Below are 57,671 nucleotides of genomic sequence, written 5' to 3'. Positions count from 1 at the left end.
CGCCCCAAAGTGCTGTTACTGGATGAACCGCTGGGGGCGCTGGACCTCAAGCTGCGCGAACAGATGCAGTCCGAGCTGAAACGTCTGCAACGCCAGTTAGGCATCACCTTTGTGTTCGTCACCCACGACCAGACCGAAGCGCTGTCGATGTCCGACCGTGTCGCCGTGTTCAATCAGGGCCGCATCGAACAACTGGACACGCCACAAAATCTGTATAACCGCCCGGCCACTGAGTTCGTCGCCAGCTTTGTTGGCTCCGCCAATGTGGTGCGCGGTGAGTTGGCGCAGCAGCTGGCAGCAGTGGATGCCTTTACGGTACGGCCAGAATTTGTATCCCTGAACGACTCTACCAATACCGTCAGCCTCGACGGCACAGTGACGGACATCCAGTATCAGGGTGCCAACACCCGTATTGAAGTGGAAGTCGGTCCCGGCATCATCATCGCCGCTCTGCAGCCCAATGTGCTTCACGCGCTTGCTTCCGGCTCTGCGTTCAACTCTGCTCCTGACGACAGTACCGAACAGGCGTTACCTGTAATCGGTTCAGCAGTGCGTATTGGTTGGCAGCCAGAAGCCATGGTGGCGCTGCAAACGGCTGCGGTATCCCCAACCAACACAGAAATAACGACCGAGTCGGCAGGAGCCTGAAATGAGCAGTGTCATGTCGATCCACCCGTCCGGTCCCGCAGCCGTATCAGAGCCACCACGTAACCTTCTGCAACGGTTCAGCGACCGGCTGTACCTGCAACCCCGGCTGTTATTGCTGTTGCTGCTGACGCCGCCATTGCTGTGGTTTGGTTCTGTGTACATTGCCTCTCTGCTGGCGCTGCTGTGGCAAGGCCTGTACACCTTTGATGACTTCACCATGCTGGTCAGCGATACCCTGACCCTCAGCAATTACGTGCAACTGTTTGACGCCGCCAATTTCGACATCATTGTGCGCACCCTGCTGATGGCGCTGAGTGTGTCGGTGTTCAGTGCCCTGATTGCCTTTCCGGTGGCCTATTACATGGCCCGCTACGCCAGTGGCAAAACCAAGGCGTTTTTCTATCTGGCAGTGATGCTGCCGATGTGGACCAGCTACATCGTCAAGGCCTATGCCTGGACCCTGTTACTGGCGCAGGAAGGCGTGACCCACTGGTTTATCGAACTGTTACATCTGACGCCCGTGCTGAACTGGCTGCTGAGTTTGCCGGGCATTGGCGGCAACACCTTGTCGACCTCGAATCTGGGCCGCTTTCTGGTGTTCACCTATATCTGGCTGCCGTTCATGATTCTGCCGATTCAGGCCTCGCTGGAGCGCCTGCCACCGTCGCTGTTGCAAGCCTCCTCCGACCTCGGCGCGACACCCGCGAAAACCTTCCGCCATGTGATTCTGCCGTTGTCGGTGCCGGGCATTGCCGCCGGTTCGATCTTCACTTTTTCACTGACCCTGGGCGATTACATCGTGCCGCAGCTGGTCGGCCCGCCAGGGCTGTTCCTTGGCAGCATGGTGTACGTGCAGCAGGGTTCAATTGGCAATATGCCGATGGCCGCCGCCTTTACGTTGGTGCCGATTGTGTTGATTGCCGTGTACCTGTCGATCGTCAAACGTATGGGGGCTTTCGATGCGCTCTGATTCGCAAACATCACCAGCCGCCAGCCCATGGCTGAAACTGGCCGCCTGGGGTGGCCTGCTGTTCCTGCATTTCCCAATTGTGGTGATCGCCATTTACGCCTTCAACACCGAGGAATCGGCCTTCAGCTTTCCGCCCAAGGGCTTTACCACCGAATGGTTCAGCGTCGCTTTTCAACGTCAGGACGTGCTGGAAGCCATCGGCCTGTCGTTGCAGATTGCCTGCTTCGCGACATTAATCGCACTGGTGTTAGGCACGCTGGCCGCGGCTGCCATGTATCGCCATTCTTTCTTCGGCAAGGAAAGCATTACCCTGATGCTGATTCTGCCGATCGCGCTGCCGGGCATCATTACCGGTCTGGCGTTACTGAACGGCTTCAAGGCCATCGGGCTGGAGCCGGGCATGCTGACCATCATTATTGGCCACGCGACCTTTTGTGTGGTGATTGTGTACAACAACGTGGTGGCGCGTTTTCGTCGCACCTCGGCCAGTTTGATTGAGGCTTCGATGGATCTGGGTGCCGATGGCTGGCAAACCTTTCGCTACATCCTGCTACCGAATCTTGGCTCGGCGATGCTGGCTGGCGGCATGCTGGCGTTCGCGCTGTCGTTCGACGAGCTGATCGTCACCACCTTTACCGCTGGCCACGAGAAGCCATTACCCATCTGGCTGCTGAACCAGCTGACCCGCCCCCGTGACGTGCCTGTCACCAACGTGGTGGCACTGATGGTGATGCTGGCAACCATGATTCCGGTCAGCCTGGCCTACCTGTTAACCCGCGACGGCGACAGTGTTGCCGGCAGCGGCAAATAATTCTGACACCGAAGCAAAAACACATTCGCAACGACCTGCAAAGAGAGGACAACTCATGCTCAACAAAATGCTGATTAACGGTGAGCTGGTAACCGGCACCGGAGCCCTGCTGGACGTGTTCAACCCGGCCAGCGGAGAAGTGCTGTGTCAAATCGCTGAAGCCAGTGCCGAACAGGTCGATGATGCCGTCAGCGCCGCCAATGTGGCGTTTGAAAGCTGGAGCCAGACCACGCCATCAGAGCGTTCGGCACTGCTGCTGAAACTGGCCGACCAGATTGAAGCCATGGGAGAAGAATTCGCACGGCTGGAATCCAACGATGTCGGCAAGCCATACAGCGCTGCGCTGGAAGATGAAATTCCGGCCATCGCCGACGTGTTCCGCTTTTTCGCTGGTGCCTGCCGCTGCATGAATGGTTCGGCCACCGCCGAATACCTGCCCGGCTTTACCTCGATGATCCGTCGTGATCCGGTCGGTGTTGTCGCCTCCATCGCGCCTTGGAACTACCCACTGATGATGGCCGCCTGGAAACTGGCGCCAGCACTGGCTGCCGGTAACTGCGTGGTGATCAAGCCATCGGAAATCACTCCACTGACGACCCTCAAGCTGAGCGAAGTGCTGCAGAAAATCTTCCCTGCTGGTGTAGTAAACGTGCTGTTTGGTGGCGGTGCCAACGTTGGCGCACCTCTGACCAGCCACAAGGGCGTTCGCATGGTATCCCTGACCGGCTCAATTCCGACCGGCCAGAAAATCGTTGAAAGCGGTGCTGCCAGCATGAAGCGCACTCATATGGAACTGGGCGGCAAGGCACCGGTACTGGTGTTCGAGGATGCCAACCTCGACGAAGTGGTCGACGGACTGCGTGCCTTCGGTTTTTACAACGCCGGTCAGGACTGCACAGCCGCCTGCCGTATCTACGCCCAGAAGTCGATTTATCCACAGCTGGTCGAAAAGCTTACCGCCGCGGTGGCCACCATCAAGATTGGCAGTCAGGACGAAGAAGGCGTTGAGATGGGGCCGTTGGTATCTGCAGCGCAACTGGAGAAAGTCGCCAGCATGGTTGAGGCCGCCCGCGCGCTGCCGCACATCAGCATCACCACCGGCGGCAAAAAAGCCGATCGCGCTGGCTATTTCTACGAGCCCACCGTGATTGCCGGCGCCCTGCAAGACGACGAGATTGTCCGCAAGGAAGTGTTTGGCCCGGTGGTGTCGATCACCGAATTCGACAGCGAAGCCGACGCCCTGATGATGGCCAACGACTCCGAATACGGCCTCGCCTCTTCCATCTGGACTACCGATACCGGCCGCGCTGCTCGCCTCAGTGCCCGCATGCAATACGGCTGCACCTGGGTCAACACCCACTTTATGCTGGCCACCGAAATGCCACACGGCGGCATGAAGATGTCCGGCTACGGCAAGGACATGTCGATGTATGGCCTCGAGGACTACACCGCCATTCGCCACGTGATGATCAAACACTGAAACGCAATTTCGGCAGTCCCATGCCATTGCCCACAGCACAAAGGTGTTGTGGGCTTTTTTGGTTCACGCCACATCTTGCGACGAATTCACAAAACATTGCAGCCTTTCACTTTACATGAGCACAACCATGAACGAGAATTATTATCGTTTATAGTTTTCTCAAACGGAAGGCTGGCTATGCTGTCGCACCACACATTGACCAACCCGTCATCGGGCCGTTACTCACTGACTGAATCCGCTCAGGGTTTGAGTCAGTCTTCGCTGGCGTTGCTGGTGCATATGATTCGTCATGAACAAAGCACCCGCTTTTTGTACGCAGCCCTGTTGTGCCACCCGGAGATTGCCCAAAGCCCGCAGCGGGATTACTTCAAGCAAGCGCTGGAAGAAGACGCCGCCCATGTCGATGAGCTGACCGACCAGCTTGATCCCAAGGTGCGTCAGCAGCTGATGAGCAACAGCGAGCACATTCAGTACACTGCGCTGCCAGCTACCTCAACCACCGATCTGTGTCAGCCGCTAGCGGCGTCTGGCAACGAAGATATCCTGCAACAGCTGTATCAAAGCGAACTGGCCGCCGTAGGCGCTTGCCGTCGTTTGTGCACCCTGACGCTGGAGCAGGACTATCGACTGTTCGATCTGGCCTACCGTCATTTGCAGGAAAACCTGCTGCACCTTGAAACCGCCGCCGATCTGTTGGCCCAGCAGCGGAGCATCTGATCCATGGCTGCCAGCCTGAACCTGTTGCTGCGCATGGTCGGCAGCAAGCTAAGACCTTTTCACATGCGCCAATACCAGTTCCAAATCCCGCTGTTGATGGCATCGTTATTGGCGGTTCAGCTGTTGAACCCGGCGCTGTTCCAGCTGGTTGTCAGCACCATGGCCGATGCCTGGTATGGCGTCAGTGTGTTTGTGGCGGTCACGTTGGCGGGCTTTTATGCCATGGACCGCTACTTCAAGCGGGGCCTGAGCCAACTGCTGGCCCATCACCAGAATTGGCAGGTGCCAGTGGCAGCCATTCTGGGAGCCTTGCCCGGCTGCGGCACCGCCATCATCGTGGTGACCCGCTTTGTGAATGGCCATATGAGTTTTGGTTCGCTGGTGGCGGTGCTGATCTCGACCATGGGCGACGCCGCGTTTCTGCTGTTGGCACGGGAGCCGCAAACCGCCCTGCTGGTATACGCCATCAGCCTGGTGGCCGGTATTGTGACCGGCTATCTGGTCGACGCCTGCCATGGCCGCGATTACCTGCGCCACAGCAACGTCAGTACGGATCAATGCAAACACCCGATTCCTCCGCTGCCCAGAGGCCTGGTGTGGGCCTTTATGGCGTTGCTGGCTCCAGGGTCGGTAATTGGTTTGGCGAGTGCCATGCAGTGGGACACCGCGATGTGGCTGACGCCCTGGATGAACCACGCTCATGCCGAAAGCCTGATTGAATGGATGGGGTTTCTTGGGGCCGTATGTTGCTTGCTGCTGTGGACCAGCCAGCCGCTGGATTCCTGGTCGTCGCGCTTTGCCCAAAGTGGCCGCAGCACCTGTTTGAACAACTCGGTGGTGGCCGAAACCAGCTTTATTACCGTGTGGGTGATCGTCGGCTTTCTCGCCTATGAGCTGCTGGCGTTTTACACCGGCCTCGATTTCCACAACCTGTTTGCCAGCATGGGCGCCTACGCCGTACTGCTGGCGATTGTAATTGGTTTTGTGCCAGGCTGCGGGCCACAGATTCTGGTCACCACCCTGTATCTGAATGGCGTTATTCCATTCGCGGCGCTGCTGGCCAATGCCATCAGCAACGATGGCGACGCCCTGTTCCCGGCCTTGGCGCTAACGCCCAAAGCGGCCGCCAAGGCGACGCTGTACAGTGCGATTCCGGCTTTTGTGGTGGGCTTTGGCGCCTGGTGGTGGCTGGCGGTTTGATCGACGGCCTGAGGCCGTAGGTTAGATAAGCGAACGCAGTGAGTGCCATCTAACAACGTAATGTCAGATGGCAGCCGCTTCGCGTCTTTATCTGACCTACCTCAAACCGGTATCAGGCCTACGATTTGTGCCGGAAACCCCAGCCCCTAAACGAAAAAAACCCGCGTTCAAACGAACGCAGGTGAGGGCCTTTGTAGGCAAGGTGAGAGCTATACACAGGGTTGCATAGCTCAACAGGATGAAGCTGAAAAACGAGCCTGGCCGGGCTTGATCCGGGGAGAACAGGAACCCCAACCTCAGGCAGTCTGAACAGCAATCAGAGGCCTGCCTGTACCGCTGTGATTCACCACAGCCAGACTCAAAAAAGTCGTCACTCTCTCAGCTACGGCGCTTGCCTGAAAGCCAGCGCCGCCCAATTTGACGACTGCGAGGAACGCGTTTACTTGCTGACGAACGCTTGCGTGTCGTCCAGCGCTTTACCCATCTTCTCAACGATTTCGTCGATCTGGGCCTTGGTAGTGATCAGCGGAGGACACAGCGCCAAAGAGCTACCTGCAACCGGACGGCTGATCAAACCGTGGTTCTGACAGGCGTTAGCAGCGAAGCCACCAACCGCACCGGCGTTTTCAAACGCAGCACCGGTTTCCTTGTTGGCAACCAGTTCAACGGCGGCAATCATGCCGGCGCCACGGACTTCGCCGACCAGTGGGTGGTCGCGGAATTCAGCCAGACGGGTTTGCAGGTAGTCACCGGTTTCAGCGGCTTTGGCGAACAGGTTTTCACGCTCGTAAATTTCCAGGGTCTTCAGTGCTACTGCCGCGGCAACCGGGTGCGCAGAGTAGGTGTAACCGTGGCCGAAGACGCCGTTTTTGGCGGTTTCTTCGATCATGGCGTCGTACATCTTGCCCGGAATCACGGAGGCAGAGATTGGCACGTAGGAAGAAGACAGCTGCTTGGCGAAGCTCATCAGGTCCGGCTTGATGTCCATGGTGGTGACACCAAAGTCGTTACCGGTACGGCCAAAGCCGGTGATCACTTCGTCTGCCCAGAACAGGATGTCGTACTTGGCCAGGATCGCCTGTACTTTCTCGTAGTAACCGGCTGGCGGCACGATTACGCCAGAGGCACCAGTGATTGGCTCAGCAATAAAGGCCGCAATGGTTTCCGGGCCTTCGCGCAGGATCATGGCTTCCAGGTTGCCGGTAATACGGTCAACAAACTGGGCTTCGGTTTCGCCTTCCAGACGACCACGGTAATAGTGTGGCGCGTCGGTACGCAGTACGCCGATGGCATCGATTGGCAGGTCAAAACCGGTCTGGTTCACTGGCAGGCCAGTCAGACAGGCAGCTGCAACGGTCACACCGTGGTAAGAACGCTCACGGGCGATGATCTTGCGCTTCTCTGGCTTGCCGATGGCGCTGAAGTAGTAGCGCAGCATCTTGATGTGGGAGTCGTTGGCATCGGAACCGGAGCTACCCATGAAGATGTGGGCGTTGTCCACAGGCACCATGGCAGCCAGCTTGTCGGCCAACTGCATGCCAGGCTCGTGTACCTTGCCACCGAACATGTGGGCGTAGGACAGCTTTTCCATCTGCTTGGTGGCTGCTTCGATCAACTCGGCATTGTTGAAACCGAGGGACGCACACCACAAACCAGACATACCTTCGAGGTACTGGTTGCCGTTGTTGTCATAAACGTAAACGCCATCGCCACGTTCAATTGTCAGTTGCTCAACCGCCTTGAAGTTGGTGGTTGGATAAACCATGTGAGACATACGCTGCTCCCAATCACGCCAGCTGTGCTCAGCTGCGAATCAAAAATACCCCGGCGGCGGAGTTCGGTAGCAAGGCCGCGGAGCGTTGTTTTTTTGGTTGGCGCCTGCCCAAAGGCAAGTGCCGAACTTCTTTTCGAGAGCAAGCTCTCTCCCGCAGGAATAACAAGGCTGTGGGAGGCAGCTTGCTGCCGATTGGCTTTGGCTGTCAGATGAAATCCCAGCCCTGAACACAGTCAGGCAGATGCAATGCAAGGCGTCCCGCAGCAGAATCTCCAAGACATACCATATTGGTAGGCGCCGGAGTTCTGCGAGGACACAACGCAGCAGTGCGCTGGCTGACGAAGTTCAGCGATCTATCAGAGGCCGCCCAGACAGATCAACTTGGTCTCCATATAGTCCTCAAGACCATACTTGGAGCCCTCACGGCCCTGGCCAGACTCCTTCACACCACCAAACGGAATCACTTCAGAGCTGATGGCGGTTTCATTCACGCCCACCATGCCGTATTCCAGCGCTTCGGATACGTGCCAGATGCGCTTCAGGTTGTTGGTGTACATATAAGCCGCCAGACCGAATTCGGTGTCGTTGGCCATGGCAACGGCTTCTTCGTCGGTTTCAAACTTGAACACGGGAGCCACCGGGCCAAAGATTTCTTCCTTGAACACCCGCATGGACGGCTTGGCATCGGCCAGAATCGTCGGCTGGAAGAAGAAGCCAGCGGCGTCGCCACGTGCGCCACCAATCACGGCGCGGGCGCCATCGGCAATGGCAGAGTCGACCAGACCAGCAACGTTGTTGACGGCTTTTTCGGTAATCAGCGGGCCATGGGTAGTGCCTTCTTCCAGACCGTTACCCACGTTGAACTTGCTCACTTCGGCGGCCAGACGCTCGATGAATTCGTCGTAAATACCTGCCTGAACCATCACCCGGTTAGAGCAGATGCAGGTTTGGCCGGAGTTACGGAATTTGGAAATCAGCGCACCGTTAATGGCGGCATCCAGGTCGGCGTCGTCAAAAATAATGATTGGCGCGTTGCCACCCAGCTCCATGGAGGTGCGCTTGACGGTATCGGCACACTGCTTCATCAACAGCTTGCCCACTGGCGTGGAGCCCGTGAAGGTCAGCTTTTTCACCACCGGGTTGGAAGTCATTTCACCGCCAATCGCAGGGGCATCGGCACCTGGGATGATATTGATCACGCCTGCCGGTACACCGGCTTCTTCCGCCAGCTTGGCAATCGCCAGCGCGGAAATTGGCGTTTCAATGGCTGGCTTGCAAACGATGGTGCAACCTGCGGCCAACGCTGGAGCAATCTTGCGTGCCAGCATGGCGTTCGGGAAGTTCCACGGCGTAATCGCAGCCACCACACCCACTGGCTGTTTGATCACCAGGTTGCGACGGTCTTTCTGGGCCGCTGGAATGATGTCGCCATAAACACGACGAGCTTCTTCGGCGAACCATTTGATGTAGGAGGCACCGTAGGCAATTTCGCCCTTGGCTTCGAACAGTGGCTTGCCCTGCTCGGCAGTCAGGATGGCAGCCAGGTCGTCCTGGTTGGCCATCACCAGATCAAACCATTTCTCCAGAATATCGCTGCGCTCTTTGGAGCTTTTGCCAGACCAGGCCGGGAAAGCGGCTTCAGCAGCTTCAATAGCACGCTTGGTTTCAGCGCCTCCCATGTTCACGACCTCTGCGACCAGCTCGCCGTTGGCCGGGTTATGAACCGGTACGGTGGTGCTGTCATCGGCGTCGACCCACTGGCCGTTAATCAGGCCTTTGGTTACCAGCAGCTGGCTGTTCTGAAGTGCAAATGCCATGGCGCTAATCCTGTTTCAGGTTTGTTTTAGGTTGTTATAGCGGGCCTCAAAGGGCCGTTAAATAAGTCCATTCCACCGCTTACGTTGAAAAGCCTTAACGCAATCGCGTTTACAGCCCTGAATAGCAATAAAATCGGGCACTTGCCGCTATTGCCGGGCGAGTGTTTGTGGATGGATTGCCTGCGCGAGCCGGTTTGATGGCCAGATCGACCACCAGCAAAGTGCCAAAGCCGCCAATTATTCAGACCTCAGAACAACTAAAAGGCGTCGTCTCACGCTGGTTATCAAAGCGCTAGTTATGAAAGCATTCGGGACCAGCAGCCGATATATCCCTGGGTAGGTATGGAGCAATCTGGCCAAGCGCGACTATTGTTAGCGCAAGATGCCCCATCGGGGCCGCAACCACTGAGAGAACGACATGACCACAACCTATCCGGATTCCTATTACGCTGCCTCGATCAACGAAGCCGACCAGCGTGAGCCTCTGGTCGGTGACACCCGAGCAGACGTGTGTGTGATTGGCGCTGGCTTTACCGGCCTGTCGACCGCCCTGCATCTGGCCGAACGTGGCTTCAAGGTGGTGGTATTGGAAGCTGGCCGCGTGGGCTTTGGTGCCTCCGGCCGCAACGGTGGCCAGATTGTCCACAGCTACAGCCGCGACATGGACTTTATTGAACGTAACTACGGCAAGGACATGGCCGTTGAAATGGGCAAAATGGCCTTTGAAGGAGGCCGCATCATTCGCCGCTTTGTCGACCAGTACAAGATCGACTGCGACCTGAAAGACGGCGGTATTTTTGCGGCCTGCAACCGCAAGCAGATGAAAGAGCTGGAAGGCAAAAAAGCCCTGTGGGAAAAGCACGGCAACACCAGCCTGGAGTTGCTGGATGCCAAACAGACCCAGAATTACGTTGGCACCGAACGCTACGAAGGCGCTCTGCTGGACAACAGCGGCGGCCACCTGCACCCATTGAACCTGGCCCGTGGCGAAGCCAAGGCGTTTGAAAGCCTCGGCGGCAAGATTTACGAGCAGTCCTCCGTGACGGAAATCCAGAAGGGCGAACCGGCGGTGGTGAAAACCGCCAGCGGTCAGGTGACCTGTGATTTCGTCATGGTGGCTGGTAACGCCTACCTGACTGGCCTGTTGCCACAGCAGGAACAGAAGTCGATGCCGTGCGGCACCCAGATCATCACCACCGAGCCGTTGAGCAAAGACCTGCAAGAACAGCTGTTGCCCAAAGACAACTGCGTTGAAGACTGCAACTACCTGCTGGATTACTTCCGTCTGAGTGGCGACGGCCGCCTGATTTACGGCGGTGGCGTCACCTACGGCGCCCGTGAGCCAGACAAGATTGAAGCGCTGATCAAGCCGAAGATGCTGAAGACCTTCCCGCAGCTGAAAAACGTCAAAGTGGATTACGCCTGGACCGGTAACTTCCTGCTGACACTGATGCGCTTGCCGCAGTTTGGTCGGATCGGCAGCAATGTGTACTACGCCCAGGGCTACTCCGGCCACGGTGTGACGTCGACCCATTTGGCAGGTGAGCTGATTGCCAGCGCGATTCAGGGTCAGGCCCAGCGTTTCGACATCATGGCCAGCCTGCCCCAGCACCCATTCCCGGGTGGCCGCATCATGCGGGTGCCTTACACCGCCATGGGTGCGTTCTACTACGACATGCGTGACAAGCTGGGGATTTGATCATTCGAGAGCAAGCTCTCTCCCACACCCTCCTTATTCATGTGGGAGCGTTTTTCCGGATAAGCGGTGCGCAGTGCGCACCCTACAGGGTCGGCTGTCTTTTGTAGGAGCGGTTTCAACCGCGAAGCCCGATCGGGAATAAGACTGCGCGTCCCGATTTCTCCTACAGCAATCTGCTTGTAGGAGCGGTTTCAACCGCGAATCCAATCGGGAATGAAATCCCTCCTACACACAGCAATACCACTGTAGGAGCGGATTTATCCGCGAAACCGTTCGGGGTTAAAACCCCTCCTACAGTTCACCGCATCAGCGCTCGCGCTTATTCATGTGGGAGCGAGCTTGCTCGCGATAAACAGCCAACACCGGCCCTGCTAATCACTCCGTATCCTGCAAATGCCGATGCAGGGTGTTCTCCAGCGTAAAACGCAAATCTTCCAACGTCCGTGCCGCCCGGTTGGGATTCTGGTTCACAATCACCAGATACACCGCGTGGCTGACTTCCAGCACAAAACGGCCAATCCGTTCCCGCTCTTTCACGTGGCGGTTGATGCCCAACCGTTTGAACACCCGCGCCAGGCTCTGGATCACCTGGTCGTCGTGACGTTCGTCCAGCTCATGCAATTCCGGAATCGAAAACATCGCCTGCACCAGTGCCAGTACGGCTTTCTGGCGTTTGTACACGCGCAGGTTACGGGTGGTCAGCTGTTCCACCAGCTGTTCAACACTGAGGGTTTCTACCGGCAGGGCTTCGACGTCCGCCAGCATGGCGGTGATGTCTTCCAGCCAGCGTTGGCCCATGGCGTAGAGGATGGCATGTTTGTTGGGAAAGTAGTGGTACAGCGAGCCCACGGAAATACCGACTTCGCGGGCAATCACATTGGTGGTGAGGTCGTGCATTCCGACCCGTTCCAACAGCTCGCCAGTAACGTCGAGGATTTCTTTCGAGCGCTTGATGGAACGGCCCTGCACCGGTGCACTGCGCGGTTTCAGGTTGTCGCGCTTGCGGGATTTTTGCGGTTCTCCGCTAACAGTATTGGCGTCGTCGGTAATATCAGAAGCGGGACTGCGGGTGTCGCTCATGGAAGTACAAATCCGGAAATATCAGACCCACAAGCGTCGGGCCGCAACGCTTGTGTGTCAAATACTATTGCACTCTGAACCCACAGGTTAATACCAGGGCGCTCAGAAAAAGCGGTCACGCATGGAGTAGTACAACATGCCCGCCACCAGCCCCGGCCAGCGCAGCAAGGTGCCGCCCGGGAACGTTGGCGTTGGTACTTTGGCAAAGGCGTCAAAACGCTCGGCCGAACCGGCAATGGCTTCGGCCATCAGTTTGCCGCCCAGTGTCGCCATCGCCACACCGTGGCCGGAGTAGCCGTGGGCAACAAACAGGGTTTGATCCAGCCGTTCAAAATGCGGCATGCGATTCAGCGTAATCGCCAGTGTACCGCCCCAGCCGTAGTCGATGCGGGTGTTCTCCAGCTGTGGATAAAACTCCAGCATGTACTTGCGCACAAACGAGCGAATGTCGGCCGGGAAGTTGGGGCTGTAGTTTTCCCCACCGCCCCACAACAGGCGGTTGTCGCCAGAGATACGGAAGTAGTTGATCACAAAGCGCGAATCCGCCACCGCGTAGTCGTTGGCGTTAATCTGTTTTACCAGCTCGTCTGACAACGGCTCGGTTGCCAGAATGAAGTTGTTGATCGGCATGATCTTGCCCGCCACCCGCGGCTCCAGCTTGCCCAGGTAGCCATTGGTAGCCAGCAAGATGTACTTGCAGTTGACCGCACCGGTGGCGGTCTCAACGCGCGGTTTGGCACCGGACTGGTAGCCGGTCACCCGGCTGTGCTCAAACAGCCGCGCGCCCGCCTGCTGGGCCGCTTTGGCCAGCCCCAGTGCATAGTTCAGCGGGTGCAGGTGAAGCGCCCTGGTATAGAGTTCGCCGGCGTGGTACTTATCCGTGCCTAACATCTGTTGCACGTCGGCCGGAGCAACGTATTCCACGTCGTCGTAGTTCAACACCCGACGGGCATATTCCACCGATTCTTCAAAGTGGTGGTTATGGGCCGGCTTGGCCGCCACGTGCATCACGCCGTCTTTTTTGTCGCATTCAATCTGGTGCTGGTCGATCAGCTCGCGTACCAGCTCAACCGACTCCAACGATATCTGCCACAGCAGGTCGGCAATCTCCTTGCCGACCTTTTTAACCAGACTCTCGTGGTCCATATTGTGACCCGGTGCGACCTGCCCGCCATTGCGGCCCGACGCGCCATAACCAAGGGTTTCAGCTTCCAGCAAGGCAACCGAATAGCCTTGCTGCGACAAATGCAACGCTGCCGACAGCCCGGTATAACCGCCGCCAATCACACAGACGTCGGCGTCCACTTCTCCCTCAAGGGATTCCGTCGGCAGCGTCTGGTTGGCGCTGGCAAGGTAGTAGCTGCCGTGAGCAGATGTAGCAGTCATCGGCTGTTCTCCACGTAGGTGACCGTTCAAAAACCGAATGATAGTTCGGCTTTTAGAAAACAACAAGATGGTCATTTTGGGCAAAGTTGCAATTTTTGGATTGACTCAAAAGGGTCACACACATACTTTAAAAACCGAATGATATTTCGGTTTTACCCTCCAGGGGGTAGCGACTTGTTCAGGAATCAGTCGTAACTTCCCAAACAACCGGGATTACTTTTGAGCGGCAAAGGCGCAAGCTGGCGTTGTTCAAGCCCATCCGCGCCATTGCGCACAACAACGTCAGACAGGTGATTTATGGAAGCCGTCAAACGCTTTCTCGAAGAAAACGGCATCAGCGAAGTCGAATCCACATTCCCGGACATGACCGGCAATGCCCGTGGCAAGTTTTACCCAACCCAGAAGTTTCTGGCCGAACAAGGCGGCAAGATTCCTGAAACCCTGCTGGTTCAGACAGTGACCGGCGACTGGGCCGACAACCACTACGACCTGGTCGACTCCAGCGACCGCGACATGAACCTGGTGCCCGACGCCAGCACCATGCGCATTGTGCCCTGGGCCGACGAGCCAACGGCGCTGGTTATTAACGACTGTTTCGCGCCCAGCGGTGCGCCACACCCGCTGTCGAGCCGCGCGGTACTGCGCCGTATTCTGAAGCTGTACGAAGACGAGGGCCTGAAGCCGATCATTGCCCCGGAAGTCGAGTTTTATCTGGTGCAGAAAAACATCGACCCCGACTACGAGCTGAAACCAGCCACTGGTCGCTCTGGCCGTCGCGAAAACGCCCGTCAGTCCTACAGCATTGACGCCGCCAACGAATTCAACCCGGTGATCGACACCCTCTACAGCTACTGCGATGTACTGGGTCTGGACGTCGATACCCTGATTCACGAATCCGGCGCCGCCCAAATGGAGATCAACTTCCTCCATGGCGACGCCCTGAGCCTGGCCGATCAGGTGTTTGTGTTCAAACGGGCGCTGCGTGAAACCGCTCTGAAGCACAACATGTACGCCACCTTTATGGCCAAGCCGATGAAGAACGAGCCAGGCAGCTCGATGCACTTGCACCAGAGCCTGGTCGACATCAAAACCGGTAAGAACATCTTTGCTGGTGCGCAGGAAGGTGAATTCTCGGAAGCCTTCTATCACTACATGGGTGGCTTGCAGCAGTTCACTCCTGCGGCAATTCCGTTCTTCGCCCCCAACGTCAACTCCTACCGTCGCTTTGTGCCGGAAAACGCCGCGCCAGTGAACTTCAAATGGGGCATCGACAACCGCACCGCCGGTTTGCGTGCACCACATGCGCCACTGAACGCCACCCGGGTTGAAAACCGCTTCCCCGGTGCCGACTGCAACCCGTATCTGGCCATCGCCGCCAGTCTGGCCTGTGGTTATCTGGGCATGAAGAACAAGATCAAGCCAAGTGCGCCCACCGAAGGCATCGCCGCCGAAGAAGGCGATACCGTGGAAGTGTCCCGTACTCTCGAAGAAGCCTTGCGTCAGCTGGAAGACTGCCCGGAATTGCAGGACGTTATTGGCCCGCACTTCGTCAAAGCCTACATCGGCGTCAAACGTGCCGAGTTTGAAACCTTTAACCGCGTGATCAGCTCCTGGGAACGGGAATACCTGCTGATGAACGTGTAACCCGTTACACCCTGATAGCTGATAGCCGCTTGCCTGTTCCTGTGGTTCTGCCACAGGCATGGGCAACGTCGATTTAAAAACCCGATAAAACAAAATAAAGAACTATGGACCCTCTGAACAACTCTGCACAGCTCTGCGCGAGTCCTGCAGGTTGTCAGAACAAGGCGGCGAATGCAGCGGAATGGCTGGCCCTTTCCAAATTCGCCAACACCGTTCTGGCGGCTTGCAGGCCGCGCCCTGCGGGGATGGCAGGGCAGTGCTGACTCTGTGTCGCTGATTTTTGACTTGACCCGTCAGGCCTGCAAATCAGCTTCGTGATTCAGCTTCGCCCTGTCATCCAGAGCGGGCAGCGAGTTATTCAGAGGGTCCCTATAATTGACCCTTAAAAACCATTGACTCCATATGCCCATGAAGAAAAGAGGCAACACCGCATGAAGAAGAGTAATTCCACGCGCACGACCCTGCTTTCCTCAATCCTGCTGGCAGCTTCCACTCTGGCACCGGTTAGCCAGGCGGAAGAGGTACTGAATTTCTACAACTGGTCGGATTACATTGGCGAAGAAACCATCGCCAACTTCGAGAAAGAGTTCGGTATCAAAGTGAACTACGACGTCTACGACAGCAACGAAGCACTGGAAGGCAAGCTGTTGGCCGGTAACACCGGATACGACCTCGTGGTTCCAACCTCCAACTTTATGGCACTGCAAATCAAGGCCGGTATCTTCCAGAAGCTCGACAAGAGCAAGCTCAGCAACCTCGACAACCTCGACCCTGAGCTGATGAAGCGCCTGCAAAAGAAAGACCCCGGCAATGAATACGGCGTACCGTATCTGTGGGGCACCACCGGCCTGGGCTACAACGCCGAACTGGTGGCCGAAGTATTGGGTGAAGACACCCCGATCGACAGCTGGGCACTGGTGTTTGAGCCGGAATACATGGAAAAGCTGTCCAAGTGTGGCGTGACCTTCCTCGACTCTTCCGACGAAATGTACCCCTTCACCATGCTGTACAAGGGCATCGATCCAAACAGCAAGTCGGTGAAAGAATTCAAATCCAACAGCGTCGCCAGCCAGACCCTGAAATCGGTGCGCCCATACATCAAGCAGTTCACCTCTTCCGGCTACATCAGCGATTTGGCCAACGGCGATATCTGTATGGCGGTGGGTTTCTCGGGTGACGTCTTCCAGGCCGCCTGGAACGCTGAAGAAGCGGAAAACGGCGTAGAAGTATCCTATGTGATTCCAAAAGAAGGCTCGGAAGTGTGGTTCGACATGCTGATGATCCCGGCCGACGCCAAAAACGCCGACAACGCCCACAAGTTCATCAACTACCTGCTGCGTCCGGACGTGATTGCCGAAGTGACCAACTACGTGTGGTACGCCAACCCGACGCCAGCCTCCAAGCCTATGCTGGAAGAAGACATTGTGTCTGACCCGGCGATCTACCCGACCGATGACGTGATGGCCAAGCTGTTCGTCAGCGACGAAGAAGATCCCAAGGTTGCCCGTATTCGTAACCGCAGCTGGGCCGACATCAAAACCGGCCGCTGATCCCCTTTGGCGCTGCGCTCAACCGCAGCGCCCACCGCATTCTGGTATTCACACCGGAATCTCGTGTTGCCACCCCAAGGGGTGGCTTTTTTGTGGCTGGCATATTGGCAGATGTGATGGGCGCAAGCGCACCATCCTATGGGCCGAACTATTTACCAATCAACAGCCAAAATCGGTGCGTGGTACGCACCCTACAGTGAGCGTGAAAATCCCGTGCAGCAACGTCTATGGGAGGGAATTTATCCCCGAATCTTGTACCCTGAAACGGGGCGCAATGCGCACCCTGCAACGAGCGTGATAATCACGTGTAGCAGCGCCTGTAGAAGGGAATTTATTCCCGAATCTTGTACCCGGGAACGGGGCGCAATGCGCACCCTGCAACGAGCGTGATAATCACGTGTAGCAGCGCCTGTAAGAGGGAATTTATTCCCGAATCTTGTACCCGGAAACGGGGCGCAGTGCGCCCCTGGATCAGATTACCTGGAACATCGACATCCTAGAACATCGACATCATCGGCACAGAGCACCAGCCGCCGCGGTTACACAGCGCTCCCACCCACAACTTGTGCATCATGCGGGTGGTCTTGCGATCCCGTGGCGCCAAGGCTTCCATGTGGTTGAGGGCCGTCAGCGCCGGGTAGATGGTTTCGTCGTTGAGGATATCCGGGTCGACATACGGCGCCGAGCTGGCCATCGGGTTTGGGTATTCCAGGTAGTTGGAGTTTTCCGCCGCCACTTCGGCCTGCATCAGGTAATTCATAAACTCGTAGGCGCGATCCGGTGACGGCGAATTGGTCGGGATGGCCATGGCGTCAATCCACAGGGCGTTGCCTTCGCGGGGAATAAAGTAGGCCAGCTCCGGGTCATCCCCGGCGGCGACCAGCAAGTCACCGGAATAGCCCACGGCCACACAGATTTTCTTGTCGGTCAGGTCCTGACGAAACTGCACCGTGTGCAGGTAGGTCACGTCGGCGGCGGTGGCTTTCAGCAGCTCCCCTGCTTGCTGCAATTCGTCCTTGTTCATGGTGTTCACGGAATAGCCCAGATACGCCAAGGCACCGGCAAACAGCTCATCACGTTCGTTCAGCAGACCAATGCCACACTGTTTGGCTTTGGCGCGCACTTCCGGGTCAAACACCAGCGCCCAGGAATCGATGTAGTCACCCAGCCCCAATGCCTGCAATTTGGCGATGTTGACGCCCAGGCCTGTGGTGCCCCACATATAAGGCACGGCAGAGCGGGCGCCTTCGTCGAGCATGTCGTATTCATTGGTGATGTCGGCCCGAATGGCCCCCAGTTCAGGCAGACGCTCGCTATCGAGGTCACGAATCAGCTTTTTCTCGGCCAGTTTGTTCACCACATGGGACGGCGGGAAGATCAGGTCAAACTGCTTCTCGGGGTCCAGAAACTGCTCTACAAAACCGTCCAGGTTGGCGTAGTAGCTGTACTCCACCTGCACGCCGTATTGCTGCTCGTAGGCGGTGATCACTTCCGGGGCAATGTAGTCGTCCCAGTTGAGAATTTTTAATACCGGCCGTTCGTTGCTGGACTCGGCAAAGCTATGGGACGGCAACACGCATGCCGCCACCAGACCTGCCACCAGGGCAAGCTGTCGAAAAGGGTTCATCTTGATGTTCTCCGGCTCGGCCACTCGTTGGAATGGTCACAGGGCGTGACCGGCACACGGTAAGGGCCCGGTGCGGATGGTAGCCGTTATGATTGTTTGCACTGCTTTGATTACTTACAAATTGTTTAATTTACAAGCACGTTGGATATATACCCCCCAGGGGGTAATTGGGGCTTCCAAAGGCGACGGTGATCGCGTTTTTCTACTTTGATGGCTTTGTCATCAACCCCTATTCATCACCAGCCATTCCTCACAGCCAGCAAAACCTCGGCAAACAAAAAAACCGGAGCCTGCGAACAGGGTCCGGTTTTCTCTGCACGGGCGATTACAGCGCCAGTACGGCTTCCACTTCGATGTCGGCATCTTTTGGCAGCGCTTTTACAGCAAACGCAGCACGGGCCGGGTATGGCTCGTCGAAGTAGCGCGCCATCACTTCGTTCACCTGTGGGAAGAAGCTCATGTCAGACAGCAGGATGGTCAGCTTGGCGGCGTCGGCCAGAGAACCACCAGACGCTTCAGCGATGGCTTTCAGGTTTTCGAACACGCGTACGGCCTGAGCTTCGAAAGACTCGGTAACCATTTCCATGGTTTCAGGGTTCAGCGGGATCTGACCGGAAACGAATACCATGTCGCCAACCTTAACGGCCTGGGAGTAAGTGCCGATCGCGGCTGGTGCATTTTCGGTGCTGATGATGGTCTTGTTGCTCATAATAACCTCAGTTAATAGGTCCATTCGTGGTCCAGTGTGGTAACGACTGGACAATGTGGGTTCGGAGTTTATATCGAAACCGGCGGCCCCGGGGATACTCAGGGCCGTCGGTTTGTTGATTAATCAGGCATCTGATCTGAAGAACTTGCCTCTTTGGGGAGGCCTTCCCCCGGAGCGCCGTATCGCCCCACGCCGGCGGGCTGCAATCAGATATAACGATCCACCGACAGGCCTTCGGTAGACACTTCGGTTTCCTGCTCGTTGATGATGTCGGCCAACAGCTTGGCGGAGCCTTGCGACATGGTCCAGCCGAGGGTGCCGTGGCCGGTGTTCATGTACAGCTTCTTGATTGGCGACTTGCCAATCACCGGCACAGAGTCCGGTGTCATAGGCCGCAAGCCACACCAGAACTCGGCATTTTCAATATCACCAGCGCCCGGGAACAGGTCGTTCACGACGAATTCGGTCGGCTTACGGCGTTCCGGTTTCAGGCTCAGGTCGAAGGAGGCAATTTCAGCGGTGCCGCCCACCCGAATACGATCATCAAAGCGCGTTACCGCCACCTTGAAGGCTTCGTCCATCACAGTGGATTGCGGTGCCTTGTCGGCATCGATGATCGGCAGCGTCAGCGAGTAGCCTTTCATCGGGTAGATTGGCAACTTGATGCCTAACGGGCGTACCAGCATCGGTGAGTAGCTACCCAGACACAGTACGTAGGCGTCAGCACGGCGCTTGCCACGGGAGGTAATCACCGACTGGATTTCGTCGTCTTCCGACTCCAGCGCCATCACCTTGGTGTTGAACTCGAACTTCACGCCCAGCTTCTTGCACTCTTCCGCCAGACCGATGGTGAATTTGTGACAGTCGCCAGTCGCGTCTTTCGGAAACAGCAAGCCACCGACGAACTTCTCGGACACGTTGGCCAGCGCCGGCTCGTGCTTGATACAGGTATCGTGATCAATCACGGCGTGCTCTACGCCACATTCACGCAGGGATTCCAGGTCGGCACCGATGGAGTCCATCTTTTCCTGATCGCGGAACAGCTCGATGGTGCCCTGGTTACGATGATCAAAATCCAGCGCGGTTTCCGCGGTCAGACGGTCCATGCACACACGGCTGTATTCGGAAATACGCAGCATGCGGTTCTTGTTGGTACGGTACGCCTCGCCGGTGCACTCGTGCAGCATTTTCATCATCCAGCCTGCAGTGTGGCCGTTCATGGCAGAGGAGCTGACCAGAATGGGCGCCAGGTCCTGCATCATCCATTTCATCGCCTTGAATGGCACACCAGGTGCTGCCCATGGGTTGGTATAGCCATAGGAGAGCATGCCCGCGTTGCCATAGCTGGTTTCGTCCGCGACACCGGTCTGACGCTCAATCACGGTAACTTCATGGCCAGACTTCGCCAGATACCAGGCAGACGACACGCCCAGCACACCACCACCCAATACCAGAATTTTCATCGTTTCTATCTCACTGCAGTATCATTATTTGAATGTGAGCAAGCACTTACTTGCGCTTTGTCTATTTTTAAATTCTAGATAAACATTCGCAGGAAAAGACTGCGTATTTAAAGATTTTGCAGATGGAAATACCTATTTTTAGAAAATAGCCAGCTATTAATTCTACAAAAAAAAGGAATGGACAATATCGACCAAGAGCTTGATGAACATCATGGATTGGCACAATTCACGCTAAGCAGATTGGCAAATGGGCGAAATCAATGCCCCGCCGCAAAAACCGCCGCACACAAGCGGATTCCTTTCACAGGCTGACGCATCTCAACCGCTGCGAGGGTCAATGTGGCCATTGAGGCCAAACGTATTTCTGCCCCATGACCGCAAACGATATTATGGTATACCATCAGACAACTTAGATTAGACGAGCCGTCTGGTCACAATCACAGAACAGCAAGAAGGACCCGCAAGATGAAGTTTTCCCTGTTTCTGCAAATGGAACGCTACAGCCAGGATAAATCCCATAAAGAGCTGTTGGACGAACTGACCGAGCTGGTGCAAATCGCCGAAGCCGGTGGCATGGAAACCGTCTGGATTGGTGAACACCACGCCATGGAATTCACCATTGGCCCCAATCCACTGAGTTTTCTGGCCTACCTGGCGCCGCTAACCAAATCCATCCGACTGGGTCTGGGAACCGTTATTGCCCCCTTCTGGAACCCGATCAAGCTGGCCAGCGAAGCTGCGCTGGTCGACATCATGTCTGATGGCCGACTGGAATTCGGTATTGCCCGGGGTGCCTACCAGTGTGAATTCGACCGCATGGCGGGTGGCATTCCGGCCAAAAACGGCGCCGGACATCTGCGTGAAATGATCCCGCTGTTGCCAAAACTGTGGCAAGGCGACGTTGCACACGAGGGTGAACACTGGCAATTCCCAACCTCTACCTCAGTGCCGAAGCCACAACAGCAAGGTGGCCCGGGCATTTGGGTGGCTGCCCGTGAACAGGATTCCCACGACTACGCCGTTGCCAACGACTGCAACCTGATGGTGACGCCGCTGTTCAAATCCGACGAAGAAGTCGGTGTATTAATGGATAAGTACTACACCGCCTGTGCCAAGCACCCGGAAAAGCCCAAGCCAAAAATCATGTGCCTGCGTCATACCTTTGTGCATGAAGCCGAAGAAGACTGGCGCATTGGTGTTGACGGCATTCGCAACTGGTACGCGCACTTCCAGGGCTGGGCCAAGAACGACCAAACCCCTGAAAACGGCTTCTGCAAACCCATTTCCGATGCCGAACTGGATGAGTTTGAAGCGCTGCAACCGGACGTCCTGCGTCGCAATGTTGTCATTGGTATGCCAGACGAAGTGATTGAGCGTTTGAAGTATTACGAATCCACTGGCCTGACCGAATACAGCTTCTGGAGCGATAACAGCCTTTCTCATGCAGAAAAGAAAAAGTCGCTGCAGTTATTCATCGACAAGGTAATGCCAGCATTTAAATAAAACCGACAGGTTTTAATATATAAAAAAGGAAATCCGGGCAACCGGATTTCCTTTTTGTGCTGGAGTTTATAAAACCGGATATTTATTTAAAAAAAGGCCGCGATAAACAGAGGTGTTATATCGCGGCAAAGGGCAGGACAAGCGCTATCAAATTTAAACAATCACCGGCGTGCGACCAGGGGCCACACCAAAGCGGGTTTTGTACACCTTGCAGAAATGCGACACCGAATTGAAACCCAACCGGTAAGCCACATCCGTGACGTTCTGACTGCTGTTTTGCAGGCAGTAACGGGCAAAATCCATCTTCATACGGGTAAAGTATTTGCCCGGCGTCATCTCAAAATGCTTCTGGAACAGGCGCTCCAGCTGGCGTACCGACAAACAGGCCTGGCGGGAAATCAGCTCGCGGTCGAGCGGCTGGTCAATGTCCCGACGCATCAGCGCCAATGCCCGCTGCACCCTGGAATCACAAGGCCCCAGCGCCACCGGCGCGACTTCCAGCTGGGCCACCAGCAAGTCTCCCTGCTCAACACTCAGATCGGACATAAACAGTCGGATCATGATTTCATCGAGCCGCGCCCGGCTGGCCATTTCATGAAACAGGTAATAGTCGCTGACCAACTGACCGGGCCCAACCCACAGCAGCGGCCGTTTGCCCCGCTGTTGCAACAGGCTGACCAGCTCAAAGTCGCGCTGGTAGTCATCCTGACCGCTTAATACCAGTAACAGGGACTCTTCATCCAAACTGCGGCTGAGAGTATCGGGGGCCATAATCAACATATCGTCGCTATCGCGCACCAAACCACCTTCCATTGAACAAAGTGTCCAATTAACCGGTGCATCGGATATTCCTTTACGTGCCGATAACCATTCCGTCACCCGCACCAGATCCGACAACCGAAAACCGGGTCTTAATACAACAATATAGTCACAGGCCGCGGTTCGGGATGTTACATAACGGGGCATATTACAGACCTCCAGCAGCGATAACGGGTATTTTGATATTGAAGATTATTTATTTTGTATTATGGTATACCAAAATACAGAGCGAAAGATAAGCTCCATCCGGGACACACCTTCGCACACCGTTCAACACTCAGCCTGCAGGAACGACTCATGGCCTTTGAAATTCGCAAGATCGTTACCACCATCGAAGAAACCTTTATTGAAGGCGGCAAAGCCACCGACACCCCGGTTACCATGGTTGGCGTCGCCGCCATCATCACCAACCCATGGGCAGGCCGTGGCTTTGTTGAAGACCTGAACCCGGAAATTCGTGACCACTGCTCCGAGCTGGGCGAGACCATTGTGGAATACATCGGTCGCTACATCGGCGGTCACGACCAGATCGAAGCCTATGGCAAAGCCGCTGTAGTAGGTGCCGAAGGCGAAATCGAACACGCCTCTGCAGTTATCCACACCCTGCGCTTTGGCAACCACTACCGCAACGCAGTGAACGCCAAGAGCTACCTGTCGTTCACCAACAAGCGTGGTGGCCCGGGCACTTCTATCCAGATCCCGATGATGCACAAGGACGACGAAGGCTTCCGTTCCCACTACGTGACGCTGGAAATGTCGATTGAAGATGCCCCACGGGCGAACGAAATCGTGGTATGTCTGGGCGCTTCTACTGGCGGCCGTCTGCACCCACGTATTGGCAACCGCTACCAGGATCTGAAAGAACTGGAAGCCGAAGCCCAGCTGGCGAAGTAATCAGGCAAGGCGATGACCATGACAAAACAAACCGGAACCACACCTGCAGGCACGGCCTGGTCGATGTGCGGTGAGGGCGAGGCACTGGTGCTGATTCACGGTGTTGGCCTGGACCAGAGCATCTGGGGCGGCCAATGCGAGGGACTGCAACGTCACTACAGCGTGATCACCTACGACATGCTCGGTCATGGTCGCAGCCCATTGCAGAGCGCCGACGCCACACTGGAAGACTATGCCGAACAGCTGTTCGAACTGCTGCAACACCTGAACATCAGCAAGGCCCATGTGGTCGGCTTTTCCATGGGCGGCCTGGTCGCCCGTGTATTTGCCCTGCGTTATCCACAAAAGCTGGCCCGACTGGTGATTCTGGGCAGTGTCTTCAACCGCTCGGATGCAGTGCGCAATGCCATTCTGGCGCGCACCGAAGAAGTTGCCCGCGACGGTGCCAACGCCAATTTGCAAACCGCTCTGGAACGCTGGTTCAGCCCGGAATACCGTGCTGCCAGCCCAGGCCAGATTGAACGCATTCGGGAACTGGTGCTGGGCAACAACCCCACCGGCTACCTGCGTGCCTATCGCCTGTTCGCTGGCGGCGATAACTACCTTGCCGATCAGGTTCAGAACATCAGCTGCCCAACGCTGGTGATGACCGGCGAACTCGACCCGGGCTCGACCCCGGCGATGGCGCAGGAACTGGCCGCCAAACTGCCAGACGGACGCTGCCTGGTGATGCCCGGCCAGCGCCATATGATGCCGATGGAATCCCCCCAGCGTGTGAACGATGCGCTACTGAGCTTCCTCAAAAGCCCGGCCAACAACAATAACAGCCAAACCCAATCCCACTTGTCGAAGGAGGCCAGCCTATGAGCCTGCAACGTTTCCAGATGTTTATACGTGGCGAAGTGTGTGACGCCACCAACGATGCACGCTACGACAGCATGGACCCCGCCACGGCCTCGGCCTGGGCAACCTTTCCCGACGCCAGCGCCGCCGACGTGGATATTGCCGTGAAAGCCGCCGAACAGGCGTTTTATGGCAAGGAATGGCGTAGCCTGACCGCTACTGCACGTGGCAAGTTGCTGCGTAAACTGGGCGACCTGATCAGTGAAAACACCGAACTGCTGGCGCAGCTGGAAAGCCAGGAGAACGGCAAACTGATTCGTGAAACCCGCGGTCAGGTGGGTTACCTGCCAGAATTTTTCTATTACATGGCTGGCTTGGCCGACAAGGTCGAAGGCGAAACCCTGCCAATCGACAAGCCCGACATGATGGCCTACACCATCCGCGAACCGATCGGCGTGGTGGCGGCCATTATTCCTTGGAACAGCCCGCTGTACCTGACCGCCATCAAGGTGGCGCCAGCACTGGCAGCAGGTAACACGGTGGTGATCAAGCCGTCGGAACACGCCTCCGCTTCCATCATTGAATTGGCTAAACTGGCCCAGCAAGCTGGCTTCCCGGCCGGTGTGCTGAACGTGGTGACCGGCTTTGGCCCAACCGCCGGATCGGCGCTGACCTCACACCCACTGGTGCGCCACATTGCCTTTACCGGCGGCTCAGCAACAGCCCGCCACGTAGTCCGTGCCAGCGCTGAAAACTTTGCTCACCTGTCACTGGAGCTGGGTGGCAAGTCGCCACAAATCGTATTCCCCGATGCCGACATCGACAGCGCCGTGAATGGCATTGTCGCCGGTGTCTTCGCCGCTTCTGGTCAGAGCTGTGTGGCCGGTTCGCGCTTGCTGATTCACGAATCTATCTATGAAGAAGTGGTGCAGAAGATTGCCGATCGCGCCGCTCGCATTCAGATCGGTAACCCGAAAGACGCCGCCACTGAAATGGGCCCAATGACCACCGAAGCCCAGCTCAATATTGCGGAAAAACTGGTGGCGACCGCGCTGGAAGAAGGTGCGACCTTGCGCCACGGCGGTCAACGCCCTGAGCTTGGCGATGCGAGCCTGACCGGCTGGTATTACCAGCCAACACTGCTGGAATGCCCCAAACCTTCCGACACCCTGATGCAGGAAGAAGTGTTTGGCCCTGTGGCAGCGGCGATTCCGTTCAAGACCGAAGAAGAAGCCCTGGCACTGGCCAACGACAGCCGTTTTGGTCTGGCTGCCGGCATCTGGACCCGCGATCTGGCCCGCGCCCATCGCCTTTGCCGCGATGTTCGCTCCGGCATCATCTGGGTGAATACCTATCGAGTGGTTTCCGCCATGGCGCCGATCGGCGGCTTTGGTGAGAGCGGTTATGGCCGCGAGTGCGGCATTGATGCCGTGCTGTCTTACACCGAAAAGAAAACCGTCTGGATCAACCTGTCAGACACCCCAATGGCCGACCCATTCGTGATGCGCTGAGCGCAGTAACGGCCCACACGAGGAGAACAATAATGAGCCAGGCTAATACTGAAACAACAGTTACCGAAACAACAGCGACACAAACAGCAGCGACCTCGGCAGAACAGCAGGAAGCCATGCAGGCGTTATACAAGCGCACGTTAGGCTCCTTCCCCACCGGCGTCACCGTGGTGATGGCCCACGACGAGGATGGCCAGGTGAACGGTCTTACCGCCAGTGCCTTTACCGCGCTGTCGATGGACCCGCCGCTGGTGCTGGTGTGCCCGCAGTACAACTCCGAAAGCTACCGTACCCTGACCAGTGCCAGCCATTTCAGCATCAACATTCTGGCCGACGGTCAGGCGACGGAAGCCTTTGCTTTTGCCAAAAAAGGCGACGCCAAGCGCGACGCCATTAGCGCACTGGACATCACCAGCGGTGCGTCTGGCGCGCCGGTACTGGCCGGTGCTGTAGCGACCATGGAATGCTCCCACTGGCACGAATACGAAGGTGGCGACCACGCCATCCTGATTGGCCGTATCGAACACATGCACTGCAACGACGAGCAAACCCCAATGGTGTATTGCCGTGGCGCGTTCAGTGCCCTGCACACGCCAGAAGAGGCGATGGCCTGATGACTACCCAACTGTTCCGACAGCAGGCATACCTCAACGGCGAATGGCGCGATGCCATTAATGGCGCCAGCGACCCTGTGTATAACCCGGCCACCGGCGAGCAACTGGGCACGGTGCCACGCATGGGCACCACCGAAACCCAGCAGGCCATCGAAGCCGCGGCTAACGCCCGTCATGACTGGGCCGCCCAAACAGCCCAGCAGCGCAGCAAGGTGCTGTACCGCTGGTACGAACTGATGGTCGCCCATGCCGACGAACTGGCGCGCATTCTGACGTTGGAACAGGGCAAACCGCTGGCCGAAGCCCATGGCGAAATTCTGTATGCCGCCAGTTTTCTGGAGTGGTTCGCTGAAGAAGCCAAGCGGGTGTATGGCGATGTGATCCCCAGTCCGAACCCGAACGCCCGCATTGTGGTGGTGCGTCAACCGGTTGGTGTGGTGGCAGCCATTACGCCGTGGAACTTCCCCGCCGCCATGATTACCCGCAAGTGCGGCCCGGCACTGGCAGCCGGCTGCAGCTTCGTCTGTAAACCTGCTCCCGACACCCCATTCACGGCCCTTGCGATGGCCGAACTGGCCCATCGCGCCGGTGTGCCTGCGGGTATTTTCAACGTCATCACAGGCGATGCAGTGGAAATTGGTAACGAACTGACCAGCAACCCGACGGTTGCCAAACTCAGCTTCACCGGCTCTACCCGCATCGGCAAATTGCTGCTGCGACAGTGTGCCGACACAGTGAAGAAGGTCTCACTGGAGCTGGGCGGCAATGCGCCGTTTATTGTCTTTGATGATGCCGATATCGACATCGCCATTGCAGCCGCCATGGTGTCGAAATTCCGCAACGCGGGCCAAACCTGCGTCTGCACCAACCGTTTTCTGGTACAGCGCGGCATTCACGATGCCTTTGTCGAACGCTTCCGCGCCGCCATTGCCGACCTCAAGGTAGGCAACGGTCTGGAACCGGGCACAGAACAAGGCCCGCTGATCAACGCCAACGCTGTCGCCACCGTCCAACGCCACGTACAGGATGCCCTGCAACACGGCGCTACACTGCTGCACGGCGGCGAGCCGCACCCGGCAGGTCAACACTTCTTCCAGCCGACACTGCTGAGCGGCATCACCACCGACATGGCCGTCGCCAACGAAGAAACCTTCGGACCGTTAGCCGCTGTGATGACCTTCGACACCGAAGCCGAAGCCATTGCGCTGGCAAACAACACTGATGCCGGGCTGGCCGCCTACCTGTTCACCCGCGACCTTGGCCGAGCCTGGCGCGTCGGCGAAGCGCTGGAATACGGCATGGTAGGCATCAACGAAGGACTGATTTCTACCGCCGTTGCACCATTTGGTGGTGTCAAAACGTCTGGCCTTGGCCGCGAGGGTTCACGCTATGGCATCGACGACTACACCGAAATCAAATACATGATGATGGGTGGGCTGAATGCCCGCCCAAGCTGACTCAATGGAGCCAAACATGACCGATAAATTTGATATTGGCCTGCAAACCCGCCGCGATGTACTGGGCGACGAATACGTCGACAACAGCATCAACAACAACCGCGACGAATTCGCCTGGCCGATGCAGGAACTGGTGACCGAATACTGCTGGGGCGATGTCTGGAACCGCGACGGCCTCAGCCGCCAGCAACGCAGCATGATCAATCTGGCCATGCTGACAGCACTGAATCGCCCCCATGAGATCAAGGTGCATGTGCGTGGCGCGATCAATAATGGCCTCAGCAAAGAAGAGATTCGGGAAATCTTTCTGCAAACTGCCATCTATTGCGGTGTGCCAGCAGCGATAGATAGCTTTAGAATAGCCAAAAGCGTCTTCGCCGAGATGGAAGCCGAAAACGGCACCAGCGACAGCAAACCCGTCGCCTGATGGCCCAGAACAACGGCCGCGAAACCGCACCATGATTACCTGAACAGCGTGCCACCAGCACCCGACTGAGATTTGGAACCACACTATGTTGCAACGACAAGCCAGGGAAGAACTGGGCAAGATTGAACGATCAGCCATGACACTGCGTGAAAAAGTCCTCGAGGCGCTGCGCGGTGCCATTATGAACTTCCAGTTCTTGCCCGGAGACCGTCTGGTTGAACGCGACCTGTGTGACCTGCTGGGCGTCAGCCGTACCTCGGTACGCGAAGCCCTGCGTCATCTGGAATCTGAAGGTCTGGTGGAATACCTCGATGGCAAAGGCCCGCGGGTAGCTGTGATTACCATGGAGCAGGCCCGTGAAATCTACGAGCTGCGCTGTTCACTGGAAAGCCTGATCGTCGAGCTGTTCACCGTACGGGCGTCCGATGAGCAAATGCTCGACCTCGAATACGCCCTCAAGAAATTGCACAGCCGTTTGAACAGTGCCGATATCAGCGCCATCATCAGCGCGGTCAGCGACTTCTACGACGTACTGTTCACCGGCTGTGGCAACAGCACCGCCTGCAACCTGCTGCGCCAGCTGCAAGCTCGCATCAGCTTCCTGCGTGCCACCTCGGTATCCCATAACGACCGTTACAAAGACAGCGGTGCCGAAATGAGCGCCATCTTCGACGCCATCCAGGCCCGCGACCCGAAAGCCGCCCACCGCGCCTGCGTTGAACACGTTCAGAAAGCCGCCGCCGTAGCATTAACCGTGATGGCCGAACAAAGCGACATCGACCCCGCCAGCATCGCGCCGATTTACGCCGGCGAATAAGGTTTCAGATACCGGTGCGCAATGCGCACCGTGCGTCTATCTGTAGGAGCGGTTTTAACCGCGAAGTCCATTCAGGAACGCGAAGCTCATTCGGGAATAAATTCCCTCCTACAGCAGTGCGGTACGTACGAGCTGGCTTGCCTGCGGATCAGGTGCGCCGTGCGAATCCCGAAATTACCTGCAGGAGCGGTTTTAACCGCAAACCCGTTCGGGAATAAATTCCCTCCTACGGCAGTGCGGTACGTACGAGCTGGCTTGCCTGCGATAACGGTGGGCACGAGTGCCCACCCTATAACCATGACGAACATATTCAGCCAACATAGGATGGTGCGCTTGCGCCCATCTGGCTTGCCTGCGGATCAGGTGCGCCGTGCGAATCCCGAAATTACCTGCAGGAGCGGTTTTAACCGCGAGCCTGTTCGGGAATAAATTCCCTCCTACAGCAGTATGTTTCACATCCAGGGATTACCTGCTGATGGCGGTTCAACCTGCTATGAATGCTTCTGTCGTGGTCACCGTGCCATACAGAAACGCCAGCGCACTCATAAACGCAGCATGCACGTGTTCAGAGGGTACTGTGACGCCATTGAATTCAAGGTCGAGGGTGGCACAGGCATCATGAACCACCGTGGTGGTGTAGCCGAAGTCGACGGCGGCGCGACTGGTGGCGTCGATGCACATATGGCTCATGGAGCCGATAACCACCACATCGGTAATTCCGAGCAGATCCAGCTTCTCTTTCAAGGCCGTTTCACGGAACGAGTTCGGGTAGTTCTTGGTAATCACCAACTCCCCTGCTAACGGCGCAACCGCCGGATGAATGTCTACCGCTTCCGTGCCCGCGGCAAAAAATGGCGCATTCGGGTCCGGGAATTCATGGCGTACATGGATGACGGGCTCCCCCAGACTACGAGCATGGGCAATCACTTTGGCAGCGTTGGCGGCGGCCTCTTCAACCCCGTTCAACGGCAGCTTGCCAGCCGGTGGGAAATACTCATTCTGGATGTCGACAACAACAATCGCGCGCTTGGTCATACTTCTGTGTCCTGATTCAAGGAAAGAGCTCGGGTGCCCAGTGGCCCCAAGGTGTTTTGACATCATCGCGGTATGAGCAGATTCTGACAGATGTCTTTATCGACATAATCAGGGGCTATTACGACACATGAGCAACTGCCGCGCCTATGAGGTGGGTCTGATACTGTATTCCGGTGCACAAATGTCTGCGGTGCTGGGGTTAACAGACCTGTTTGAACTGGCCAACCGCTACGCCAGAACCACGACTCTGAATACGGCCAATGGCAACACGGCACAGAGCGACGTTGTTATTCGTGTGAGCCATTGGCAACCATCCGCGGAGGGAGTCATCGAACGCTGTTTCGACACTGGCACCCAACCGACAGACATACCCGACGTGCTGATTCTGCCGCCCTGTTTGGGAGAACCACCGGACTGCGATGTCGGGGCTACTTACACGGGGTGGCTGCAACAGCTTCACCAGGCCGGAACGACACTGGCTTCTATTTGTGCGGGTTCTTTTATTCTGGCCGAGTCCGGCTTGCTAGAGGGGCGCAAGGCGACCACCCATTGGGTTTACGAAGAACAATTCCAGCGCCGCTTTCCGCAAGTGAAACTCGACATCAATCAGCTGATTATTGATGACGGCGATGTTCTGACCGCAGGTGGCGCAATGGCCTGGACGGATCTGGGGCTGAAGCTGGTGGACCGCTTCATGGGCTCAGCGGCCATGATTCACACCGCTCGTATTCTGCTGATCGATCCTCCCGGAAGGGAGCAGCGTTACTACAGTGTGTTTTCCCCCAAACTCATGCACGGCGATGCGGCCATCCTGAAACTGCAGCACTGGCTGCAACAAAACGAAGGGAAGGAAACGGAACTGGCCAATATGGCGAGCGTTGCCGGATTGCATGAGCGCACACTGCAGCGACGCTTTCAGAAGGCCACCGGCATGACCCTGTCGGATTATTGCCAGCGCCTGAGAGTTGGTCGCGCCCAGGAGTTGCTGCGCTTCAGCCGTCAGTCAGTAGAAAGCATTGCCTGGGAGGTGGGGTATCAGGACCCGGGATTCTTTCGCAAGGTGTTCGTGCGGATTGTCGGCTTGTCGCCGGGAGAGTACCGGCGCCGTTTTGGTGGTACTGGCCCACCCGGGCCGGTATGAGTACCGCAGAAAAGTGCGTAGGCCATTACCGTATGACTGGAATCATTAACAGCAACACTCTGCAGTTTGTAGTGAGCATCCGGCGAGGTGGTCATCAGCTCCGGCATATGATCGCTGTAGCCACCCACATCCTTGTAGGCGGCCAGTGAGATCGCGCCGAGTTACGCCGGCGAATAAGGTTTCAGTAATCGGTGCATACCCTGTGACTCTCTGTAGGAGCAGTTTTAACCGCGAAGCTCATTCAGGAACGCGAAGCCCATTCGGGAATAAATTCCCTCCTACAGATGTAGGGTGCGCACTGCGCACCGAACATGTGATCAAACGATCATTCACGCAACGCGGCTTACCCAGCCACTTTGCCGCTGATCATAGACTCATCAAACGGCACGCTGTCGACCAGTTCCAGGTCGTAACCTTCCAGCCCGACAAAGCGCCAGTTAGCGCCCAGATGACGAATTTTGCCCGCGCCCAGATCGCGTAAAATCTGCGCGCCGGTGCCGACGTCACTGAATACCTTGTGCGAGGTGCTTGGTTTGGGTTGGGTCAGCTGCGGAGCACGTTGCAGCAGCGCACTGGCGGAGTCTTCACGGTCCAGCAGTACCACAATGCCCTTGCCTTCGGTGGCGACGGCTTCCAGCGCCGACCACAAACTCCAGTTAGAGGGGCCGGTGTAATTAGCGCCAATCAGGTCACGCAGTGGGTCGATGGCATGTACCCGTGCCAGCACAGGTTCATCCGGCTGGATATCCCCCATCACCAATGCAATATGCGCGGCGCTGCTGAGTTTGTCTTCGTAGGTCACCATGGTGAATTCACCGTGCATGGTGGCCAGCTGCTGCTCGCCAACGCGGGTGATGGTGGATTCATTTTCCATGCGGTACTGGATCAGGTCGGCGATGGTGCCGATCTTCAAATCATGCTCGGCGGAAAACGCCAGCAAATCATCGCGGCGGGCCATGGTGCCGTCGGCGTTCATGATTTCAACAATCACACTGGCAGGTTCAAACCCGGCCAATTCGGCCAGATCACAGCCCGCTTCGGTGTGGCCGGCGCGATTCAGTACGCCACCCTGACGGGCGCGCAATGGGAAGATATGGCCAGGCTGCACCAGGTCGGTTGGCCTGGCATCCGCGGCTACCGCAGCCTGAACTGTACGGGCACGATCCGCCGCCGAAATGCCGGTTGTAACGCCTTCGGCGGCCTCGATGGAGACGGTAAAGGCAGTGCCATAGGTGCAACCGTTTTGCGGCACCATGGCGTGCAAACCCAGCTGCTCGCAGCGCTGTTCGCTGAGGGTCAGACAAATCAGCCCACGCGCATGCAATGCCATAAAGTTAATGGCTTCCGGGGTAACGGCTTCCGCCGCCAGAATCAGATCGCCTTCATTTTCACGATCTTCGTCATCCATCAGGATGACCATTTTACCTGCCTGAATGTCGGCAATGATTTCCGGGATGCTATTCATTTTACTGCCCATCACCTTCTCCTCGTGTGATTTTGTATTATGGTATACCAATAACCTTTTGGAGAATACGATGAAAGCCTACTGGATAGCATTTGTTGATATTGACGAGCCGGAACAGTACGCCCGTTACATGGAACAATCCCCGGCGGCACTGCAAAAGTACGGTGCCCGCATCCTTGCCCGAGGCCGGGAAATCACCTGCCTGGAAGGCTTCGACCGCACCCCCGACCGGGCCGTGGTGTTTGAATTCGACAGCTACGACCAGGCGATGGCCTGCTACCACTCGGACGAATACCAACAAGCCCGCCAACACCGCCTTGAAGTCGCCAACGCCCGAATTCTGATTTTGAAGGGCATGTGATTTCCTGACTGACGGACATAAAAAATGGCGCTACGTAAACCGCAGCGCCATTTTGAGGTGGCCCATCAGTTCAATGAACCAACGAGCCGGTGTGGGCAATCAGGATCAAGCTTTGGCTTCTACCGCCGCCGCTTCTGCAGCCGTTTTTAACGCCTCCGGATTCGCAAGGTCATCCTTGCCATAGAACACACCATCGCGTTCATCGCGGAAGCCTTTCACCAGCGCCACACACATCAGCAGCAACACCGCCGAGAAAGGCAAGGCCGCCGCAATGGTGGCCGACTGCAAGGCTTTCAAACCACCGGCCAGCAACAGTACCGCCGCAACCGCACCCAGCAATACACCCCATACCGCACGCAGGCTCAGTGGTGGCTCTTTGGCACCCATCGACAGGATGGTACAGATCACCAGAGTGCCGGAGTCGGCAGAGGTCACAAACCAGGTCACGATCATCAGTGTGGCCAGCAGCGCCATCGGCCAGGTCAGAGCTTCAACACCAATGGCTTCAATGGTGTGGTACAGCGCCATGGTCATGTTGTTGTTCACTGCGTCAACAATGCCACCGGCACCGTACAGTTCGATGTTCAGCGCGGTACCGCCAAAGGCGATGATCCACAGGAAGCCACCCAGAGGTGGGATGATCAGTGCCGACAACAGGAACTCACGGATGGTGCGGCCACGGGAAATACGGGCGATAAACAGACCAACCAGCGGGCCCCAGGACAACCACCAGCCCCAGTAGAAAATGGTCCACCAGCCCTGCCACTGACCTTTCGGGTCCGGATCGGTCCAGAAGCCCATTGGAATCATGTTCCACAAGTAGTCGCCGATGCTGGTCGGCACCAGACCCAACAGGTAGACGGTTGGGCCGGCAATCACAAAGAAGCCGATCAGAATAAGGCTCAGGCGAATGTTCCACACACTCAGAAGACGGATGCCGCGTTGCAAACCACTCATGGTGGACAGTGTGGCAATCACGGTAATACCGGCAATCAGCAGAATCTGGGTGGTTTTCGAGACTTCGATACCAAACAGGTAGTTCAAGCCCGCATTCATTTGCGAAACGCCCAGACCCAGTGCCGTGGCGGTACCGAACAAGGTGCTGAAAATCGCCAGCAGATCGACCGCATGACCGGCCGGGCCGTAGATTTTGTCACCCAGAATCGGATACAGAGCCGAGCGAATGGTCATCGGCAAACCGCGACGACAGGCAAAGTAGGCAATCATCAAACCAACGATGATGTAGATAGCCCAGCCATGCAGGCCCCAGTGGAACAGGGTAATGCGCAGGGCGACTTGAGCCGCTTCCGGAGTACCGGCGGCGATGCCCGCCATTTCAATAAAGGGGTTGCCCTGGAAGTGGTAGATCGGCTCGGCGATGCTCCAGAACAGAATGCCAACGCCAATGGCGCAGCTGAACAGCATGGAGAACCAGGTGAAGAAACCGAACTCCGGTTTTTCATCGTCGGCGCCCAGCTTGATGTTGCCGTAGCGGCTGAACGCCACCCAGATAGAGAAGAACAGCACCACACTCACCACGGTCACGTAGTACCAGTTCAGTGTGGTTTGAATCCAGCTTTTGACGTCGCTGTAGATCCCGTTGGCAAAATCCACGTTGAGAACGGTAAAGAGTACAAATGCCAGAATCATGGCTTTTGCAGCAATACTCATACCCTTGTGAATGCCAGCGAACATCCCGTTGCTAACTAACATGTTTTTGGGTTGCATCGATCCGTGCTCCCTTTTTATACCGACTGAGCGGCTGTTTGTTTTTTGCATCAGGAACGGCCACCGTAGCGGAGCAGCTGCTCTGAAACTCGTGTTAGCGATGTTGTGTATTATGGTATACCACTCAAAATTTCAGCGACCAACAGGCATTGATCGCTTTGTCATGCGGGTGACCCGTTTGGGTACAATCGTTCAAAACGTCAGCAATTGAACAAGCGCACAAAGAAAGGCAAAAGCGGACAAAACGTCATCGAGTGACGCTGGCAGGGAAAAACCGGGCGGCAGAATTGCCTAGTGTGCAGGTAGCGATGTTGTTGATCTTTTTCAGCACACTGTTTTTGCGACAGTGTGCACCCTTCCCAAGCACAGGCTGTGTCTTGAAGGATTCAGCCTGTGTTTCATGTGTGCCACGTGTTCTGGCGGCTTGATTTCCAGAGGCCTGATTGCTGACAGCCTGACTTATGTCTGGTGATATTGCGGATGCAGTCTGGTGATACTGGCGATGGGCACGAGTGCCCATCCTATGCAGTACGAGATTGATGCTGCAAATGATCTGCTAATCGTCTTGCAGTCGTCCCCAGCCCACTTTCAGGGATGCGGTCAGTTTCGGCACATCAATTGCGCCACCGTCGGCGGTGGTCACGCCGCTGAGCCATTGTTGGATTTGCCCCGGATTGTCGTGCATCCAGATGCGCACCGCGCGTTGCAGCGGCACAAACTCGTTGCTGACCTGATCCATGATGGTTTCTTCCACCGATGCATCAAATTGCAAATTGCGCATCAAGCGGGCGACGTTCTGGCAGCGCTGGTCGAACTCCGGTCGCATATTGGTGGAAACCGACGCCTTGCCCTGTTGCGGGCCAAAGTAATCGTCGCCACCGCCCAAATAGCGAATATCGAAATTCTGATTCATCGGGTGTGGTGACCAGCCCAGAATCACCACCCACTCACCTTTTTTAATTCGTCCCTTCAGCTGGGCCAGCATGATGCGTTCAGAGGTTTCGATCAGCTTGAAGTCGCCCAGCCCAAAGGCATCCTTGTTGATCATGTCGTGGATTTTCTGATGGGCACTGCTGCCCGCTTCGGCACCGTAAATACGGCCTTCGAATTTGTCCTTGTTACGGGCCAGGTCGGCGAGGGTGTGAATGCCTTGATCGTAAACATAGGCAGGCACCGCCAGGGTCATGCGGGCCTGATCCATATTGGTGGCCACCGGTGCAAAGTCACCTTCCTGAATATAGGGCGCCGCCATGCTTTGCTGCGATGGCTGCCAATAGCCCATGAACACATCCAGCTCATCTTGCGACATGGCCTGATAGACGTCGCCAAGGCTGGCAAGGTCTTTCACCTGGGACTGATAGCCGATTCGGTCGAGCAGAATATCGGCAATGGCCGTGACCACTTGCAAGTCGGTCCAGGCCACTTGCCCCAGCCGTACATCGCGGCATTGGCCACTACTGTCTGGTTCAAGGTTGCTGGCTGGTGCGAGCGTTGTCGCTTGAACAGAGGAGGTTCCAACCAAAGGCGTGAGTGCCAAGGTCAGCATCGACGCCTTCAGCATCGAAAAATAGAGAGAGGAATAGCGCATGAAGAGTACCTGTCAGAGTCGAAAAACCCTGCAGCATGCGGTCGTCACTGACCCATTCCGTCCCTGTTCTTTGTTTGCTATCGAGCGTTAGCCGGATCTGGGCTGCAGGCGGTTATGAGCATCATCTACCGCCAGTGGAGGGAAGCTGGTGCCACTAGCGTCAGCCTGTGACGCTGGCGCATGCACTGCATCGATTGACCCGAATGGCGGCTTGCCCTGCGTCTGTAACGGCCATTCAGTAGCTACGAACTTCGGCCACCAGCTTGTAGCCGGAACCCCACTCGGTTTTGATCAGTCTCGGATTGGCCGGGTCGGCTTCCATCTTGCGCCGTAAACGACTGATGGTGTTATCTATCCCCCGTTCGAATGGCAGGCTGTCGCGGCCGCGAACCAGATTCATCAGCTGGGCGCGACTGAGCGCCTGGTTGGGAAACGCCAATAACACTTCCAGCAAGCGTGCTTCGCCGGTCGATAACTTCACCAGCTGTTCCTTGCGCCGGTGACTCAACTCGCCGTGGCGAACATCCAGCTGCCAATCGTCAAACTCATAGCGGTTGGCCAGTGGCGCCACGCCCGCCGGCTCTATCCCCCGTCGCAATACCGCACGAATACGCGCCAGCATTTCACGAGGATGAAAGGGTTTGGCAACGTAGTCATCGGCGCCCATTTCAAGACCAATGATACGGTCCATTTCAGTGGCCATCGCCGACACAATAATCACCGGCAGCTGACGACTGGAACACAGGTGACGGCATACCCCCATCCCGTCCTCTCCAGCCAGCATCACGTCCATCACCACCAGATCCGTTTGATGCTGATCCAACAGTTGTCGCGCTTGTTCGGCGGTGGCGGCCAACAGGATATCGAAGCCGTTAATCACCAGCTGGTCTGCCAGCAGATCCCGGGTGGCTTCGTCGTTATCCAGTACCAGTATGCGTGTTGCTGAAGTCGCCATTGAAACTCTCCACTCGCCGGCCTAAATGTCGCAATTTGTCGCAAGAATGCCACAAATGGCCACACTTTGCGCGTGGGTTGTCGCAAGAGCAGTCATTACTCTAAGGGGACATCTATTTAATCCTGCACGGCTCTGCGCGAGTGTTGCCGTTGTTCAGTGCAAGGCGACGAATGCAGCGGAATGACGAGTCCTTTCCAAGTTCGTCAACACAGCAATGGACAGCGGCAACCCGCGCCCTGCGGGGGCTGCCGGATGATCTCGACTCTTTGTCGCCGACTTTTGACTTGACCCGTCAGGCCTGCAAGTCGGCTTCGTGATTCGAAACCATCCGGTAGTCCAGAGCGAGCACCGGATTAGATAGATGTCCCCTATTACCTGTGGGCTAATTCAGAAGAGGCTGCTTCATGCATAAGGTGTTTTGCGCGCTGCTGTTAACAACGTCAGCCAGTCAGGCAGCCGAACCCGAAAGCCGGCAAGCAGCGCTGATTAAGCCCATCGGGACTGTTTTCACGGAAGATCATGGACGCAAGGGGCGTCGTGCAATCACGGTGGATGCCGGTTACGACAAGGTGGTTGTTACCGGCACTACCGTGATTCTCAGCGGCACCAGCAATGCTGGTTCCTTGTATTGGCATCAGGTTGGTGGGGCGACGGTGACGCTGCTGCAGTTCAGTGGCCAGGTACGGTTTGTCGCGCCCGCAAACAACCAGACGATTGTGTTTGAGTTAACTGCCACGGATGGCGGTAACACCGGTTCCGACCAGGTTGCGATTACCGTTCGCCAGCCCACCGAACCGCAAACGCTCAATCCCGCCTGACCCTGTGACTCTTCCATCACCTGATTTATCGCTGAAGAGTTTGCCGTATGTCACATCCATTCACTATATGGGCACTGGTTGGTTTCTTTCGCAGCTTGCCGTTTCTGTTGGCCACCTTGTTGTGGTTGCTGCCGGGCATCGTGATGGCTGATGCCAGAATAGAGATCGCTGACCTCAGAGGGCCCGACCAACGCTTGAACGTTCTGGTCAACGGCCGCACGGTAACCGTTACCACCACCCTTGATCATGTGCAGTTACGCCATTTCGACGACGACCAGAACGGCCGTTTGAGCAAAGCGGAATTCGAGCAGCACATTGAAGACATCAACGATTATCTGGATTTTCATTTACGGCTGATCTCGCGTTTTGGCCAGCATGTCAAAAGCCATTTTCGGGACCTTGCGGTGGCCGGTTTCGAACAGCTAACCCCCAACGACGATATCAGTCGGGTGCTGCTTTTGCGCCGCTATCAGCTCGATCCCGGCGATGCTCCGCGGGCCTTGATCGTTGCTCTGTTCCCTGGCGGTTTGGGAGATTTGGCCTACCGGGTGCGAAATAACCACGAGTCGTTCAAAGGGGTATTACACAAACAGGATGCTCGCATCATTGCCCTGCAGTCGTCGTTGATGCACCACGCCCCACCCGGCCATCGCCGCGACCGTCTTTGATTTCGGGTTGGCCAACAGGCATAAAAAAGGCCACCCGATTGGGTGGCCAATTCATCATGAAAACATCCGAACAGGGATCAGAACTTCTTGGTGAAGCCCACCAGGAAGCTGCGGCCCGGTTCGTTGTAGGTGTTGGCACCGGCGTTCAGGGAAGTACCTTCACGCTTGATCTCGGTCTTGAACAGGTTCTTGATGGAGAACGTCACGTCCAGATCGTTTGGAGCCATCCAGGTCGCTGCCAGGTTGGTAATGGTGTACGGCATGCGGTCGTCCTGATTCGCCACTTCGCCACCACCAGTGGTGTAGGTCGGGCTTGGCGTACGGCCGTAGTGAACCGCGCTCAGGGTGGACTCAATGCTGTCGGTCAACTGCGCAGTGATGCTGGAGTTGATGGTGTAGTCCGGTACCAGAGACAGCGGCTCGCCGTTGCTCTTGTTCTCGGAGTTCAGCATCACAGTGGCGTTCAGGCTGAAGTCAACAGTGTCACCGAATGGCACCAACAGGTTACCTTCCATACCTTCGATCACGGCTTCCGGGATGTTGCCCCATACGAAGACCTGGGTGTAATCCATCACGCCGTCGTCGCCTTCGCCGATATCAACAGACCACAGCGGTGCTTCACCTTCCGTGCTTACCTTGTTCTTGTAGTCGTTGTGGAAGTAGGTCAGACCCACGTTAAAACCGGACGCCGCCAGGTAGTTGAAACCAATTTCCTTGTTGATGGAGGTTTCGTTTTCCAGATCCGGGTTACCCAGAATGGAACAACCGCCACCGCCGCTTGGGTAATCGGTAGGACAACCACGACCACGGGTGGTGTATACGTAGTTCGGGTTCAACTGGTACAGGTTAGGGGCTTTGAACGCCTTGGACACACCGGCCTGGAAGGTCAGCTCGTCGGTAGCAGCAAACGCCAGGTTCAAGCTTGGAGACCAGTTGTTACCTGTTACGTCGTGGTGGTCAAAACGCAGACCCAGAGTTGCGGTCAGCATGCTGCCCAGCTGCAGGTTGTCTTCCAGGTACACGCCCAGCAGAGTGGCTTCGGTGGCTGGATCACGCTCGGAAGCATCCAGAGTCGTGCCATCCAGATCGGTGCCTTCAGGAACGTTAATGCCGTTCTGGTTGTTAACACCATCGTTGAGGGTTTCGTAACGGGCTTCAGCACCCAGGGTCAGGGTGTGAGTATCAAACGCCAGGTCCCACTCGGATTTGGCGCTGATGTTGTTCATCGCCACCGTGGTCCACTCGTCACTGTTGATCAGGCCTTCGCCGCCCCCAGCATTACCTTCACCCAGACGGGTATTAACAGTACGCTCGAACTGGATGTAGCTGAAGGTTTTACCGAAGTCGTAGCTGCCATGGTGAGTCACACCGGCGGTGGCGCGCTGCATCTTGTTGGTAGTACCACCAATGTTATTGATGGTGTAGTCGTTGCGCTCAACACCCTGGAAGGAGTTATCGCCAGCGTAAATGTTGTTCTGCTTGCTGACGCCGACTTCCACATCCCAGTTGTTGCGCTCGTCCTGCTGGTAGCTCAGGGTGGAGTTGATGTCGATGTTTCTCACACCTTCGCGACCGGCGGCGATGCTGCTGCCTTCGACGGTATCTTCGGCGTTGACGTACTGATCGTCACCGTCGGTCTTGTTGTAGTTCATGTAGGTGCGCAGGGAGGCTTTCTCACTGACCGGGCCAGCCACCAGCACGTTGAAACGACGGGAACCGCCTTCCAGTTTGTTTTGCGGACGCTCCAGCTGGGCAGAAATCTGCGCCATGGATTCGCTTGGTTTCTTGGTGATGATGTTCACCACACCACCGGATGCACCGGAACCGTAACGGGCCGCTGCCGGACCACGGATCACTTCGATGCTTTCGATCATTTCAACCGGCACCCAGTTACTGTCGCCACGGGTGTTACGCTCGCCGGAACGACCCATTTTGACGGAGTTACGGGACATAACCGGCTTGCCGTCGATCAGGATCAGAGTGTTTTCCGGGCCCATGCCACGAATATCAATCTGACGGTTGTTACCGTACTGACCGGTGCTGGAGTTACCGGTCAGGTTAACGCCCGGCATGGTACGAACGATTTCTGAAATATCGTTGGAAACAGGACGACGACGCAGCTCTTCTTCGGTCACTACCGACACACCCTGTGCTTGCTTCAGCTTCTCGGAAGCCGCTTCCACTTTCAGGGTATCCAGCATGATCGGATCTTCAAATCCGTCATCTGCTGCATGTGCATTGATTGCCGTGATTGCGGCGGCCAGGGGAAGCAGTGTTGCAAACACTACAGAACTGCGAGAGCGTGCCATCCAGGACTCCTTTTGAAGTGCTGTAGGTCACAATTTGTCAACTTACAGCAACGAGTGTCATAAAAGTTGGCGCATCTTAACACTCATGTGAAGTATTATGTAAATCATTATCATTTGTATATTTGCTTTCATTAAGAAACGATCAGTTTCCACTAATAGAGCTATCTATTAGCACCATTTTTTGCTAGACAATTCCTGTAATCCGGGCAAAAAAAAGGCCACTCGCAAGGAGTGGCCAATCATCATGAAACACAGCGTTGTGGCTGAGTGTTAATCCCGAAGCAGATCAGAACTTCTTGGTGAAACCTGCCAGGAAGCTACGGCCCGGTTCGTTATAGGTGTTGGCACCGGCGTTCAGGGACGTGCCTTCACGTTTTACCGAGGCGTTCAGCAGGTTTTTCACAGAGAAGGTAACGTCAAAATCGTTCGGTGCCATCCAGGTCATCGCCAGGTTGGTGATGGTGTACGGCGCGCGATCTTCCTGGTTTTCAACTTCATCACCGCTGGTAGTGGTGGTCGCACTTGGCGTACGGCCGTAGTGCACCGCACTCAGAGTGGATTCAACACTGTCGCTCAGCTGAGCAGTGATGCTGCTGTTGATGGTGTAATCCGGTACCAGAGACAGCGGCTCACCAGTGGTCTTGTTTTCGGAATCCAGCATCACGGTGGCGTTCAGACTGAAGTCGATGGTCTCACCCACTGGCACCATCAGGTTACCTTCCATACCTTCAATCACGGCTTCCGGAATGTTGTCCCAACGGAATACCTGGGTGCTGTCAGCAGCATCACCGGTTGAGGCTGCAACCGTGTAAACCGGATCAGTCCCTTCGGTACTGACCTTGTTTTTGTAGTCGTTGTGGAAGTACGTCAGACCGGCGTTGAAGCCAGACGCCGCCAGGTAGTTGAAACCGATTTCCTTGTTGATGGAGGTTTCGTTTTGCAGGTCCGGATTACCCAGAATCGAACAACCGCCACCCAGGCTTGGGTAGTCACTTGGACAACCGTTACCACGAGTCGCATAAACGTAGTTCGGGTTCAGCTGGTACAGGTTAGGCGCTTTGAAGGCCTTGGACACACCGGCCTGGAAGGTCAGTTCGTCAGTGGTGGCCCAGGACAGGTTCAGGCTTGGGGACCAGTTGCTGCCAGTGATGTCGTGGTGGTCATAACGCAGACCCGCGGTGGCGGTCAGACTGTCCAGCAGTTGCAGGTTGTCTTCGACGTAAATACCCAGCAACAGCGCATCGGTTTCCGGATCACGGTCTTCGGCATTCAGCTCGGTATCACCCAGATCAACATCATCTGCCACGCGCGCATCGGTCTGGTTGTTGACGTCGTCGTACATGTTTTCGTAGCGAACTTCCGCACCCAGCGTCAGCGTATGGGTTTCAAAGGCCAGATCCCACTCCGACTTGGCGCTGACGTTTTTCATCTCAACCGTGGTCCACTCGTCGCTGTTGATGGCACCTTCACCGCCACCAGCCGAGCCTTCACCCAAACGCTGGTTAACCGTGCGTTCGTATTGGATGTAGCTGAAGGATTTACCAAAATCGTAGCTGCCATGATGGGTCACGGCGGCGGTGCTGCGGTCCATCTTGTTGGTGGTGCTGCCAATGTTGCTGGTGGTGTAATCGCTGTTTTCCACACCCTGGAAGGAGTTGTCACCAGCGTAGATGTTGTCTTGTTTGCTCAGGGCCACATCAAAGTCGACGCTGTTTTCGTCGTTAACGTGGTAGGTCAGGGTCGATTTCCAGTCGAGGTTGATCACCCCTTCACGACCGGCGGCAATGCTGCTGCCTTCAACGGTATCGTCGGCGTTGACGTACTGATCATCGCCATCGGTCTTGTTGTAGTTGAAGTAAGTGCGCAAGGAGGCGTTGTCGCCCATCGGCGCTGCCATCAGGATGTTCAGACGCTTGCTGGCACCTTCGTCAGAGTTCTGCGGCATTTCGTATTGAGCAGAGATTTGCGCCATGCCGGTATCTGGCTTCTTGGTGATGATGTTGACCACACCACCGGACGCACCGGAACCGTAACGGGCCGCTGCCGGGCCACGAATCACTTCGATGCTTTCGATCATTTCGACCGGTACCCAGTTACTGTCGCCGCGGGTATTGCGCTCACCGGAACGGCCCATCTTGACGGAGTTACGCGACAATACCGGCTTGCCGTCAATCAGGATCAGGGTGTTTTCCGGGCCCATGCCACGAATATCAATCTGACGGTTGTTACCGTACTGACCGGTGCTGGAGTTACCGGTCAGGTTAACGCCCGGCATGGTGCGCACGATCTCGGAAATATCGTTCGATACCGGCCGACGCTTCATGTCTTCTTCAGTGACGACCGACACCCCCTGGGCTTGTTTCAGCTTTTCGGACGCGGCTTCTACTTTCAGGGTATCCAGCATGATGGGGTCGTCATAACCGTCATCTGCTGCATGAGCATTAACCGCTGTAATTGCCGCAGCCAATGGCAACAGGGTTGCCAGAAATACTGAGTGTCGGGAAGGGGCCATTCAAAACTCCTTTATATAATGCAGAGCAAATTAATTCGTCAGAGATATGAGCAAAGGCTCAAAAAAGGAGTCGCAGCGTACCACCGCAAAACATCGAAATAAAAACAATTCGCATTAATTATTATGCTGTTTATTTGCAACATTCCGTTGCTATTAACACGTCATATATTTACAAAACAAAAATTAATAAATATTTGAATCATCAGGTCTTACAACGCATCAAAACGTCAGGCACCGTCAGGGTTTGTGAGGAAAAATCTGCATAGAAACGCTGTTTATCCGTTTTGAAAACAGCCTGAACATGTAGAAATAAATGTAAAAACACACAACAAAGACACTAGCCCAAATACCCTTATAAAAAACAGTGAATAAACAGCTAAAAAAAGACCCATCGAATTTTTAGGAATCCGACATTTAATGACACCGGGATACATATAAAAACACGACCACCACCCCACCCTCAGATTATTTAATCCTGACAATTATCAGAAGAAGAACAGCCACATATACCCTCTATAAATTCCGAACATAAAAAAACCGGCAAATTTGCCGGTTTTATTTCGATGCGAGCTTATCGCTATTGCGTTATGCCAACCACTTCTGCCCCAAGCGTCCGAGGCAGCCAAAGCGCCAGCTCTGTTTGAACAGGGCCGGAGCGTAAGTCAGCATCATGGCAACCAGAACAGCCGCCAGATGCAGCAATCCAACCCAGATCAGAATCGCCACGTGGTCCTGGCGGAACTGATAGCAAAGCCACAGCCCCAGTGCCAGATAACCGTACCCCACCAAATGCAGCCAGTTACGGGCTGCCTTGCTCGGGAAGCCTTTGCCAAACACCACTTTGTAGAACGAGCGGGTCGATACCGCGAAGTGCACAAAACCCAGCACCAGCACCAAAATCGTCAGCACAATCATGCCTGGCCCTCCTTCAATTGTGGTTTCGCAGGCTTGCTGTCCTTGCGCTTGCCACGTTGTGGCTGTTTGGCTTTCTTGCGTTGGTGCAGCACCGCCGTGGTCAGGCCCGCCGCCGTAAACCAGGCCACCAGGTCAAAGCTCAGGCGCATCCAGTCACCACCGCCAACGGCACCAATGAAGCCTACCGGCGAGGTCATAAAGTCGAGCACTGGCAGCAACAGGAACATGGCTGCTGCAATCGACAACTGAATCAACCAGCCTTGTTTCTGACGCAGGACCGCAGCGTGCAGCAAGCACAGGCCCCAGGCTGCAAAGAAACAGTAGATTTCGGCATCGCGGCGCTCGGCCATTTCGACCGGCAGCAAGCGATTAGCCCAGAAGTACGTTGCCAGCGCTACAAACAAGCCGGCAACACCCGCCAGGTTCAAGGCACTGACCAGCTCAAAGCCCTTGTTTCCGGCTTGCTGACGCTCACGCTTGATGCTCCACAACAGCGCGCCACTGCCCACCATCACAGTGCCCAGCACGCCCGAGAAGAAGAACATCCAGCGCACAAAAATATCGGCAAATTTGGCTTCGTGCAGAATCTTGAACATGCCGCGCAAGGCACCCAGCACCGAGTCGGCTTCCGGGGTCGCGGTTTCTTCAACCACGTTGCCGCTGGCGTCGAAGGTCATCGATGGCACACCCCATTTACCATTGTTCAGCTTGGTACGATGGGCTGGCTGCAAGGTAACCTGAGCGTCCTCGGTCATCGGCTTGCTGATGGAAATGTTGTAGCTTGGTTGTTGCCAACGTTGTTCAGCAACCGCCAGCATGGCACGCAAGTCGAGTTCAACCGCTTCACGCTGAACCGCCTGACGACGCTGGCCGCGTTCTCCACGAGGGCCTTCACCTTCTGCACGGGCACCACGTCCTGCGCGAATACCGTCACCGGAGGCACCGTTACCAGCGGCTTCACCTCGGCCAACGCGTTGTTGGCCACGTTCGCCGGCACCGTCAGCCATTGGTTGGCGGCCCTGACGACCTGTGCTGGCCACTTCGTTGAGTGCTGCCATATCGGCATGGCCACCTTGCTTGCCACGTCCTTCAGGGTTTTGACCATTCACTGCACCTTCACGCATAGCCATCTGCCCACCATGTTCAGCACCTCCACGCTCAGCACCTCCACGCTCAGCACCTCCACGCTCAGCACCTCCACGCTCAGCACCACCGCGCTCGGCACCCGCTTGTGGGCCACCTGGTTGTTCCATCGGTGCACGGCCCTGGCCTCCTTGACCGCCTTGTCCACCGCCGCCGCCACCGTGACCACCGCCCTGCCAGAACAGCAAGGTACCCGCCAGCAGGATCAATCCAGAGAAGGTAATCATGATATGGAATGGCAGCGCCAGAACACTGCCCACCACGTGCGCGTCGACCCAGGAAGCGGTTTTCTTGCCCGGACGGAAGGTGAAGAAATCAGCAAAAATCTTACGGTGCATGATGATGCCGCTGATGATGGCAATGAACATCAGCATGGTCGCGGCACCCACAATGGTACGAGCGATGTCACGAGGAATGGCCCACAACTCGAAGTGGAAGCGGTAGAGGAAATCGCCGCCAGCGGTTTCCCGGCCTTCAATAGGCTGACCTGTACCAGCGTCCAGTTCTTCACGCGGCCCACGACGACGCTGCTGTTCTTCGCCTTCGCCCAGCCAGCTCAGGCCCAGGGTACGGCTACGATCGTCCGGCAGGTTAATGCTCCAGCTTTGGGCAAAAGGTGCCACGCTTTGCAGCCGCTCGACCGCCACATCCAGCGTGTGCTCGGAGGGTACCGAGGCGTGCTGTTCCGGTGTCATCCAGTGGGTGATTTCGTCTTTGAAAAACGCTGTGGTGCCGGTCAGGAAGATGGCAAACAGCAACCAGATAACAATCAGACTGCTCCAGGTATGGAGCCAGGTCATGGATTTACGCAGTCCTCCTTTCACAGAGCACCTCCAAGGGCGTACCAGATTTCCCACACCACGCCATTGGCGATGATCATTCCGAGAATGGCTTTTTTATGGGAGGCGATGGAAAACATCACAATCACCAGCACCAGATACACCAGAAAAAATACCATGCTGTTAAAGGTCTGGGCTTCGCGGTCGGTCAGCTCCATGGCTTGCCCCAACAGCAAGCAAATCACAACTGACAGGGCATAGCCCCCAACCGCGGCCGCCAGTACCCGTCCGCTTAACAGCACCTTGTCCATTGCCAAGGTCATAACCATCCCCTTTCCTGTTCAACACGTCCGGCAGCGGCCGGAAAGCGCGCAAAAATAAAACACAATACAAGTAAGAACAATTCACATTCAGTGAATGTCAGGCGTTTTTATTCATAGAAACACAGGGTTTCCTGATTGATCCTGACGCTTGAATAACAAAGCGGGCCCCCAGACCCAACTTGGTACGGTCAAGAATGGCAAGACACAGGTAAAGAAAGAGTTAAAGAGAGGATTAAAATGCGAAGAATCCGCGTGAAAATTCAAGCAATGTGCTATGCCGCAGTGCGGCATAGCACGGTCGAATAGTGGGCCTCTACACCTTACCCAACCGGAAAGACTGAGCCAGTGCCCGATACTTTTCGGCTTCTTCTTCCAGCCGGAAGAAGAGTTCAAAGTCGGTGTCGTATGAGGGTTGCAGGGCATTCGCGCTGAGCAACTTTGAATAGTCGCGCGCAGACACCGTGAATTCCACTGCGGTTTTCAGCTCGCTGTAAATCGCGTCGGGGACCTGCTGGTGTACAAACCAGCCGTACCAACCGCCGACGTCCATGTCGTCGATGCCTTGCTCGCGGCATGTCGGAACATGATCCCAATCGCCATAGCGAGTCCGGGATGTGGTCGCCAAGACCCGCAAGGTATCGTTTTCATACAAGTCCAGACGAGTCCCGCCAATCACCATACCGGCAGCCAGTACCCCGTCGAGCATGTCCTCGACCATCATGGCGGTTTCACGGTACGGCTGTGGCCGAATGGCCGGTTGTTTGGCGCGGGCAAAAATCAACTGGGCAAAGTGCCCGGGAGAACCGTACTGGGTGAAGCCCATGGAGGCGTATTCCGGGTTGTCTCGCACCCAGTCGATGTAGTCGTCAATGGTTTCAACCGAGTCGTCCACCACCGGACCGACGGTGAAAAACAGCGTGTATTCGGACATGATGGCCAGCGGTTTGAAGTCGGTTTGCGCATAAGGCAACTCACGATACAGCGCCGGGAATGAGTTAAACGTAGGTGAATGCACCTCCAGAATGGTGGTGCCATCGGCCGGTGCGTATTTGGCATTAAGGGTCGCCCGAATGGTGTTATCCCCCGGCATGCTGACGTGCTGATATTCGATCGGGGGATAGAACTTCTGCATCTGCTCAGCACCGGCATGAGCCAGCCGCGATGCCAGGCTTTCTTCACCAAAGGCGGTCAAAATGCGACCCGAAGGTTTGCCGCTGGGTGCCACTCCAAACTTGCGTTCCCAGCCCGGCTGCAGTGCCTGACTGCCCTCCTCGGCATAACTCCACAGCGGCAGACTGGCTGCTGCCAGACCACCCAGCCCCTGCTTGAGCAAACGTCGACGACTGATCGTCATAGGACTATCCCTCCAGATCCGTCAGCAGGATGCTCCACACGTGGCGGGCCACTCGCTGCCAAACAGATACCGCATCTACCTGAATGTTTATTTTTCCGGTCAGCGACAAATCCGCTGGCCAATCGCTGCCGGCCGCCGTCAAGCGGCCAATGTGCAACGCCTGCACCGGAACCTGAGCTCCGTCGGCGTTTTGGTAGGCCGCTACCGGGCCACCAAAATTAGAGCTGAGTTGCAGCTCCGCAAGGGATTCCACCGCAGCAGCATCCACCTGCTGCAGGCTGGCTGCCAGCGGCGGTAATTCAGGGTCGTTGGCAATAAACAGCCCTTCGACGCCGTCACGCAGCCGACTCATGTAGTTTTCCGGCACATAGGCCAACACTTCCACCACCGCCGGATTCTTGATTTCCAGCAGCTCGCTGTCTTTTGCCAGCCAGTCACCCGGCTTCAGTTGCAATGGCAGGTTTTCAACCCGTCCCGCCGCCGTGGCAACCACCCGCAAGGCCCGCATCTGGTTCTGGATGGCCTCAATCTCGACACTGGCCTGCTGGATTTGCTCGTTCAGCACCTGCCACTCGACCCGGTCCAGATCGGTTGCGGAGGCCCGGTGCATGCGCCGACGAATCAACTCGCCGTCCAGTCGAGCAGTTCTGAGCTGGTGCTCAAGCGCTGGCGACTCCAGTGTCAGCAACAGCTGACCGGCTTCTACCCACTCACCATTGGCGACCCGCAACGACGTGACCCGACTGTCGTGGGGCACCAGAAAACGATGCTGCAATTCGTAGCGTGCAACGGCCGGTGCCACCAGCCGATCGTCCAGCGGCATAAAGATGCCCGCCAGAAAAGCTCCGAACAGCCCCAGCAGAATCACTTTGCGGCGAATCGACATGGCCCGGCGCTGCTGCCAACCGGACCCTGTCAGACGAGCCAGCGGCATGATCAAAAATTTCACAGCAATCGCTCCCCAGGCCAACAGGCCCAACCAAACCGCAATAAATTCATAAATCAGGTACCCCAGACTCGACATCACCAGCATCAGGTAAAGCCAGACACCACAGCCGTACAGCAACATCCAGCGCTTGTCCGGATCGTCAGTGGCATCGGGCACACTGGCCATGGCCTTGTGGCCCAAAAACAGACTGGCGACGCGCCAGCGCAGCAGTTCCAGAGAGCGGGTTTGCAGGTTTTCCTTGCCCCACCAGTCGGCCAAAAAGTAGTAGCCGTCAAAACGCGACAAGGGGTTCATATTGATCAGCAAGGACGTCGCCAAACTGGTGGTAGCCAGCACAAACGCCAGACTGCGCATCACGCCGTCCGGTAGTACCGCCCAGGCCAGCAAGGCCATGCCTGCCACCATGGTTTCAGCGTACACGCCACCGGCGGCCACCATCATGCGTTTGCGACGGCTGCGAATTCGGGCCACACCATCCAGTTCGGTGTAGGCCATCGGGAAGCCAAAGATAAACGCCACCCCGATCTTGCCGGGCGGTGCCCCGCTGCGCATGGCGGCCAGCGCATGACCCATTTCGTGCACCAGCTTCAGCACAACCAGAGCCAACAAATACGCCAGCAGGCCCAGCCAATTAAAAAAGTAGGAGAAGGTGTCGAGAAACTCCTGCCACTGTTCAGAAATCAACAACAGTGCGACCAGTGTCAGAATCTTCCAACCCAGCATGTACACCCGCCACTGGCGCTTGTGCCAGCTGGCAAACGGCGCCAAAAACGGTTTCGGGTCCCACAGCGGGATGTACACCGCCGGGGACACCGGTGTTGGCTCCGCCGGGCGGTGATCCACCAGCAAGCCGTTATCGACCAGGAACTCTTCCAGGCTTTGCAAGCGGTTGCGGGCATCGTCGTAGCCTTCGTTTTCCAGCGCCCGAATGACGGAGTCACGGGTCATATCGCCGAAATAACGCAATAACTGCACATCGAGTTCAGAAACGATAAAAAATCGATTATTCAGTGGATCGAACAAGTGCCAGCGTCGACTGCCGTCACGAGCGGCCGGAGCAGCTTCCAGACGCAGCTCCTGGCGCAGTGGCGGCAAGGGTTCAAAGTCACGCGGGTCCTGTTGCGACGCGGCTTGCCGGGTCGCTCCCTGCAAGCCTTCGGTCAGGCTGAAGCTGGTTGCCATAGCTCACCACCCGATCTGCTGACGCAGCAGTTGCAAAGGGTGGCGTACCAACTGATAAATCAGAGGTACCCGCTCGCCGGTTAAATGCGCGGTTCCCTGACTGCCCAGTCGCGGTAAGGGAGCATCGGCCTGCAAACGCGATTGATCCAGCTCAGCCATCAGCCGATACACCATACCGCCAGCGTCCGACACCACCGGGCTGTAGCTGATGACCGTCAGCTTGGCGGGTAAGCCGCCATTGAGGCTGTCGTTCAACAACACCCGCACCGATTGTCCGGTACTGACCTGCACCGCAGACGAGGTTGGCAGGTCAATGGCGAAGCGAATCTTCTTACCTGTCGCAACCTGCAGGATTTCTTCCCCAACCATCACGCTTTTGCCTTCCCAATCCCGACGAGAGGAGTACATCACCATGCCGTCCATCGGCGCGTAGATACGGGCTTGTTTGAACTTGGCTTCGGTATAGCGCGCCTTTTCTTCCGCCAGCAGGTACTCGGCCTGTCGAATCGGCAACAGATAAGCAGCGTCCTGACTGGAGAAGGCTTCAACGTTGACTTGCTCGGCCCGGGCTTTGGCAATAGCCCGCTCCTGCCGTGCCAGACTGGCGCTGCTGCGCAGCTCCAGGTCTTCAAATTCCAGCAACAGGTCACCGGCTTTTACCGTCTCATTGGGGGCCACGTTCATACGGCGGATGACCCCATTAAGCGGCGACTTCAGCTGCCAGCCATCGGCGGGCAATACGGTGACGGGCGCCAGTACCGACAGATGCACCGGAATGCAGGCAACCGCGATGGCAAACAGCAACAAACCACGTCGCCACCAACGGCTCGAACTGCCGCCACTGCCAAAATGACGACGGCCGGACACCGCCGTCAGCGCGTGTCCGTAGACGTCAGACAGTCGTTCGATAAGGGCCTTCTGCTGCTCATTGAATGGGGTTTCCCGCAGAAACAGCACCAGCAGGGTGTTGGGGTTCTCGGCATCGCCCAGACAGGTCAGGCAGCCATAAGGAAAGGGATATTCAGAGACGCCCTTCTGGTCACCTTCGAGAGTAAATTCAAGCCGGCTTTCATCGGTTCCCCGGAGATCCCAGCTCTCTTTCACCAGATGTTCTACCGTGCTGACCAGCTCCGAACTGGAATCCACACTGCGGACATCGGAGGCGCGTTCCACATGCCAGCCGCGACCGGATGGCCGCAGAAGCATGACCTGATTGCAGTCCAACACAGAGCGCGACTGGTTCAGCAGATGCCCGAGCAAGTCGTCACGGGTGCTTTGCTGACGTACATCGGCTTCGAAGGCCAGCAGTTTCATTGCCGACATCGCCGCCTGATTTGCCGCTGGGCGGGCGCTGTTGTCGCTGGCACCTGTATTCATGTTTCCCATGCCTCACTCCCCCGCCGCTGGCGGCTGCCTCAATGCAGCGGTTTCCTGTAAATCGAAGGTTGCCGTGCCGCTCATACCCGGCAATTCCGTGCTGGCAAACGCCCCCTGAATACGGCCAATAACCTTGACGGTTTTACTGATGGGATCGACTTCCGGCAGGCTGCGCACCACCTTGCCTTTAAGAACCGTACCGGTTTCGTCGACGGTGAACTCAAACTCAGGCGACTTCAGCACATCAGGCAGTCGTACCGAGTCGATGATGAGTTCAATTTCCAGCCGGCGAGTATCAACGATCTCAATCAATGGCTGGTTCGGAGCTGCCAGTTCGTAAGGCATGATCAGCCATTTTTGAACGCGTCCGGAGTACGGCGCTCGCACTTCGCAGTGGTTGGCCTGAATTTGCAGTGCCTCCTGTTCGGAGATTCCCTGACGATAGGCAGACTCCGCTTCCAATAGCTCGTAGGAACCAATCGACTGGAAGTTGGCCAGTTCCTGCGAGATCAGCATGCGGTTGCGCAGCACTTCGGCGGCTTCGGTTGCCGCCTTCAGGCGGGCCTCCGGCAAGGCGCAGTCAAACACCACCAGCAAGTCGCCCTTGGAAAAGGGTTTACCTTCGCGGTAAGGAACATTCAGTACCTGGCTGTTGATTTGCGCCGACAGGGTCGACGAACGGGTGGAGCGCAGTACGCCCCGTGTGACGTTACCCACAAATGGATTTCGCTGCTGTTCGAAGTCGTACAGATAGGGCCGTAATGGCTCTACCAGACCACCGTCTTGCAGTACCCGATCGGCCTGCACGGCCAGCGGCACCAGCAACATCAGTAGCGCTAACACGTGTTTCATCAGTTGTCTCCATTCTGGAATTGCAGTCGACGGCGATCAAATGACACGTCGCTGTCGTTACCTTGCTTGAGCGATTCATCACGAGCCGCGTCATCGTCGGTCTCATCTTCTATATCGGCATCCGGGTCAGTAACTGAATCCGGTTGTTCGGCGTTTTCGCCCAGAAAAGCCTGTAACCGCTTTTGGAATTCTGCGTCGCTGAGGTTGCCCTGCCCGCCGACGGCGCTCATGGAGGCGCTGTTTTCCGCTTCTATCTGTTCATCCAACTGCGGGATGCGTTTGGGAGGCTCTGGCAGGGTGATGGCCTGCTCGGTCCAGTGGTCTTCCAGCCGCGCGGCCAGGTCAGTGACGCTTTCGCCGCTGTTTGGATCAAAGGCAAAGTTATCCAGACCCATGGAGGCATAGAGGTTGGCGTAGGCGTTTTGCAAGTCAGCGAAGGCCGCGTCGTATTCCACTTCGGTCAGAATGCTGGTCATGTATTCCTTCACCAGATCCTGTTGACCCAGAAAGCCGACGTTGGCCTGGGATTGGCTCAGCTGCAGGATGCGCGACTGCACTTCGTGCTTCAGGCGAATGGTGCGCAGCTCATGACTCATGCGAATAAAGCGGGCCCGTGCCACATGAATCTGGGTCATGATGGCCATCACCAGTGAGTTCTCACGGGCCAGCAGCAAATTGCCCTCGCCTTTGGCCGCATCGCGTTCCGATGGATAGCGGAACAGCGACATCAGATCCCAGGACACACGGGCGCTGTAGCTTTGCCATTGGTTGTTGTACAGGAACGGGTTGCTGTCGTAGTTCAGGCCGAATACCGAGGTGAAGCTGGGCAAGGCTTTCACCAATGCCAGCTGCTGTTCTTTTTCGTTGATTCGACGGCGCAGAAAGGATTCGGCCAGCTCCGAGCGGTATCTGAGGCCAATCAGCACCATTTGGGTGGCAGAACCGGGCAGGTCGGGGGCCACTTCGCTGCGGCTTGGTAATTCCAGTGAAAAGCGTTCGTTGGGAGACAGGTTCATCAGGGCCGCCAGCTGACGCTTGGACAGCAGCAGTTCCCGTTGCAGTTTTTGTACGTTGGCCTGGATTTGCAGCAATTCGCGTTGATACGCCAGCACCACCAGCGGTGACACCCGTCCACGCTGTTCCAGCTCCTGGGCTTTACCCAACGCCTGAATGGCATCGGCTTCCAGCTTCAACAGACGCTGTTGGGTCCGCTCGGCCGAGACCGCACGCCAGTATGACGTACGGACATCTTCCAGAATGCGGTTAATCACCTTACGCCGTTGCTGACGGGCAATGGTGAGTTCGTCTTCCGCTTGCTGGGATTGAATGTAGGCAAAGCCAAAATCCAGCAAGCTCCAGCTGGCCGTCAGATCGGCGGTGTAACCTTGCTGCGGGCTGGAAAACGAGGGTTCGAGCGATTCCGTACCGGTACGCAGGGATTCCGAGCTGGACGCCGCCTTGTTGCTACGGCCACCCCACTGGGCATTACCCTGAATGATTGGCAGCATGCCAAGCCGTACCGACTCCATTTGCTCGGTTCGATACAGCATGGATGCTTCTTCGATCTTTTCATCGAGGTTGTATTTGAGTGCCCGCGCCATGGCTTCGTACAAGCCAATGGCGCCTTCGACCGGTTCCTGTTTGGCAATGATTGCATCAACCCGGTCGTAGGCTTCCAATGCCTGCTGACCGTAGTCGATCTCAGGCATTTTGGTTGCACAGCCCGCCAGCATCAGGACTGATGTGGTAAGCAGTATTCCAGTGGTCGGCCGCAAAGCAGCACCCCTTCCCTGTGTCAGGGTTTAACTCAGAATTTTATAGATTCGTTCCATAGCCTCTCGGGTTTGGTTATCGGCGGTTTCCAACTGGCGTCCCAGTGGCGCTTTGGCCAACTGTTCCGACGGTGTACCGCGCTGCTCAATGGTTTCTGCGGCATCCGTATCACTGATGCCTGCAACGTCTTCCGTGACATCCAGCGGCGTACGGGCACTTTCATTCAAGTCGCCCACGGCCTGCTGCATGATGTTGTTATCTGTGGCTCCCAGCTCAACCGTTTGAGTATCACCATTCCCCAGGCTGGCCACCAAAGCGGCAGTCGGAGAACCACTGCTGAGGTCGGCCAAACCGTTCAGACGTTTCACGCCGTCAACGGCCTGTAGTAATACTTCAGAATAGTCGTCCAATTGCAGTTCAACCTGTTCTGCCGCTTCCGGGACAGGAATGTCACTGTCTGAATCTTGAGCCTCTGTGACAAACGCAGGACCATCAATGTCGACCGGGATCGTGCCGGTAACGGTGGTTTCGCCATCGGTCACAGTGAACTCAATGATGCCTTCACCGCTGCTGTCAGGATCGGGGGTGAAAATGATGGTGTTGTCGTCGGTAATCTCGACGGTACCCTGGTCAGACGTGGCCGATTCGAGCGTCAGTTCGTCGCCATCCGGGTCGGATACAATCGTGATCGGATCGATCTCGATTGGCTCGGCAGCCACCACTTCCACAACATCAGGATTGTTGTCGACAACCGGTGCATCGTTGACCGGGGTGACATCCACCACGATGGTGGTGGTTGTCTGGCCACCTTCGTCATCGGTGATTACCAGCTCGATGGTATCGGTGCCGGTGAAATCCTCAGGTGGTGTGTAAGTGATGGTGCCGTCTTCAGACACCTCTGCGGTTCCGGCACCTGCGGTGACTTCCTCAATACGCGGAGTGGTGCCGTCCGGATCAGAGATTTGATCGGTAATGTCGATCTCAACCTGGGTGTCTTCCTCCACCGACACATTATCGAGATCCGCAACAACCGGATTGTCGTTTACACCTTCCACAATCACGGTGATGGTTTCGGTAATGGTGCCCCCATTGCCGTCATCAACGGTGTAAGTGATGGTGTCTTCACCAACGAAGTCCGGATTTGGCGTGTAAGTGGCTACGCCGTTGTCATCTACCGTGACCGTACCGTTCAGCGCATCTGCCGCGTCTACGGTCAGAACATCACCGTCGGCATCCGTAATGCCATCCAACAGGTCGATAGCCGCCGGAGTGTCTTCCGTCACGGTTTCGGTGCGGCCGCTGGTGCTGCTGGTTGGCGCATCGTTTTCAGCGGTGACGGTGACTGTAATGGTTTCAGTAGTGGTACCGCCGCTACCGTCACTCACGGTGTAGGTGATGGTATCCGTGCCGTTGAAGTCCGGGTTTGGCGTGTAGGTGGCAACGCCGTTGTCATCTACCGTGACCGTACCGTTCAGCGCATCTGCCGCGTCTACGGTCAGAACATCACCGTCGGCATCCGTAATGCCATCCAACAGGTCGATAGCCGCCGGAGTGTCTTCCGTCACGGTTTCGGTGCGGCCGCTGGTGCTGCTGGTTGGCGCATCGTTTTCAGCGGTGACGGTGACTGTAATGGTTTCAGTAGTGGTACCGCCGCTACCGTCACTCACGGTGTAGGTGATGGTATCCGTGCCGTTGAAGTCCAGGTTTGGCGTGTAGGTGGCAACGCCGTTGTCATCCACCGTGACCGTGCCGTTCAGGGCATCTGCAGTGTCCACGGTCAGGGCATCACCGTCGGCATCCGTAATGCCATCCAGCAGATCAATAGCCGCCGGAGTATCTTCCGTTACGGTTTCCGTGCGACCGCTGGTGCTGTTGGTTGGGGCATCGTTTTCAGCGGTGACGGTAACCGTGATGGTTTCCGTCGTGGTGCCGCCATTACCGTCACTCACGGTGTAAGTGATGGTGTCGGTGCCGTTGAAGTCCGGGTTCGGCGTGTAGGTGGCTACGCCATTGTCATCTACCGTGACCGTGCCGTTCAGCGCATCTGCAGCGTCTACGGTCAGGGCATCGCCGTCGGCATCCGTAATGCCATCCAGCAGATCAATAGCCGCAGGGGTGTCTTCCGTTACGGTCTCAGTGCGACCGCTGGTGCTGTTGGTTGGGGCATCGTTTTCAGCGGTGACGGTAACCGTGATGGTTTCCGTCGTGGTACCGCCGTTACCGTCACTCACGGTGTAGGTGATGGTGTCGGTGCCATTAAAGTCCGGATTCGGGGTGTAGGTTGCTACGCCATTGTCATCCACCGTAACCGTGCCGTTCAGCGCATCTGCCGCGTCTAAGGTCAGGGCATCACCGTCGGCATCCGTAATGCCATCCAGCAGATCAATAGCCGCTGGGGTGTCTTCCGTTACGGTTTCCGTACGGCCACTGGTGCTGTTGGTTGGGGCATCGTTTTCAGCAGTAACCGTTACCGTGATGGTTTCCGTCGTGGTGCCGCCGTTACCGTCACTCACGGTGTAGGTGATGGTATCGGTGCCGTTGAAGTCCGGATTCGGCGTATAGGTCGCAACGCCGTTGGCATCGACGGTGATGGTACCGTTAAGAGCCGAGGCGGAGTCGACGGTAACAGTGTCGCCATCTACATCGGCAGAGCCGGCCAGCAGATCAATAGACGCCGGGGTATCTTCAGCGGTTGTTTCAGTTCGGCCACTTGGCGTAGTCGGAGCGTCGTTTTCAGCAGTGACAGTGACTGTAATCGTCTCGGTTACCGTACCGCCATTACCGTCACTCAAGGTGTAGGTGATGGTGTCGGTGCCATTGAAGTCGGAATTTGGCGTGTAGGTAGCAACACCGTTGGCATCCACGGATACCGTGCCGTTCAGGGCAGAAGCTGAGTCGACAGTGACCGTATCGCCATCTGCATCATTGCTACCCGCCAGCAGATCAATGCTCGCAGGAGTATCTTCAGCAGTAGTTTCAGTACG

At 56.5% G+C, this 57,671-nt stretch carries 45 protein-coding genes (1 of these 45 cut by a window edge); 21 read left to right on the top strand and 24 right to left on the bottom strand.

Going from position 1 to position 57,671, the window contains the following annotated elements:
* The 6 genes from G516_RS0119860 to G516_RS0119835 form a co-directional block, all read left to right on the top strand.
* Positions 1–648 carry the 3' portion of an ABC transporter ATP-binding protein gene (locus tag G516_RS0119860; RefSeq protein ID WP_028295130.1) on the top strand. The gene continues 453 nt to the left of window position 1, outside the view, so the window shows 648 of its 1,101 coding nt (coding positions 454–1,101); its start codon lies beyond the left edge, outside the window; the stop codon is at positions 646–648.
* A gap of 1 nt (position 649) precedes the next feature.
* Complete coding sequence (locus G516_RS0119855) at positions 650–1,618, top strand: ABC transporter permease (RefSeq protein WP_051219652.1); 969 nt, start codon at positions 650–652, stop codon at positions 1,616–1,618.
* Complete coding sequence (locus G516_RS0119850; protein WP_028295128.1) at positions 1,608–2,429, top strand: ABC transporter permease; 822 nt, start codon at positions 1,608–1,610, stop codon at positions 2,427–2,429. Before G516_RS0119855 ends, G516_RS0119850 begins: the two co-directional genes overlap by 11 nt.
* Before the next feature lie 55 nt (positions 2,430–2,484).
* Positions 2,485–3,909 (top strand): gamma-aminobutyraldehyde dehydrogenase, encoded by a 1,425-nt coding sequence (locus G516_RS0119845; RefSeq protein WP_028295127.1) that lies wholly within the window; start codon positions 2,485–2,487, stop codon positions 3,907–3,909.
* Between the two features lie 177 nt (positions 3,910–4,086).
* Positions 4,087–4,626 carry a ferritin family protein gene (locus G516_RS0119840; protein WP_028295126.1) on the top strand — a complete coding sequence of 180 codons (540 nt, stop codon included), beginning with the start codon at positions 4,087–4,089 and terminating at the stop codon, positions 4,624–4,626.
* 3 nt (positions 4,627–4,629) lie between these two features.
* Positions 4,630–5,826, top strand: coding sequence for a putative manganese transporter (locus G516_RS0119835; protein ID WP_051219651.1), 1,197 nt, complete (start codon positions 4,630–4,632; stop codon positions 5,824–5,826).
* Positions 5,827–6,265: 439 nt separating this feature from the next.
* On the opposite strand, the gene G516_RS0119830 is transcribed toward G516_RS0119835, so the two are convergent.
* Positions 6,266–7,600 carry an aminotransferase gene (locus tag G516_RS0119830; protein WP_028295124.1) on the bottom strand — a complete coding sequence of 445 codons (1,335 nt, stop codon included), beginning with the start codon at positions 7,598–7,600 and terminating at the stop codon, positions 6,266–6,268.
* A 356-nt stretch (positions 7,601–7,956) separates the two neighbouring features.
* Positions 7,957–9,417 carry an NAD-dependent succinate-semialdehyde dehydrogenase gene (locus G516_RS0119825; protein WP_028295123.1) on the bottom strand — a complete coding sequence of 487 codons (1,461 nt, stop codon included), beginning with the start codon at positions 9,415–9,417 and terminating at the stop codon, positions 7,957–7,959.
* A gap of 418 nt (positions 9,418–9,835) precedes the next feature.
* On the opposite strand from G516_RS0119825, the gene G516_RS0119820 reads away from it, so the two are divergent.
* Positions 9,836–11,116 (top strand): NAD(P)/FAD-dependent oxidoreductase, encoded by a 1,281-nt coding sequence (locus G516_RS0119820; RefSeq protein WP_028295122.1) that lies wholly within the window; start codon positions 9,836–9,838, stop codon positions 11,114–11,116.
* 375 nt (positions 11,117–11,491) lie between these two features.
* On the opposite strand, the gene G516_RS0119815 is transcribed toward G516_RS0119820, so the two are convergent.
* A complete protein-coding gene (locus tag G516_RS0119815; protein ID WP_084645273.1) occupies positions 11,492–12,196 on the bottom strand; it encodes a TetR/AcrR family transcriptional regulator in 705 nt (234 codons plus the stop codon).
* A 102-nt stretch (positions 12,197–12,298) separates the two neighbouring features.
* On the bottom strand, positions 12,299–13,582 hold the full coding sequence (locus tag G516_RS0119810; protein ID WP_028295120.1) for an NAD(P)/FAD-dependent oxidoreductase: 1,284 nt from the start codon (positions 13,580–13,582) through the stop codon (positions 12,299–12,301).
* Between the two features lie 297 nt (positions 13,583–13,879).
* On the opposite strand from G516_RS0119810, the gene G516_RS0119805 reads away from it, so the two are divergent.
* Both G516_RS0119805 and G516_RS0119800 read left to right on the top strand, forming a co-directional pair.
* A complete protein-coding gene (locus G516_RS0119805; RefSeq protein ID WP_028295119.1) occupies positions 13,880–15,226 on the top strand; it encodes a glutamine synthetase family protein in 1,347 nt (448 codons plus the stop codon).
* Positions 15,227–15,657: 431 nt separating this feature from the next.
* Entirely contained in the window at positions 15,658–16,776 is a 1,119-nt protein-coding gene (locus G516_RS0119800) for a polyamine ABC transporter substrate-binding protein (RefSeq protein ID WP_028295118.1), read from the top strand.
* A gap of 496 nt (positions 16,777–17,272) precedes the next feature.
* On the opposite strand, the gene G516_RS0119795 is transcribed toward G516_RS0119800, so the two are convergent.
* From G516_RS0119795 to G516_RS0119785, 3 genes are all read right to left on the bottom strand, one after another.
* Complete coding sequence (locus tag G516_RS0119795; RefSeq protein WP_028295117.1) at positions 17,273–18,403, bottom strand: extracellular solute-binding protein; 1,131 nt, start codon at positions 18,401–18,403, stop codon at positions 17,273–17,275.
* Positions 18,404–18,728: 325 nt separating this feature from the next.
* Positions 18,729–19,112 carry a RidA family protein gene (locus tag G516_RS0119790; RefSeq protein WP_028295116.1) on the bottom strand — a complete coding sequence of 128 codons (384 nt, stop codon included), beginning with the start codon at positions 19,110–19,112 and terminating at the stop codon, positions 18,729–18,731.
* A gap of 206 nt (positions 19,113–19,318) precedes the next feature.
* A complete protein-coding gene (locus G516_RS0119785; protein WP_028295115.1) occupies positions 19,319–20,575 on the bottom strand; it encodes a D-amino acid dehydrogenase in 1,257 nt (418 codons plus the stop codon).
* Between the two features lie 465 nt (positions 20,576–21,040).
* On the opposite strand from G516_RS0119785, the gene G516_RS0119780 reads away from it, so the two are divergent.
* The gene (locus G516_RS0119780) at positions 21,041–22,078 is read left to right on the top strand and encodes an LLM class flavin-dependent oxidoreductase (RefSeq protein ID WP_028295114.1); all 1,038 of its coding nucleotides are present in this window, start codon (positions 21,041–21,043) and stop codon (positions 22,076–22,078) included.
* 153 nt (positions 22,079–22,231) lie between these two features.
* Here the strand turns inward: G516_RS0119780 and G516_RS0119775 are convergent, their stop codons facing one another.
* The gene (locus G516_RS0119775; RefSeq protein WP_084645272.1) at positions 22,232–23,044 is read right to left on the bottom strand and encodes a helix-turn-helix domain-containing protein; all 813 of its coding nucleotides are present in this window, start codon (positions 23,042–23,044) and stop codon (positions 22,232–22,234) included.
* A gap of 150 nt (positions 23,045–23,194) precedes the next feature.
* Between G516_RS0119775 and G516_RS0119770 the strand changes: the two genes are divergently transcribed.
* From G516_RS0119770 to G516_RS0119740, 7 genes are all read left to right on the top strand, one after another.
* On the top strand, positions 23,195–23,791 hold the full coding sequence (locus G516_RS0119770) for an amino acid synthesis family protein (RefSeq protein ID WP_028295112.1): 597 nt from the start codon (positions 23,195–23,197) through the stop codon (positions 23,789–23,791).
* An 18-nt stretch (positions 23,792–23,809) separates the two neighbouring features.
* The gene (locus G516_RS0119765; RefSeq protein WP_028295111.1) at positions 23,810–24,658 is read left to right on the top strand and encodes an alpha/beta fold hydrolase; all 849 of its coding nucleotides are present in this window, start codon (positions 23,810–23,812) and stop codon (positions 24,656–24,658) included.
* Positions 24,655–26,145 carry an aldehyde dehydrogenase gene (locus G516_RS0119760; protein ID WP_028295110.1) on the top strand — a complete coding sequence of 497 codons (1,491 nt, stop codon included), beginning with the start codon at positions 24,655–24,657 and terminating at the stop codon, positions 26,143–26,145. Before G516_RS0119765 ends, G516_RS0119760 begins: the two co-directional genes overlap by 4 nt.
* Positions 26,146–26,177: 32 nt before the next feature.
* The gene (locus tag G516_RS0119755) at positions 26,178–26,759 is read left to right on the top strand and encodes a flavin reductase family protein (protein WP_245582705.1); all 582 of its coding nucleotides are present in this window, start codon (positions 26,178–26,180) and stop codon (positions 26,757–26,759) included.
* A complete protein-coding gene (locus G516_RS0119750; protein ID WP_028295108.1) occupies positions 26,759–28,216 on the top strand; it encodes an NAD-dependent succinate-semialdehyde dehydrogenase in 1,458 nt (485 codons plus the stop codon). Before G516_RS0119755 ends, G516_RS0119750 begins: the two co-directional genes overlap by 1 nt.
* 16 nt (positions 28,217–28,232) lie before the next feature.
* Entirely contained in the window at positions 28,233–28,643 is a 411-nt protein-coding gene (locus tag G516_RS0119745; RefSeq protein WP_084645271.1) for a carboxymuconolactone decarboxylase family protein, read from the top strand.
* Between the two features lie 85 nt (positions 28,644–28,728).
* Positions 28,729–29,460, top strand: coding sequence for a GntR family transcriptional regulator (locus G516_RS0119740; RefSeq protein WP_245582704.1), 732 nt, complete (start codon positions 28,729–28,731; stop codon positions 29,458–29,460).
* A gap of 483 nt (positions 29,461–29,943) precedes the next feature.
* Here G516_RS0119740 and G516_RS0119735 read toward each other — a convergent pair whose 3' ends face one another.
* Positions 29,944–30,495: a cysteine hydrolase family protein gene (locus G516_RS0119735; protein ID WP_028295105.1), complete on the bottom strand. Its 552-nt coding sequence runs from the start codon at positions 30,493–30,495 to the stop codon at positions 29,944–29,946.
* 127 nt (positions 30,496–30,622) lie between these two features.
* Between G516_RS0119735 and G516_RS0119730 the strand changes: the two genes are divergently transcribed.
* Positions 30,623–31,636: a GlxA family transcriptional regulator gene (locus tag G516_RS0119730; RefSeq protein ID WP_028295104.1), complete on the top strand. Its 1,014-nt coding sequence runs from the start codon at positions 30,623–30,625 to the stop codon at positions 31,634–31,636.
* Between the two features lie 343 nt (positions 31,637–31,979).
* Here the strand turns inward: G516_RS0119730 and ribBA are convergent, their stop codons facing one another.
* Positions 31,980–33,113 carry a bifunctional 3,4-dihydroxy-2-butanone-4-phosphate synthase/GTP cyclohydrolase II gene (gene ribBA / locus G516_RS0119725; protein ID WP_169449563.1) on the bottom strand — a complete coding sequence of 378 codons (1,134 nt, stop codon included), beginning with the start codon at positions 33,111–33,113 and terminating at the stop codon, positions 31,980–31,982.
* Positions 33,114–33,171: 58 nt separating this feature from the next.
* On the opposite strand from ribBA, the gene G516_RS0119720 reads away from it, so the two are divergent.
* Complete coding sequence (locus G516_RS0119720; protein ID WP_028295102.1) at positions 33,172–33,462, top strand: DUF1330 domain-containing protein; 291 nt, start codon at positions 33,172–33,174, stop codon at positions 33,460–33,462.
* Positions 33,463–33,567: 105 nt separating this feature from the next.
* Here G516_RS0119720 and G516_RS23505 read toward each other — a convergent pair whose 3' ends face one another.
* From G516_RS23505 to G516_RS0119705, 3 genes are all read right to left on the bottom strand, one after another.
* Positions 33,568–35,175, bottom strand: a complete 1,608-nt coding sequence (locus tag G516_RS23505) for a BCCT family transporter (protein ID WP_245582703.1) — start codon at positions 35,173–35,175, stop codon at positions 33,568–33,570.
* Between the two features lie 571 nt (positions 35,176–35,746).
* On the bottom strand, positions 35,747–36,778 hold the full coding sequence (locus G516_RS0119710) for a glycine betaine ABC transporter substrate-binding protein (protein WP_051219649.1): 1,032 nt from the start codon (positions 36,776–36,778) through the stop codon (positions 35,747–35,749).
* Positions 36,779–37,013: 235 nt separating this feature from the next.
* Positions 37,014–37,733: a response regulator gene (locus G516_RS0119705; protein WP_028295100.1), complete on the bottom strand. Its 720-nt coding sequence runs from the start codon at positions 37,731–37,733 to the stop codon at positions 37,014–37,016.
* Between the two features lie 404 nt (positions 37,734–38,137).
* Between G516_RS0119705 and G516_RS0119700 the strand changes: the two genes are divergently transcribed.
* Positions 38,138–38,551 (top strand): PKD domain-containing protein, encoded by a 414-nt coding sequence (locus tag G516_RS0119700; protein ID WP_028295099.1) that lies wholly within the window; start codon positions 38,138–38,140, stop codon positions 38,549–38,551.
* Between the two features lie 47 nt (positions 38,552–38,598).
* Positions 38,599–39,219 carry a hypothetical protein gene (locus G516_RS0119695; protein WP_028295098.1) on the top strand — a complete coding sequence of 207 codons (621 nt, stop codon included), beginning with the start codon at positions 38,599–38,601 and terminating at the stop codon, positions 39,217–39,219.
* A 77-nt stretch (positions 39,220–39,296) separates the two neighbouring features.
* Here G516_RS0119695 and G516_RS0119690 read toward each other — a convergent pair whose 3' ends face one another.
* The 11 genes from G516_RS0119690 to G516_RS0119640 form a co-directional block, all read right to left on the bottom strand.
* Entirely contained in the window at positions 39,297–41,528 is a 2,232-nt protein-coding gene (locus G516_RS0119690; RefSeq protein WP_036537634.1) for a FepA family TonB-dependent siderophore receptor, read from the bottom strand.
* A 286-nt stretch (positions 41,529–41,814) separates the two neighbouring features.
* A complete protein-coding gene (locus G516_RS0119685; protein ID WP_028295096.1) occupies positions 41,815–44,040 on the bottom strand; it encodes a FepA family TonB-dependent siderophore receptor in 2,226 nt (741 codons plus the stop codon).
* A gap of 585 nt (positions 44,041–44,625) precedes the next feature.
* On the bottom strand, positions 44,626–44,955 hold the full coding sequence (locus tag G516_RS0119680) for a DUF3325 domain-containing protein (RefSeq protein WP_028295095.1): 330 nt from the start codon (positions 44,953–44,955) through the stop codon (positions 44,626–44,628).
* Entirely contained in the window at positions 44,952–46,922 is a 1,971-nt protein-coding gene (locus tag G516_RS24195; protein WP_156879121.1) for a PepSY-associated TM helix domain-containing protein, read from the bottom strand. Before G516_RS24195 ends, G516_RS0119680 begins: the two co-directional genes overlap by 4 nt.
* Positions 46,919–47,200 (bottom strand): iron transporter, encoded by a 282-nt coding sequence (locus G516_RS0119670; RefSeq protein ID WP_156879120.1) that lies wholly within the window; start codon positions 47,198–47,200, stop codon positions 46,919–46,921. The genes G516_RS24195 and G516_RS0119670 overlap by 4 nt, the downstream gene beginning before the upstream one ends.
* A 313-nt stretch (positions 47,201–47,513) precedes the next feature.
* Entirely contained in the window at positions 47,514–48,554 is a 1,041-nt protein-coding gene (locus G516_RS24190) for a tripartite tricarboxylate transporter substrate-binding protein (RefSeq protein WP_028295093.1), read from the bottom strand.
* Between the two features lie 4 nt (positions 48,555–48,558).
* Complete coding sequence (locus G516_RS0119660) at positions 48,559–50,685, bottom strand: HlyD family efflux transporter periplasmic adaptor subunit (RefSeq protein ID WP_028295092.1); 2,127 nt, start codon at positions 50,683–50,685, stop codon at positions 48,559–48,561.
* 3 nt (positions 50,686–50,688) lie between these two features.
* Positions 50,689–52,071 (bottom strand): HlyD family efflux transporter periplasmic adaptor subunit, encoded by a 1,383-nt coding sequence (locus G516_RS0119655; protein WP_084645270.1) that lies wholly within the window; start codon positions 52,069–52,071, stop codon positions 50,689–50,691.
* Positions 52,072–52,074: 3 nt separating this feature from the next.
* Entirely contained in the window at positions 52,075–52,914 is an 840-nt protein-coding gene (locus G516_RS0119650; protein WP_028295090.1) for an efflux RND transporter periplasmic adaptor subunit, read from the bottom strand.
* The gene (locus tag G516_RS23480; protein WP_169449562.1) at positions 52,914–54,623 is read right to left on the bottom strand and encodes a TolC family protein; all 1,710 of its coding nucleotides are present in this window, start codon (positions 54,621–54,623) and stop codon (positions 52,914–52,916) included. The genes G516_RS0119650 and G516_RS23480 overlap by 1 nt, the downstream gene beginning before the upstream one ends.
* Positions 54,624–54,716: 93 nt before the next feature.
* Positions 54,717–57,671: Ig-like domain-containing protein (locus G516_RS0119640; RefSeq protein WP_028295089.1), on the bottom strand; the 2,955-nt coding region annotated here is incomplete at its 5' end.

Origin of the sequence: Oceanobacter kriegii DSM 6294 (assembly GCF_000422845.1) — a bacterium.
Lineage (GTDB): Bacteria > Pseudomonadota > Gammaproteobacteria > Pseudomonadales > Oceanobacteraceae > Oceanobacter > Oceanobacter kriegii.
Note: the sequence above shows the minus strand (reverse complement) of the source record. Positions and strands in the feature narration are given on the sequence as shown.

What these genes read in the sequence shown, in the direction of transcription:
- G516_RS0119795 (WP_028295117.1), bottom strand. Translation starts at nt 18,403, where the DNA reads ATGAACCCTTTTCGACAGCTTGCCCTGGTGGCAGGTCTGGTGGCGGCA.
- G516_RS0119765 (WP_028295111.1), top strand. Translation starts at nt 23,810, where the DNA reads ATGACAAAACAAACCGGAACCACACCTGCAGGCACGGCCTGGTCGATG.
- G516_RS0119825 (WP_028295123.1), bottom strand. Translation starts at nt 9,417, where the DNA reads ATGGCATTTGCACTTCAGAACAGCCAGCTGCTGGTAACCAAAGGCCTG.
- G516_RS0119735 (WP_028295105.1), bottom strand. Translation starts at nt 30,495, where the DNA reads ATGACCAAGCGCGCGATTGTTGTTGTCGACATCCAGAATGAGTATTTC.
- G516_RS0119770 (WP_028295112.1), top strand. Translation starts at nt 23,195, where the DNA reads ATGGCCTTTGAAATTCGCAAGATCGTTACCACCATCGAAGAAACCTTT.
- G516_RS0119680 (WP_028295095.1), bottom strand. Translation starts at nt 44,955, where the DNA reads ATGATTGTGCTGACGATTTTGGTGCTGGTGCTGGGTTTTGTGCACTTC.
- G516_RS0119810 (WP_028295120.1), bottom strand. Translation starts at nt 13,582, where the DNA reads ATGACTGCTACATCTGCTCACGGCAGCTACTACCTTGCCAGCGCCAAC.
- G516_RS0119800 (WP_028295118.1), top strand. Translation starts at nt 15,658, where the DNA reads ATGAAGAAGAGTAATTCCACGCGCACGACCCTGCTTTCCTCAATCCTG.
- G516_RS0119705 (WP_028295100.1), bottom strand. Translation starts at nt 37,733, where the DNA reads ATGGCGACTTCAGCAACACGCATACTGGTACTGGATAACGACGAAGCC.
- G516_RS0119855 (WP_051219652.1), top strand. Translation starts at nt 650, where the DNA reads ATGAGCAGTGTCATGTCGATCCACCCGTCCGGTCCCGCAGCCGTATCA.
- G516_RS0119685 (WP_028295096.1), bottom strand. Translation starts at nt 44,040, where the DNA reads ATGGCCCCTTCCCGACACTCAGTATTTCTGGCAACCCTGTTGCCATTG.
- G516_RS0119670 (WP_156879120.1), bottom strand. Translation starts at nt 47,200, where the DNA reads ATGACCTTGGCAATGGACAAGGTGCTGTTAAGCGGACGGGTACTGGCG.
- G516_RS24190 (WP_028295093.1), bottom strand. Translation starts at nt 48,554, where the DNA reads ATGACGATCAGTCGTCGACGTTTGCTCAAGCAGGGGCTGGGTGGTCTG.
- G516_RS0119750 (WP_028295108.1), top strand. Translation starts at nt 26,759, where the DNA reads ATGACTACCCAACTGTTCCGACAGCAGGCATACCTCAACGGCGAATGG.
- G516_RS0119850 (WP_028295128.1), top strand. Translation starts at nt 1,608, where the DNA reads ATGCGCTCTGATTCGCAAACATCACCAGCCGCCAGCCCATGGCTGAAA.
- G516_RS23505 (WP_245582703.1), bottom strand. Translation starts at nt 35,175, where the DNA reads ATGTTAGTTAGCAACGGGATGTTCGCTGGCATTCACAAGGGTATGAGT.
- G516_RS0119730 (WP_028295104.1), top strand. Translation starts at nt 30,623, where the DNA reads ATGAGCAACTGCCGCGCCTATGAGGTGGGTCTGATACTGTATTCCGGT.
- G516_RS0119845 (WP_028295127.1), top strand. Translation starts at nt 2,485, where the DNA reads ATGCTCAACAAAATGCTGATTAACGGTGAGCTGGTAACCGGCACCGGA.
- G516_RS0119815 (WP_084645273.1), bottom strand. Translation starts at nt 12,196, where the DNA reads ATGAGCGACACCCGCAGTCCCGCTTCTGATATTACCGACGACGCCAAT.
- G516_RS0119840 (WP_028295126.1), top strand. Translation starts at nt 4,087, where the DNA reads ATGCTGTCGCACCACACATTGACCAACCCGTCATCGGGCCGTTACTCA.
- G516_RS0119650 (WP_028295090.1), bottom strand. Translation starts at nt 52,914, where the DNA reads ATGAAACACGTGTTAGCGCTACTGATGTTGCTGGTGCCGCTGGCCGTG.
- G516_RS0119755 (WP_245582705.1), top strand. Translation starts at nt 26,178, where the DNA reads ATGAGCCAGGCTAATACTGAAACAACAGTTACCGAAACAACAGCGACA.
- G516_RS0119785 (WP_028295115.1), bottom strand. Translation starts at nt 20,575, where the DNA reads ATGAAAATTCTGGTATTGGGTGGTGGTGTGCTGGGCGTGTCGTCTGCC.
- G516_RS0119805 (WP_028295119.1), top strand. Translation starts at nt 13,880, where the DNA reads ATGGAAGCCGTCAAACGCTTTCTCGAAGAAAACGGCATCAGCGAAGTC.
- G516_RS0119740 (WP_245582704.1), top strand. Translation starts at nt 28,729, where the DNA reads ATGTTGCAACGACAAGCCAGGGAAGAACTGGGCAAGATTGAACGATCA.
- G516_RS0119775 (WP_084645272.1), bottom strand. Translation starts at nt 23,044, where the DNA reads ATGCCCCGTTATGTAACATCCCGAACCGCGGCCTGTGACTATATTGTT.
- G516_RS0119745 (WP_084645271.1), top strand. Translation starts at nt 28,233, where the DNA reads ATGACCGATAAATTTGATATTGGCCTGCAAACCCGCCGCGATGTACTG.
- G516_RS0119830 (WP_028295124.1), bottom strand. Translation starts at nt 7,600, where the DNA reads ATGTCTCACATGGTTTATCCAACCACCAACTTCAAGGCGGTTGAGCAA.
- G516_RS0119660 (WP_028295092.1), bottom strand. Translation starts at nt 50,685, where the DNA reads ATGGCAACCAGCTTCAGCCTGACCGAAGGCTTGCAGGGAGCGACCCGG.
- G516_RS0119655 (WP_084645270.1), bottom strand. Translation starts at nt 52,071, where the DNA reads ATGGGAAACATGAATACAGGTGCCAGCGACAACAGCGCCCGCCCAGCG.
- G516_RS0119790 (WP_028295116.1), bottom strand. Translation starts at nt 19,112, where the DNA reads ATGAGCAACAAGACCATCATCAGCACCGAAAATGCACCAGCCGCGATC.
- G516_RS0119780 (WP_028295114.1), top strand. Translation starts at nt 21,041, where the DNA reads ATGAAGTTTTCCCTGTTTCTGCAAATGGAACGCTACAGCCAGGATAAA.
- G516_RS0119835 (WP_051219651.1), top strand. Translation starts at nt 4,630, where the DNA reads ATGGCTGCCAGCCTGAACCTGTTGCTGCGCATGGTCGGCAGCAAGCTA.
- G516_RS0119760 (WP_028295110.1), top strand. Translation starts at nt 24,655, where the DNA reads ATGAGCCTGCAACGTTTCCAGATGTTTATACGTGGCGAAGTGTGTGAC.
- G516_RS0119695 (WP_028295098.1), top strand. Translation starts at nt 38,599, where the DNA reads ATGTCACATCCATTCACTATATGGGCACTGGTTGGTTTCTTTCGCAGC.
- G516_RS0119710 (WP_051219649.1), bottom strand. Translation starts at nt 36,778, where the DNA reads ATGCGCTATTCCTCTCTCTATTTTTCGATGCTGAAGGCGTCGATGCTG.
- ribBA (WP_169449563.1), bottom strand. Translation starts at nt 33,113, where the DNA reads ATGGGCAGTAAAATGAATAGCATCCCGGAAATCATTGCCGACATTCAG.
- G516_RS23480 (WP_169449562.1), bottom strand. Translation starts at nt 54,623, where the DNA reads ATGCCTGAGATCGACTACGGTCAGCAGGCATTGGAAGCCTACGACCGG.
- G516_RS0119690 (WP_036537634.1), bottom strand. Translation starts at nt 41,528, where the DNA reads ATGGCACGCTCTCGCAGTTCTGTAGTGTTTGCAACACTGCTTCCCCTG.
- G516_RS0119720 (WP_028295102.1), top strand. Translation starts at nt 33,172, where the DNA reads ATGAAAGCCTACTGGATAGCATTTGTTGATATTGACGAGCCGGAACAG.
- G516_RS0119700 (WP_028295099.1), top strand. Translation starts at nt 38,138, where the DNA reads ATGCATAAGGTGTTTTGCGCGCTGCTGTTAACAACGTCAGCCAGTCAG.
- G516_RS0119820 (WP_028295122.1), top strand. Translation starts at nt 9,836, where the DNA reads ATGACCACAACCTATCCGGATTCCTATTACGCTGCCTCGATCAACGAA.